The sequence below is a fragment of the Methylobacterium sp. Leaf361 genome (genome assembly GCF_001424445.1).
In the GTDB taxonomy this organism is placed as follows: Bacteria; Pseudomonadota; Alphaproteobacteria; order Rhizobiales; family Beijerinckiaceae; genus Methylobacterium.
Genome location: NZ_LMPY01000034.1, coordinates 168,826 through 222,254, shown reverse-complemented (window position 1 = coordinate 222,254; position 53,429 = coordinate 168,826). Strand labels below are relative to the sequence as shown.

General features: G+C 71.7%; 58 protein-coding genes and 1 other RNA gene (2 of these 59 only partly in view). 27 read left to right on the top strand and 32 right to left on the bottom strand.

The genetic code is table 11. The features are described 5' to 3' along the window. From ASG32_RS35270 to ASG32_RS21780, 4 genes are all read right to left on the bottom strand, one after another. Positions 1-440, bottom strand: part of the annotated coding region (locus ASG32_RS35270; RefSeq protein WP_280141599.1) for an NAD(P)-dependent oxidoreductase (this coding region is incomplete at its 3' end). Its footprint begins 93 nt before the window's first position; 440 of its 533 annotated nt are in view. Between the two features lie 12 nt (positions 441-452). Next, entirely contained in the window at positions 453-1,817 is a 1,365-nt protein-coding gene (locus tag ASG32_RS21790; RefSeq protein WP_056530596.1) for a cation:dicarboxylase symporter family transporter, read from the bottom strand. A 136-nt stretch (positions 1,818-1,953) separates the two neighbouring features. Continuing rightward, positions 1,954-3,234, bottom strand: a complete 1,281-nt coding sequence (locus ASG32_RS21785) for a UxaA family hydrolase (protein ID WP_056530944.1) — start codon at positions 3,232-3,234, stop codon at positions 1,954-1,956. A 7-nt stretch (positions 3,235-3,241) separates the two neighbouring features. Next, positions 3,242-3,559: a UxaA family hydrolase gene (locus ASG32_RS21780; RefSeq protein ID WP_020094921.1), complete on the bottom strand. Its 318-nt coding sequence runs from the start codon at positions 3,557-3,559 to the stop codon at positions 3,242-3,244. A gap of 337 nt (positions 3,560-3,896) precedes the next feature. On the opposite strand from ASG32_RS21780, the gene ASG32_RS21775 reads away from it, so the two are divergent. Continuing rightward, on the top strand, positions 3,897-4,643 hold the full coding sequence (locus ASG32_RS21775; RefSeq protein ID WP_056530594.1) for a sulfite exporter TauE/SafE family protein: 747 nt from the start codon (positions 3,897-3,899) through the stop codon (positions 4,641-4,643). 17 nt (positions 4,644-4,660) lie between these two features. On the opposite strand, the gene ASG32_RS21770 is transcribed toward ASG32_RS21775, so the two are convergent. The 10 genes from ASG32_RS21770 to ASG32_RS21725 form a co-directional block, all read right to left on the bottom strand. Next, a complete protein-coding gene (locus ASG32_RS21770; RefSeq protein WP_056530590.1) occupies positions 4,661-5,665 on the bottom strand; it encodes an ABC transporter substrate-binding protein in 1,005 nt (334 codons plus the stop codon). Between the two features lie 260 nt (positions 5,666-5,925). Further along, complete coding sequence (locus ASG32_RS21765) at positions 5,926-7,551, bottom strand: thiamine pyrophosphate-binding protein (protein WP_056530587.1); 1,626 nt, start codon at positions 7,549-7,551, stop codon at positions 5,926-5,928. Positions 7,552-7,564: 13 nt separating this feature from the next. Continuing rightward, on the bottom strand, positions 7,565-9,289 hold the full coding sequence (locus tag ASG32_RS21760; RefSeq protein ID WP_056530585.1) for an FAD-binding protein: 1,725 nt from the start codon (positions 9,287-9,289) through the stop codon (positions 7,565-7,567). Then, positions 9,286-9,897 (bottom strand): fumarate hydratase C-terminal domain-containing protein, encoded by a 612-nt coding sequence (locus tag ASG32_RS21755; protein ID WP_056530583.1) that lies wholly within the window; start codon positions 9,895-9,897, stop codon positions 9,286-9,288. Before ASG32_RS21755 ends, ASG32_RS21760 begins: the two co-directional genes overlap by 4 nt. A gap of 10 nt (positions 9,898-9,907) precedes the next feature. Next, a complete protein-coding gene (locus ASG32_RS21750; RefSeq protein WP_056530581.1) occupies positions 9,908-10,780 on the bottom strand; it encodes a fumarate hydratase in 873 nt (290 codons plus the stop codon). Positions 10,781-10,809: 29 nt separating this feature from the next. Beyond that, positions 10,810-11,187 (bottom strand): succinate dehydrogenase, encoded by a 378-nt coding sequence (locus tag ASG32_RS21745; protein ID WP_056530578.1) that lies wholly within the window; start codon positions 11,185-11,187, stop codon positions 10,810-10,812. Further along, positions 11,184-11,513, bottom strand: coding sequence for a succinate dehydrogenase membrane anchor (locus tag ASG32_RS21740; RefSeq protein WP_020094913.1), 330 nt, complete (start codon positions 11,511-11,513; stop codon positions 11,184-11,186). Before ASG32_RS21740 ends, ASG32_RS21745 begins: the two co-directional genes overlap by 4 nt. After that, entirely contained in the window at positions 11,510-12,262 is a 753-nt protein-coding gene (locus tag ASG32_RS21735) for a 2Fe-2S iron-sulfur cluster-binding protein (protein ID WP_091927607.1), read from the bottom strand. Before ASG32_RS21735 ends, ASG32_RS21740 begins: the two co-directional genes overlap by 4 nt. Further along, positions 12,259-13,281, bottom strand: a complete 1,023-nt coding sequence (locus ASG32_RS21730; RefSeq protein WP_056530566.1) for an ABC transporter substrate-binding protein — start codon at positions 13,279-13,281, stop codon at positions 12,259-12,261. Before ASG32_RS21730 ends, ASG32_RS21735 begins: the two co-directional genes overlap by 4 nt. A 435-nt stretch (positions 13,282-13,716) precedes the next feature. After that, positions 13,717-14,640: a CDP-diacylglycerol diphosphatase gene (locus ASG32_RS21725; protein ID WP_056530563.1), complete on the bottom strand. Its 924-nt coding sequence runs from the start codon at positions 14,638-14,640 to the stop codon at positions 13,717-13,719. Positions 14,641-14,760: 120 nt separating this feature from the next. On the opposite strand from ASG32_RS21725, the gene ASG32_RS21720 reads away from it, so the two are divergent. Together ASG32_RS21720 and ASG32_RS21715 are read left to right on the top strand one after the other, a co-directional pair. Beyond that, on the top strand, positions 14,761-15,060 hold the full coding sequence (locus ASG32_RS21720) for a hypothetical protein (RefSeq protein WP_056530560.1): 300 nt from the start codon (positions 14,761-14,763) through the stop codon (positions 15,058-15,060). A gap of 51 nt (positions 15,061-15,111) precedes the next feature. Continuing rightward, positions 15,112-16,809 (top strand): IlvD/Edd family dehydratase, encoded by a 1,698-nt coding sequence (locus ASG32_RS21715; RefSeq protein WP_056530558.1) that lies wholly within the window; start codon positions 15,112-15,114, stop codon positions 16,807-16,809. A 174-nt stretch (positions 16,810-16,983) separates the two neighbouring features. On the opposite strand, the gene ASG32_RS21710 is transcribed toward ASG32_RS21715, so the two are convergent. The 3 genes from ASG32_RS21710 to ASG32_RS21700 form a co-directional block, all read right to left on the bottom strand. After that, on the bottom strand, positions 16,984-17,526 hold the full coding sequence (locus ASG32_RS21710; protein ID WP_020094907.1) for a TetR/AcrR family transcriptional regulator: 543 nt from the start codon (positions 17,524-17,526) through the stop codon (positions 16,984-16,986). 246 nt (positions 17,527-17,772) lie between these two features. Continuing rightward, positions 17,773-20,886: an efflux RND transporter permease subunit gene (locus ASG32_RS21705; protein WP_056530556.1), complete on the bottom strand. Its 3,114-nt coding sequence runs from the start codon at positions 20,884-20,886 to the stop codon at positions 17,773-17,775. Further along, positions 20,883-21,968, bottom strand: coding sequence for an efflux RND transporter periplasmic adaptor subunit (locus ASG32_RS21700; protein ID WP_056530554.1), 1,086 nt, complete (start codon positions 21,966-21,968; stop codon positions 20,883-20,885). The genes ASG32_RS21705 and ASG32_RS21700 overlap by 4 nt, the downstream gene beginning before the upstream one ends. Before the next feature lie 189 nt (positions 21,969-22,157). Between ASG32_RS21700 and ASG32_RS21695 the strand changes: the two genes are divergently transcribed. After that, complete coding sequence (locus ASG32_RS21695; RefSeq protein ID WP_020094904.1) at positions 22,158-22,568, top strand: group III truncated hemoglobin; 411 nt, start codon at positions 22,158-22,160, stop codon at positions 22,566-22,568. Positions 22,569-22,656: 88 nt separating this feature from the next. On the opposite strand, the gene ASG32_RS21690 is transcribed toward ASG32_RS21695, so the two are convergent. Beyond that, the gene (locus ASG32_RS21690; RefSeq protein WP_056530551.1) at positions 22,657-23,868 is read right to left on the bottom strand and encodes an MFS transporter; all 1,212 of its coding nucleotides are present in this window, start codon (positions 23,866-23,868) and stop codon (positions 22,657-22,659) included. A gap of 275 nt (positions 23,869-24,143) precedes the next feature. On the opposite strand from ASG32_RS21690, the gene rnhA reads away from it, so the two are divergent. Continuing rightward, complete coding sequence (gene rnhA / locus ASG32_RS21685) at positions 24,144-24,806, top strand: ribonuclease HI (protein ID WP_056530549.1); 663 nt, start codon at positions 24,144-24,146, stop codon at positions 24,804-24,806. A 63-nt stretch (positions 24,807-24,869) separates the two neighbouring features. Here rnhA and ASG32_RS21680 read toward each other — a convergent pair whose 3' ends face one another. After that, entirely contained in the window at positions 24,870-25,163 is a 294-nt protein-coding gene (locus ASG32_RS21680) for a hypothetical protein (RefSeq protein WP_056530937.1), read from the bottom strand. 207 nt (positions 25,164-25,370) lie between these two features. Here ASG32_RS21680 and ASG32_RS21675 point away from each other — a divergent pair, with 207 nt between their 5' ends. Then, complete coding sequence (locus tag ASG32_RS21675; protein ID WP_056530934.1) at positions 25,371-25,907, top strand: DUF2059 domain-containing protein; 537 nt, start codon at positions 25,371-25,373, stop codon at positions 25,905-25,907. A gap of 629 nt (positions 25,908-26,536) precedes the next feature. Here ASG32_RS21675 and ASG32_RS21670 read toward each other — a convergent pair. Further along, on the bottom strand, positions 26,537-27,730 hold the full coding sequence (locus ASG32_RS21670) for an alpha-hydroxy acid oxidase (RefSeq protein ID WP_056530545.1): 1,194 nt from the start codon (positions 27,728-27,730) through the stop codon (positions 26,537-26,539). 510 nt (positions 27,731-28,240) lie between these two features. Here ASG32_RS21670 and ASG32_RS21665 point away from each other — a divergent pair. The 4 genes from ASG32_RS21665 (at position 28,241) to ASG32_RS21650 (ending at position 32,939) form a co-directional block, all read left to right on the top strand. Then, positions 28,241-29,404, top strand: coding sequence for an ABC transporter substrate-binding protein (locus tag ASG32_RS21665; RefSeq protein WP_020094897.1), 1,164 nt, complete (start codon positions 28,241-28,243; stop codon positions 29,402-29,404). A gap of 63 nt (positions 29,405-29,467) precedes the next feature. Then, a complete protein-coding gene (locus ASG32_RS21660; protein ID WP_012329745.1) occupies positions 29,468-30,343 on the top strand; it encodes a branched-chain amino acid ABC transporter permease in 876 nt (291 codons plus the stop codon). Next, positions 30,340-32,175 (top strand): branched-chain amino acid ABC transporter ATP-binding protein/permease, encoded by a 1,836-nt coding sequence (locus ASG32_RS21655; protein ID WP_056530541.1) that lies wholly within the window; start codon positions 30,340-30,342, stop codon positions 32,173-32,175. Before ASG32_RS21660 ends, ASG32_RS21655 begins: the two co-directional genes overlap by 4 nt. 8 nt (positions 32,176-32,183) lie before the next feature. After that, positions 32,184-32,939, top strand: a complete 756-nt coding sequence (locus tag ASG32_RS21650; protein ID WP_020094895.1) for an ABC transporter ATP-binding protein — start codon at positions 32,184-32,186, stop codon at positions 32,937-32,939. Positions 32,940-33,165: 226 nt separating this feature from the next. Here ASG32_RS21650 and msrA read toward each other — a convergent pair whose 3' ends face one another. Both msrA and ASG32_RS34560 read right to left on the bottom strand, forming a co-directional pair. Continuing rightward, positions 33,166-33,684, bottom strand: a complete 519-nt coding sequence (gene msrA, locus ASG32_RS21645) for a peptide-methionine (S)-S-oxide reductase MsrA (protein ID WP_026605211.1) — start codon at positions 33,682-33,684, stop codon at positions 33,166-33,168. A 162-nt stretch (positions 33,685-33,846) separates the two neighbouring features. Then, positions 33,847-34,002: a hypothetical protein gene (locus tag ASG32_RS34560; RefSeq protein ID WP_020094893.1), complete on the bottom strand. Its 156-nt coding sequence runs from the start codon at positions 34,000-34,002 to the stop codon at positions 33,847-33,849. Between the two features lie 137 nt (positions 34,003-34,139). Here ASG32_RS34560 and ssrA point away from each other — a divergent pair. Then, positions 34,140-34,518, top strand: a transfer-messenger RNA (tmRNA) gene (ssrA, locus tag ASG32_RS32780). Between the two features lie 84 nt (positions 34,519-34,602). Then, positions 34,603-34,896: a hypothetical protein gene (locus ASG32_RS21640; RefSeq protein ID WP_056530538.1), complete on the top strand. Its 294-nt coding sequence runs from the start codon at positions 34,603-34,605 to the stop codon at positions 34,894-34,896. A gap of 395 nt (positions 34,897-35,291) precedes the next feature. Here the strand turns inward: ASG32_RS21640 and ASG32_RS21635 are convergent, their stop codons facing one another. Next, complete coding sequence (locus tag ASG32_RS21635) at positions 35,292-35,522, bottom strand: hypothetical protein (RefSeq protein ID WP_020094891.1); 231 nt, start codon at positions 35,520-35,522, stop codon at positions 35,292-35,294. A gap of 387 nt (positions 35,523-35,909) precedes the next feature. Between ASG32_RS21635 and ASG32_RS21630 the strand changes: the two genes are divergently transcribed. The 9 genes from ASG32_RS21630 to ASG32_RS21595 all read left to right on the top strand — a co-directional run bounded on the left by ASG32_RS21630 (position 35,910) and on the right by ASG32_RS21595 (position 41,159). Beyond that, positions 35,910-36,734 (top strand): cobalamin B12-binding domain-containing protein, encoded by an 825-nt coding sequence (locus ASG32_RS21630; protein ID WP_056530536.1) that lies wholly within the window; start codon positions 35,910-35,912, stop codon positions 36,732-36,734. Between the two features lie 104 nt (positions 36,735-36,838). After that, positions 36,839-37,060: a hypothetical protein gene (locus ASG32_RS21625; protein WP_056530534.1), complete on the top strand. Its 222-nt coding sequence runs from the start codon at positions 36,839-36,841 to the stop codon at positions 37,058-37,060. Between the two features lie 154 nt (positions 37,061-37,214). Continuing rightward, positions 37,215-37,904 (top strand): hypothetical protein, encoded by a 690-nt coding sequence (locus ASG32_RS21620; protein WP_056530528.1) that lies wholly within the window; start codon positions 37,215-37,217, stop codon positions 37,902-37,904. A 229-nt stretch (positions 37,905-38,133) separates the two neighbouring features. Continuing rightward, a complete protein-coding gene (locus ASG32_RS21615) occupies positions 38,134-38,553 on the top strand; it encodes a hypothetical protein (RefSeq protein ID WP_056530525.1) in 420 nt (139 codons plus the stop codon). 56 nt (positions 38,554-38,609) lie between these two features. After that, positions 38,610-39,866, top strand: coding sequence for a PHB depolymerase family esterase (locus ASG32_RS21610; RefSeq protein ID WP_056530523.1), 1,257 nt, complete (start codon positions 38,610-38,612; stop codon positions 39,864-39,866). Between the two features lie 279 nt (positions 39,867-40,145). After that, positions 40,146-40,424 (top strand): hypothetical protein, encoded by a 279-nt coding sequence (locus ASG32_RS21605; RefSeq protein ID WP_056530519.1) that lies wholly within the window; start codon positions 40,146-40,148, stop codon positions 40,422-40,424. A gap of 43 nt (positions 40,425-40,467) precedes the next feature. Beyond that, complete coding sequence (locus tag ASG32_RS35670) at positions 40,468-40,599, top strand: hypothetical protein (RefSeq protein ID WP_280141598.1); 132 nt, start codon at positions 40,468-40,470, stop codon at positions 40,597-40,599. A 66-nt stretch (positions 40,600-40,665) separates the two neighbouring features. Further along, positions 40,666-40,875 carry a hypothetical protein gene (locus ASG32_RS21600; RefSeq protein ID WP_020094884.1) on the top strand — a complete coding sequence of 70 codons (210 nt, stop codon included), beginning with the start codon at positions 40,666-40,668 and terminating at the stop codon, positions 40,873-40,875. Positions 40,876-40,886: 11 nt separating this feature from the next. Then, on the top strand, positions 40,887-41,159 hold the full coding sequence (locus ASG32_RS21595) for a hypothetical protein (RefSeq protein ID WP_128083350.1): 273 nt from the start codon (positions 40,887-40,889) through the stop codon (positions 41,157-41,159). Positions 41,160-41,232: 73 nt separating this feature from the next. Here the strand turns inward: ASG32_RS21595 and ASG32_RS21590 are convergent, their stop codons facing one another. The 7 genes from ASG32_RS21590 to ASG32_RS21560 all read right to left on the bottom strand — a co-directional run bounded on the left by ASG32_RS21590 (position 41,233) and on the right by ASG32_RS21560 (position 44,312). Next, complete coding sequence (locus ASG32_RS21590; protein ID WP_020094882.1) at positions 41,233-41,601, bottom strand: hypothetical protein; 369 nt, start codon at positions 41,599-41,601, stop codon at positions 41,233-41,235. Positions 41,602-41,804: 203 nt separating this feature from the next. Then, positions 41,805-42,149 carry a hypothetical protein gene (locus ASG32_RS21585; protein ID WP_056530516.1) on the bottom strand — a complete coding sequence of 115 codons (345 nt, stop codon included), beginning with the start codon at positions 42,147-42,149 and terminating at the stop codon, positions 41,805-41,807. 430 nt (positions 42,150-42,579) lie between these two features. Further along, entirely contained in the window at positions 42,580-42,798 is a 219-nt protein-coding gene (locus tag ASG32_RS21580; protein ID WP_056530514.1) for a hypothetical protein, read from the bottom strand. Between the two features lie 196 nt (positions 42,799-42,994). Next, a complete protein-coding gene (locus ASG32_RS21575) occupies positions 42,995-43,270 on the bottom strand; it encodes a hypothetical protein (RefSeq protein WP_020094879.1) in 276 nt (91 codons plus the stop codon). A gap of 112 nt (positions 43,271-43,382) precedes the next feature. Next, positions 43,383-43,577 (bottom strand): hypothetical protein, encoded by a 195-nt coding sequence (locus ASG32_RS21570; RefSeq protein WP_020094878.1) that lies wholly within the window; start codon positions 43,575-43,577, stop codon positions 43,383-43,385. 54 nt (positions 43,578-43,631) lie between these two features. Next, positions 43,632-43,994: a DUF6481 family protein gene (locus ASG32_RS21565; RefSeq protein WP_043712997.1), complete on the bottom strand. Its 363-nt coding sequence runs from the start codon at positions 43,992-43,994 to the stop codon at positions 43,632-43,634. Between the two features lie 108 nt (positions 43,995-44,102). Then, positions 44,103-44,312, bottom strand: coding sequence for a cold-shock protein (locus ASG32_RS21560; RefSeq protein WP_012329763.1), 210 nt, complete (start codon positions 44,310-44,312; stop codon positions 44,103-44,105). 550 nt (positions 44,313-44,862) lie between these two features. Between ASG32_RS21560 and ASG32_RS21555 the strand changes: the two genes are divergently transcribed. Continuing rightward, on the top strand, positions 44,863-45,498 hold the full coding sequence (locus ASG32_RS21555; RefSeq protein ID WP_056530512.1) for a methyltransferase domain-containing protein: 636 nt from the start codon (positions 44,863-44,865) through the stop codon (positions 45,496-45,498). Positions 45,499-45,539: 41 nt separating this feature from the next. Here ASG32_RS21555 and ASG32_RS21550 read toward each other — a convergent pair whose 3' ends face one another. After that, positions 45,540-46,979 (bottom strand): carotenoid oxygenase family protein, encoded by a 1,440-nt coding sequence (locus tag ASG32_RS21550; RefSeq protein WP_056530508.1) that lies wholly within the window; start codon positions 46,977-46,979, stop codon positions 45,540-45,542. Positions 46,980-47,389: 410 nt separating this feature from the next. Here ASG32_RS21550 and ASG32_RS21545 point away from each other — a divergent pair, with 410 nt between their 5' ends. Beyond that, complete coding sequence (locus ASG32_RS21545) at positions 47,390-47,593, top strand: hypothetical protein (RefSeq protein WP_128083351.1); 204 nt, start codon at positions 47,390-47,392, stop codon at positions 47,591-47,593. Positions 47,594-47,961: 368 nt separating this feature from the next. Here the strand turns inward: ASG32_RS21545 and chrA are convergent, their stop codons facing one another. Continuing rightward, entirely contained in the window at positions 47,962-49,137 is a 1,176-nt protein-coding gene (chrA, locus tag ASG32_RS21540) for a chromate efflux transporter (RefSeq protein WP_020094873.1), read from the bottom strand. Between the two features lie 523 nt (positions 49,138-49,660). Here chrA and ASG32_RS34555 point away from each other — a divergent pair. The 4 genes from ASG32_RS34555 to ASG32_RS21520 form a co-directional block, all read left to right on the top strand. Next, positions 49,661-49,933, top strand: coding sequence for a heavy-metal-associated domain-containing protein (locus ASG32_RS34555; protein WP_056530506.1), 273 nt, complete (start codon positions 49,661-49,663; stop codon positions 49,931-49,933). After that, entirely contained in the window at positions 49,930-50,379 is a 450-nt protein-coding gene (locus ASG32_RS21530) for a hypothetical protein (RefSeq protein ID WP_056530504.1), read from the top strand. The genes ASG32_RS34555 and ASG32_RS21530 overlap by 4 nt, the downstream gene beginning before the upstream one ends. Before the next feature lie 86 nt (positions 50,380-50,465). Further along, positions 50,466-52,202, top strand: coding sequence for an efflux RND transporter periplasmic adaptor subunit (locus tag ASG32_RS21525; RefSeq protein WP_056530501.1), 1,737 nt, complete (start codon positions 50,466-50,468; stop codon positions 52,200-52,202). A gap of 11 nt (positions 52,203-52,213) precedes the next feature. Further along, positions 52,214-53,429 carry the 5' portion of an efflux RND transporter permease subunit gene (locus ASG32_RS21520; protein ID WP_056530499.1) on the top strand. Its footprint extends 1,934 nt past the window's final position, so only the first 1,216 of its 3,150 coding nucleotides appear in the window; the start codon lies at positions 52,214-52,216; its stop codon lies beyond the right edge, outside the window.

The following is a 53,429-nucleotide window of genomic DNA, read 5'->3' as shown; positions in this document are numbered from 1 at the left end:
ACGAGGCCGAGGCGCTTGCCGGCGATCTCGCGGCCCATCAGGGCGTTGCGCGGCCACGTCCCGGCCGCCACGCGGGCCGTGGCCCCGTAGGCGCCGCGCAGGAGCAGCAGCGCGGTGGCGACCACGTACTCGGCGACCGCGCCGTCGTTGGCGCCGGTGGCCGGGTAGACCGCGATGCCGCGCGCCCGGCAGGCCGGGACGTCGATGTTGTCGAGGCCGACGCCGAGGCGTCCGACGACCTTGAGGTCGCGGGCGGCGTCGAGCAGGGGGCCGCGGACCTGGGTCCGGTTGCGCACGATCAGGGCGTCGGCCCGGGCCACGGCGGCGGCGAGGTCCCCGGGCCGGTCGACGAGGCCCGGATCGTACTGCACGTCGAGGCCGGCGAGCTCGGCCGCGATCGCGGCCTCGTCCATGAACTCGCTGATGATGACCTTGGGCATGGAGGATCCTTCTCAGGTCGCCGGCACGGCAGCGGGGAGGGGGCGGCGCAAGGCCGCCGCCGGCTCGCGGGCTGGGATCGCGTCCGCCGCCTCGTCCTCGTCGTCGAGGAGGTCGAGGTTCGGGGTGATGCGGCCGTCGAGCACCGCCCGGGCGTGGGCGAGGTCGATCTTGCCCTCCCAGCGGGCGATCACGAGGGTCGCCACCATGTTGCCGACCGCGTTGGTCACGCAGCGCAGCTCGTTCAGGATGCGGTCCACCCCGATGATCAGGGCGATGCCCGCCACCGGCAGGAGCTGCGAGGCCTGGAGCGTCGCGGCGAGCACGAACAGGATGGCGCCGGCCACGCCCGCCACGCCCTTCGAGGTCACCAGCGCGATGGCGAGGATGCCGAGCTCCTGCTCCCAGGTCAGCGGCACGTTGAGAGCCTGCGCGATGAAGCCGATCGCCATGGTCAGGTAGATGCAGGAGCCGTCCATGTTGAAGGACAGGCCGGCCGGCATCACGAGGCCGGTCACGCTCTTGTCGACGCCGAGCCCGTTGAGCTTGGCCATGATCCGCGGCAGCACCGATTCCGAGCTCGTGGTGCCGAGCAGGATGAACAGCTCCTCGCGACTGTAGCGGAACAGCTTCCACAGGCTCAGGCCGACGTAGAAGCGCATCACGCCGCCGAGGAAGACCGCGATGAACACGATGAAGGTCAGGTAGAGGGAGACGATCAGCATCCCGTACTGGGCGAGGATGCCGAGCCCGAACTTGCCGATGGTGAAGGCCATCGCCCCGAAGGCGCCGATCGGCGCGAAGTGCATGATCAGGCCGACGACCTTCATCAGCACGTCGCCGAAGGCGTGGACCACCTTGAGCGGGAACTCGCCGCGCCGGCCCAGCATCGCGAGCCCCATGCCGACCAGCACCGAGAAGAACATCACCTGGATCAGGTCGCCCTTGGCGAAGGCGTCGACCGCGCTGTGGGGGATGATGTTGGCGACGATCTCCATCGGAGACTGCGCGTGGGCCTTGCCGGCGATGCCGGCGACCAGCTTGGCGTCGAGGCTGTCGACCGTGGCGTTCACGCCGTCGCCCGGCCGCAGCATGTTGACGAACAGGAGGCCCGCGGCGAGCGCCACCGTCGTGGCGACCTCGAAGTACAGGATGGTCTTCAGGCCCATCCGGCCGACGCTCTTCATGTCGCCGACATGCGCGATGCCGACCACGACCGTGCAGAAGATCACGGGGGCGACGATCATCTTGATCAGGTTGATGAACATGTCGCCGAGGATCTTGCAGCCCACCGCGAAATCGGGCGCGACCACGCCGACGCCGATGCCCAGGGCGATGCCGAGCAGAACCTGGCCGTAGATCGACCGAAGCAGCCTCATGCGTTCCTCCAGAATGACGGGACGGAGGCCGCCGCGGTTTCCCCCGCGGTCGTGCGCTCCGGCTTGGTCCTGACCCCGTGGCGTCGGGGCCGCGCCCGCGGACCGGATCGCGGTCCGCGGGCGCGGGACTTGTGCGTCAGGCGCTGCGGTAGAGCTTCGTCATCACGAATTCCCGGTGGCCGAGGGACTCGGCCGCCGTGAGCCGGCCGTTGGCGGTGCGCACCACCATGTCGATGAGCGCGTCGCCGGCCTGCGGGATCGTCATCTCACGGGTGAGCACACCCGAGACGTCGACGTCGATATGCTCGCCCATGGTCCGCACGGTCCGGGGATTGCCAGTGATCTTGATCACCGGGACGATCGGGTTGCCGATGACGTTGCCCTGGCCGGTCGGGAAGGTGTGCACCACGTAGCCGGCCGCCGCCATCAGGGTGACGCACTCGGCCGCCGCCGAGGACGTGTCCATGAAGTACAGGCCGGGCCCCTTGGCGGGCGCCTCCGCGGGCTGCAGCGCGTCGATGAAGCGGCACTCGTGGCCGATCTTCTCGAGGTTGCCGAGCGCCTTCTCCTCGATCGTGGTGAGGCCGCCCGCGATGTTGCCCTTGGTCGGCTGCGAGTCCGAGAGATCGTCGGTCTTGTGGGCCTCGATCACGTCGTCCTGGTAGGCCTTCCACATCGTGTACCACTTGTCGGAGACTTCCGGGCTGATCGCCCGCTCGCGGCAGAGGTGCTCCGCGCCGGTGATCTCCGAGGTCTCGCCGAACACCCCGTAGATCCCGTGCGGGATCAGCTTGTCGTACATGTTGCCGACGGTGGGGCAGGAGGCGAGGCCGGTGGTGGTGTCGGACTCGCCGCACTTGGTCGAGACCCAGAGGTCGGCGATCGGGCATTCCTCGCGCTGGAGCTCGGTGGCCCACTGCACGAAGCGCTTGGCCTGGTAGCTCGCCTTGGCGACGATCGCGATGTCGCCGTGGCCCTCGATGCCGAAGCCGACGACCGGCTTGCCGGTCTTGGCGATGCCCTCGACCACGCGGTTGGTCCACTGGTCCTCGATGCCGATCACCACGACGGCGGCGACGTTCGGGTTCGAGCCGATGCCGATCAGGGTGCGGAAGTGGAGGTCCAGGTCCTCGCCGAACTGGAGCCGGCCGTAGGCGTGGGGCAGCGCCATCGTGCCCTTCACGTTGTTGGCGACCGCCTCGCAGGCGGCGTTGGACAGATCGTCCAGCGGCAGGAGCACGACGTGGTTGCGCACGCCGACCCGGCCGTTCTCCCGGCGCCAGCCCATGAAGGTGGCGGAGGTGTAGTTCTCCGAGGCGCGCCCGGTCGCGAGCGCCTTGGTGGCGAACTGATCGGGCGCACCGCCGACGAAGGGGGTGGCGATCTCGTGTTCGAGCTGAGCGGCTTCCTTGAACATCGTCACCTCACCAGCGCTTCGTCTTGACGTTGTGGACGTGGACGTGCTCGCCCTTGGCGACGTCCTTGATGACCTTGCCGATGTCCTGGCCGTACTTGATCGCCGTGTCGCCGGCCTTCAGGTCGGTGAGCGCGACCTTGTGGCCGATCGGGATGTCGTGGCGGACATGGACCTCGAAGGTGCTGTCGTTCTCGGTGACCACCCCGAAGGCGTCGGTGCTCGCGCTCAGGCCCTCGATCACCGCGACGGCGACGTTGTCCTGGGGGGAATGGGCGAGAAGATGCGGCTTGCGGCGCCCCGCGCCGGACGCGGCGTGGCTGCTCATGCGGTCCTCCTGATCTGCGTCGTCGGCTTCTCGGCGGCGACTGGTCTTATATAAGACCAATGAGATGGCCGGCGTCAACGGGTGATCGCGGGGTGCGGGTGATTTCACTGGTTCGGGGACGGCACCGAGCGCCCCATCCTCCTCAGTGGCGTAGGGAGGTCGCAGGCCGGATCCGGAAGGGCAGCCCTGTCGCGCCGCAGAGGTATGCGCCTTGCCCAGTCGGACAAGTCTTATATAAGATACATGGAAACAGAGCCCGCCCCGGCGGGACGCGGGCCGGGAGGACGAGAATGGCGGGTGTGCGCGCGGATGGCATCAGCCGGGCCGGGCGCCCCCGGTGAACGAGACGCTCCTCCTCGTCCTCTGCGTCGGCTGCGCCGGCGTGATCTCGGGCCTGACGGGCTTCGCCTTCGCGCTGATCGCCTCCGGCACGCTGCTGTCGATCCGCACGCCCGTTGAGGCGACCGCCCTGGTGCTCGTCTGCAGCATCCTCTCGCAGGTGATCTCGATCCTGCGCCTGCGGACCTGGCCGCCGCGGGGCACCGCCTTCGCGATGATCCTGCCGGGCCTCGTCGGCGCGCCGATCGGCATCCACCTGCTGCACGATCTCGATCCGCGCTTCATCAAGGTCGCGATCGGCGCCTTCCTTGTCCTCTACAGCGGCGGCGTCGCCCTGCTGCGCGCCGATTACCGGGTCGGCTTCGGCAATCGCTGGAGCGACGGCGCGATCGGCTTCCTCGGCGGCGTGCTGGGCGGCATCGCGGGCCTGTCCGGAGCCCTGCCGACGGCCTGGAGCCTCGTGCGCGGCTGGGATCCGCGCACCCAGCGGGCGGTCTACCAGTCCTTCACCCTGGTGATGCAGGTCTGGGCCCTGACGATCCTCCTCTATCTCGATCCGCTGCCGCCCGAACTCGTCGGCGACCTCGCCCTGGCGCTGCCGGTGGTGCTGGTGAGCGTGCTCGCCGGGCTCTCGCTGTTCGCCCGGATCGACCAGCGCCGCTTCCGCACGCTCGTCCTCGCGCTGCTCGCCGCGATCGGCCTGACCACGACCGCCCTGGCGCTGCCCGGCCTGCTGCAGAACTGAGCGCGGCCGGTGGGGCGTCAGCTGCCCGCCTTGTCGTGGACGCCCGCGAAGAACAGGTCCTTCCAGCTCTCCGGCCGGCGACGGATCGTGCCGGTGCGGGCCATGAAGTCGGCGACCTTTCCGACCGCCCGGGGCGTCGCCGTGAAGGAGACCTGCGGGTCCTTCAGGATCTCGGTGATCAGCCCGACATCGCTCCCGTCGCGGGCGAGCCGCACGTAGGCGCGCGCCGCCTCCGACGGATCGGCCGTGATCGCGGCGAGCGCGTCGTCGAAGGCGGCGCCGAAGGCCGCGACGACACGGGGATTGGCGCCCGCGAAGGCCGAGGACGCCCAGACGACGTTGAAGGTCGAGGGTTCGCCCAGCACGTCGAAGCTGTTCAGCACCGTGCGGATGCCGGGCCGGCGCAGCTCCAGCTCCTGGATCGGCGCGGCGGTGAAGTGGGCCGTCACCTCGCTGCCCCCGAGGAGCGCCGCCATGCCGTCGGGATGGGAGAGGGTGACGGTGAGCCGGTCGAGGTCGTTGCGGCGGCCTGCGCCGAGCTCCTTCTCGGCGGCCATCTGCAGGAACATCGCCTGGACCGAGACCTTCACGGCGGGGAGCGCGATCTTGTCCCGGTCGGTGAAGTCGGCGAGCCGGTGCACCTTCGGATTGCTGGTGTTCATCAGGAGCGGCATGCTGTTCATCGCCGCCACGCCCTTCACCGCCATGGCGGTGCCCTCGGTCTTCGACCAGAGCAGCACGAGGGGCGGCACGCCGCCGGCCGCGAACTGGATCGTCCCGGAGAGCAGGGCGTCGTTCATCGCGGCCCCGCCCGCGAGGGTGAGGTAGCGCACCTGGAGCCCCGCCACGCCGCGGGCGGCCGCGGCCTTCTGGAGCAGGCCCTGCTCCTCCATCAGCATCAGCGGCAGGTGGCCGAGGCTCGGCTGGCGGGCGATCGCCACCGCGCCGACCTCGTCGGCCCGCCCCGGGACGGGACTCGCCAGGAACGCCGCGGCCCCGGCCAGAACGTCGCGTCTGCGCATGAGATCTTCTCCCTGAGCCCAAGGTCCGCGACCGTCGCGCCGACGCACGTGGCGGGCGCGACCTGCTCCCTCTCCCGAGCGGGAGAGGGTTGGGGTGAGGGATGAGAAGGTTCAGGATTAAGCCCGCCCTCGAACCGCCTACGCGGTGCGCCTCGTCCGGATAGGTCTCATCCCTCACCCTGTCCCTCTCCCGCCCGGGAGAGGGGACCCGCGCCTCATTCGGCAAGACGGCGTCGCCGTCATGTATCGTGCTCGCCCCCTCAGCCAGGGCGGCGGATCACCGGCGCCGCCACGCTCTCGATCATCACGTTGATGCAGGCCGGCAGGCCGCTGGCCTGGGCCGCCTCCAGCGCCGCCGGAAGTTCGGCCGCCTCGGTCACCAGCGCCCCGAAGCCGCCGAGGGCCTGGACGACCGTGTCGTAGCGGGTCGGGAGCAGGTCGCAGTGGCGCGTCCGATCGGGGCCGTAGCTGCGCAGCTGGATCTGGTGCTCGGCGTTCCAGCGCGCGTCGTTGCCGACGACCGCGATGAACGGGATCCGATAGCGCACGGCGGTGTCGAACTCGGCCATGTGGAAGCCGAAGGTGCCGTCGCCCAGCACCGCGACCACCGGGGCGCCGGGCCGCTCCAGTGCGGCGGCGATCGCGAAGGGGATCGACGCGCCGATCGTGCCCGAGACGCCGTTGATCAGCCGGCGCCCGCCGCGGACCAGGGCCTGCGGCCATTGCCCGATCTCGCCGCCGTCGCAGATCAGCGTGCCGTCGGGGTGGCGTTCCAGGAAGGCGTCGACCGCCCGGCACAGCTCCACCGGGTGCAGGCGCTGACCCGTCCCGTGGAAATCCGCCCAGGCGGGCGGCCGGTAGGCGAGGGCGGCCCGCGCCTCCCGGTGCCAGGCCTCCCGGCGGGGGAGGGCGGTGGCGCGCGCGGTCAGCGCCGCCAGCACCGGCCGCGGATCGGCGAGGCCCGAGACGGCGAGGCGGTCGGCCGGCGCGCGGGCCAACAGCGCCGGATCGGGATCGACGACGGCGAAGCGGCAGTCGGGCGCGAGGGCGGGCGCCGCGCCGAAGCGCAGGGTGAAGTCGAGCGGCTTGCCGAGGAGCACGAGGAGATCGGTCCGCGCCAGGACCTCGGCGAAGGCGCCGAGCGCCGGATCGTTGATCCCGCGCGGGCTCTCCATGCCGACGACCGGCAGGCCGAGAGTTTCTTCCAGCGTTGCCATGGCAGCCCGGCCGGAGGCGTCGCACAGCGCCGGGCCGCAGGCGATCAGCGGCCGTTCCGCCCCCGCGAGGGCAGCGAGGAGATCGGCCACGAGATCCGGCGCCGGCTCGGCGATCCGGATGGCGGCCGCGGCCCGGTCCGGGATCCGCACCGAGGCGGCGGGGACGGCCGTCTCTAGCAGGTCGACCGGCAGGCTCAGATGGACCGGGCCGGGCCGCCCCTCCCGGGCGATCCGGAAGGCCCGGGCGAGGTCCGGCCCGAGGGCGGCGACCGACCCGGCGGTCCAGGCGGCCTTGGTCATCGGCCGGGCGATGTCGGCCTGGGCCAGTTCCTGGAAGGCGCCGCGCCCGAGCTCCGACAGGCCCGCATGGCCGGAGAGCAGCAGCACGGGCGACTCGGCCGCGAGCGCCGTGGTGAGCGCCGCCGCGCCGTTGGTGTGGCCCTGCCCACCGGTCACCAGGGCGACGCCGACCTCGCCGGTCAGCCGGCCCCAGGCGTCGGCCATGTGGACGCAGGCCGCCTCCTGGCGGGTGTGGACGAGGCTGATCCCGGTCTCCAGCAGGGCGTCGAAGACCGGCATGATGTGGTTGCCCGACAGGGTGAAGATCCGGGTGACGCCGAGCGCCTCCAGGGTCCGGGCCACGATGTCGGCGCCGCGCAGGGTCTGCATGGATGGTCTTCCCTCAGGCGGCGGCGTCGAGGAGGGAGCCGCCGGGCCGCACATGCGTGAAGTGCACCGGCTCCATCGCGAGGTCGAGCGCCCCGCCGCGCTGGCGCACCACCGTGTAGTGCGAGGTCGCGAGATCCGAGGCCTCCGGGAAATCCTCGCGGAAATGGGCGCCGCGGCTGTCGGTGCGGGCGAGCGCCGCCCGGGCGACCGCCTGGGAGACCAGCACGAGGTTCTCGAGGTTCAGCCGGTCCATCCAGGTGAGCGCGTAGCGGCGGTCGCCGTCCGGCGCGCCGGCTTGGGCGACCGCGTCGGAGAGCCGGTCGAGGGTGGCGAGCGCCCGGGTGAGGCCGGCCGCGTCCCGCAGGATGCCGACATCGGCCCACATCGCCTCGTAGAGCGCCTCGCGGATCTCCGGCAGCGACACCGCCGGCCGGCCGAGCGGGCCGTAGGCGCGGGCGAGGCCCGCCTCGATGGCGGCGGGATCCGGCTCGGCGAGGCGGCCCTCGCGCGTCACGGCCCGCGCCATGGACTGGCCGGCGAGCCCCCCGAACACCGTGGAGTTCGCAACGCCGTTGCCGCCCAGCCGGTTCGCCCCGTGGACGCCGCCGGTATCCTCGCCGGCAGCGTAAAGGCGCGGCAGCGCGGTGGTGCAGTCGACCGCGAACTGGAGGCCGCCCATCATGTAGTGGGCGGTGGGGATGACCTCGACGAGCCCGCCCGCGAGGTCGAAGCCGCAATCGGCGCAGCGCTCGACCATGCCCTTGAACCGGCGGCGCACGTCCTCGGGGCCGAGATGGCTCATCTGGATGTGCACGCCCCCGCTCGGCGTGGCGAAGCCGTCGCGCAGCCGCCGCATGATCGAGCGGCTGACCACGTCCCGGGTCGCGCGCTCGGCCCGCGGATCGTAGGCCTCCATGAAGCGCTGGCCGGTGGAGTCGAGGAGCCAGCCGCCGGCCCCGCGCAGGCCCTCCTCCAGCACCGTCCCGGTCATGCGGGTGCCGGCGCCGGCGAGCAGCCCGGTCGGGTGGAACTGCACCATCTCCATGTCGCGCAACGGCAGTCCGGCGCGCAAAGCCATGGCGAGACCGTCGCAGGACTTGTCGCCCGACGGCGTGTGGTACTTGTACATGGTCGGCCCGCCGCCGGTGGCGAGCAGCACGGCCTTCGCCCGCACCAGTTTCGGCTCGCCGGTGCGCATGTCGAGCATCAGCACGCCCGCCAGCCCCGATCCGTCCCGGGCCGGGATCAGTTCCAGGGCGCGGTGGTCCTCCAGGCGGCGCACGTCCCGGCGCCAGACCTGCTCGGACAGGCGGTTGATGATCTCGATGCCGGTGAGGTCGCCCTTGTGCACCGTCCGGTCGAAGGTCTGGCCGGCGAAGGCCTTCTGGTGGACGCTGCCGTCCGGGTTGCGGTCGAAGAAGCAGCCGAGCTCGGTCTCCAGCTCGCGGATCCGCACCTGCGCCTCGGTGACGAGCGTCCAGGCCAGCGCCTGGTCGTTCAGCCACTTGCCGCCCTCGATCGTGTCCATGAAGTGCCGCTCGACCGAGTCGCCCGGCGCCAGCGCCACGTTGTAGCCGCCCTGGACCATGCGGGTGCAGCCGCATTTCCCCAGCAGACCCTTCACCGCGACGGTGACGTCGAGGTCCGGCGCGATCTTCTTGGCGTGAAGCGCGGCGAACAGCCCGGCCCCGCCGGAGCCGAGGATCAGGATGTCGGTCTCGACCTGTTCGGGGCTCATCGGGCGTCCTCGAGGGAGGCGATGACGGCGTCGCGCCGGGCGGCCACGTCGCGCTGCACGTCGGCGAAGAGCGAGCCGCCGTGCGAATCCATGCCGACCAGCAGCGGCCCGAAATCGCGGATCGCGAACTGCCACAGGCTCTCGGGATGGAGATCGTCGAGGTCGACGTCCACGATGGTCTCGATCCAGGTGGTCTCCAGCGCCGCCGCGCCGCCGACGATCGCCAGGTAGGCGCCGCCGCGCCGCGCGAAGGCGTCGAGGGTCGCCGGCCCCATGCCGCCCTTGCCGACGATGAGGCGCACGCCCTCGCGCTCCATCAGCGCGTCGGTGAAGCGCTCCATGCGCATCGACGTGGTGGTGCCGATGCAGAACGGCGCGAAGCCGACCGGCGCCTCGTTGGAGACCGGGACGCGGTGGACGTTCGGCGCGGTGTGGATCACCGCGTGGCCGTCGAGGTCGAGCCGGGTGCGGCGGTCCCGGTCGAACATGTGGATCAGGGTCGCGTCGCGGATGCCGAACAGCCAGCGCCGCAGGGTGACGGTGTCGCCGATCCGGAGCGCCCGGATCTCGGCCTCAGTGGCCGGCATGTCGAGGACGTGGTGGGCCACGGTCTGCTCCTCAATCGAACGCGATGCCGCCGGGCGTGAGCGTCGCGCGGGCGCGACGGGCCGAGTGGCACTGGATGTTCACCGCGACCGGGTTCTGGGTGATGTGGGTCGCGGCGAGCTCGACATGGACGGCGAAGCTCGTGGACCGGCCGCCGAGCCCCTGCGGGCCGATGCCGAGCTCGTTCACCGCCCGCGACAGCTCGGCCTCGATCCGGGCGCCTTCGGGATCGGCGCAGACCGAGCGCAGCGGCCGGGTCGCCGCCACCTTGGCGAGGTGCATGCACAGGTCGGAGGTGCCCCCGAGCCCGACGCCCACGATGGTCGGCGGGCAGACCCGGCCGCCGAGCTCGATCACCCGGTCGATGACGAAGCGCTTGGCCGCGCCGATCCCGTCCGAGGGCAGCAGCATCTGTAGGAACGAGCCGTTCTCGGAGCCGGAGCCCTTCGGGATCATCTCCACTGCCACGGTCTCGGGCCGATCGTCGAAGTCGACGTGGATGATCGGCACGCGGATGCCGCAGGAGGTCTGCTCGTTCCTGCGGGTGATCGGGTGGACCACCGAGGAGCGCAGGGAGAAGTCCTTGGTCGCCCGCTCGCAGCCGCGCCGGATCGCGGCCTTGAGCGCGGCGCCGTCGAAGCGCACGTCGGCGCCGATCACGACGTTGTAGATCGGGATGCCGGTATCCTGGCAGAGGATATTCTTCGTGCGCTCCGCGACCGCGACGTTCTCCACCATCGTGTCGAGGATGGCGCGGCCGGTGGCGCTGGTCTCGGCCCGCTGCAGGTCGGCGAAGCCCGCCTTGATGTCGGGCGGCAGGATCTTCAGGGCGCGGACGTAGAGGTCGCGGCAGACCTCCTCGAATTCGCGGATGTCGAGATCCATGGCGGGTCTCCGCTGGTGACGGACGGGGATCAGGCCCCGCTGAGGAGGAACAGCAGGCCGACCGCGAACGCGGCCGCGAGGCAGCCCGCCACGACGCGGGCATCGCGCTCGCGGAAGCGCAGCCACTCGATGGCGAGCACCCGCAGGCCGAGCGCCATGTGGACGGCCAGCGCGCAGACGAGGCCCCACTCGGCCGTGCGGACGAGGCCGTTATGGGTGAGGCCGAGGAAGCTCTCCAGCCGGTCGGCACCCTGGAGCGCGGTGCCGAGCGCGATGAAGTGCATCGGCAGGAACAGCGCCAGGGCGATCCCCGAGAGCCGGTGGATCAGCGCGGCGGCGAAGCCGGGCCGGCGCAGGGACGCGCGGGTGATGCCGGTCCGCCCGGCCGTGCCCGGGGCGGTCCTCATGCCGCGTACACCGCGAGTGCCGCCCGCAGGCCCAGCCCGGCGAGCAGGGCCGAGAGGGCGATCATGGCGACGTCGAGGGAGCGGCCGCGCCAGCCGGTCCACTCGCGCAGGACGCTGCGCAGGCCGATCGGCGCGTGGATCGCGGCGGCCAGAACGAAGACCGCGTAGAACAGCAGGAAGGCGAGGTTGCCCTGCGTCCGGCCCAGGATCTCGCCGGCCGTGAGCCCGCCGCGCACCGCGTAGAGGATCGTGCCGAGATGGACCGCGACCGTGACCGCCAGGATCGCCGCTGTGCCGCGCTGGGCGAGGTACAGGAGCGGGCTCATCCGCGCCTCCAGAACCGGCGCAGCGCCGCCTTGCCGGTCTCGCGCTTGAGGCCCGCGATCGAGAAGGTCGGGCTCAGGCCCTTCGGACAGTGCTCGGTGCAGCTCATGTGGCTGTGGCAGGAGTGGCAGCCGGCATCGCCCGCCACTGCGGCGAGCCGATCCCGGTCGCGGTCGCGCACGTCGTTGACGAGCGTCCAGGCCCGGTTGAGGGCCGCGGGCCCGAGGTAGTCGGGGTTCCACGTCACCAGATCGCAGGCCGCGTAGCAGACGCCGCAATTGATGCACTCGATGCCGGCATCGACCTCCCGGCGCGCGGCGGATTCCGGTGCCACGACCGCGAAATCCTCGGGCGGGTTCTCGCCCGGCTCGAAGAAGCCGTGGGCCCGGCGCCACTTCTCGAAGAAGGGCTCCATGTCGACCGCGAGGTCCTTCACCACCGGCAGGTTGCGCAGGGGCTCGAGCGTCAGCACCCCGTCCGGCGCCACGGCGGCGACCCGGGTGCGGCAGGTCCAGCGCGGGCGCCCGTTCACCGTCATGCCGCAGGAGCCGCACATGCCGACCCGGCAGGCGAACCGGTAGGCGAGGGTCGGGTCCTGGTCGCGCTGGATCTCGGTGACGACGTCGAGCACCGTCTGGTTGGCCCGGCGCGGCACCGCGTAGTCCGCGACGGTCTCGCCGCGCCGGACATGCACCCGCAGCGTCTCGCCTGCGTCCGGGTCGACGGCCGCGTGGCCGACGGGAGCCGTCACCGGTTGGCCTCCTTCGGGGCGCCGGCAGCGGTCGGATCGGGGAAGAACAGCTCGCTCTCGCTGTCGGCCTTGGCCGAGACCAGCCCGGCCCGGTTCATGTACGCGAGGTAGGCGAGCATCCGCTCGGGCTTGGTGGTCCAGGCGTTCTGCGGCGCGCGGATGATGGCCACGGCCTCCTCGGGCGAGATTTTCGCTCCCTCGGCCTTGATCCACAGGGCGGCGGCCCGGGCCGGGTCGTCGCGGATCAGCGCGAGGCTCTCCTCCAGCGCCGCCCGGAAGGCCGCCGTGACCTTGGGGTTCTCGGTGACGAAGCGGCTGGTCGCCCAGACGAGGTTGAAGGTGTGGGGGCCGCCCATCACGTCGTAGCTGTCGAGCACCTTGCGGGCGCGCGGGTCCTTCAGTTCCATCTCTTGGAAGGGCGGAGAGCCGAAATGGGCGGTGATCTCGGAGCGGCCGCCCATCATGGCGGTCTGCGCGTCCGGATGCCCCATCGAGACGGTGAGCGGGTCGAGCTTGGCCTGCTGGCCCGGCCCGAAGGCCTTCTCGGCGGCCATCTGCAGGGTGATGGCCTGGATCGAGGTCTTGGCGGTCGGCAGGGCGATCTTGTCCTGGGGCCCGAAATCCGTGATCGCCTTCACCGCCGGGTTGATGGTGACCAGCCAGAGCGGCATCGCGTTCAGCGCCGCCACGCCCTTGACCTTGAGATTGCCCTGCGTCCGGCCCCAGATCGTCAGGAACGGGCCGACGCCGCCGGAGGCGAGGTCGAGGTTCCCGGAGAGCAGGGCCTCGTTCATCCCCGAGCCGCCGGTGAAGCGCAGCCACTCGGCCTTGACGTCGAGCCCGCGCTGCTTGGCCTGCTTCTCGAGCAGGCCCTCCTCCTCCATCACGGTGAGCGGCAGGTAGGAGATCCCGAACTGCTTGGCGAGCCGCACGGTCGAGACCTCGGCCCGGGCGGCGCCGAGCGCCCCCCATAGGACCGCGACCGTCCCGACGAGCCGGATGATGCTCCGTGCCGTCATGGCGCTCCTCACCTGTCCGCGCGCCGATCTTGCGAAGTCCGCGACCTCGTCGGCGTCGGATCGAGGATACGCCCCCGGGAAGCTCTGTCAATATTCATGTGTCATATATATGACCTGAGTACCGAGCCCCCGGTGGCTGCACCGAGATGTCCCGTGCGAGAGGGGACCGGCGGCGGATGGGCGGAGTTCGACCGGCTCTCGCGGACGCTCTCGTCGGGATGATCGTCGACTTGGCACGCGTCAGAGTCGGCCCTTGTCTCGGGCTACCCGCCCCGCTGCGGGCGTCGGCGCAGATTTAAGGTCATTTATAAGACTTGCGCGCAGGCAGCGCCGCTGCCGGCCGCCGCGACGTTGCTCACGCGAGGGCCGGCCGGAATGCGGCCCGCGGCCGGCACCGCGCAACCCGACCCGCGGCGGAAGCCGGATCCGCCCGCGTCAGTCTTCCAGTGGCCGAAACCCGCTCGACGCGGGCTCCGCCGCCACGGCGCAGGTGTGGTCCTGCACGACCTCGCCGTTGGAGGCCTTGCCGAAGCGGCTGGTCACCAGACCGTCCAGGAGCACGAAGCCCGGCTTCGCGCCCGGAAACTCGGCGCCCACGACAGCCAGGGCGTGCTCGCCCATGGCCGAGCGCGCCCCGTCGTCGCGCGCCAGCAGGTCGAACGGGTCCGCGGTGCCGAGATCCTCGCCGAGCACGCGCATCGCCCTGTACGGGCGACCGACCAGCGGCTCCGCGAGAGGGGCCCAGCGATCCCCGATCGTGGGTGCGAGGCGGCAGAGGGTGTCGCGGACATCCTGGCGGACGCAGTCGATGTGGATGTGCAGCTGCCCCTGAGTCCGCCTTAGCTGCGAATTCACCGCGAGACTGACGTCCCGCCGGTCGAGCGGATGGCCGAGACGCTCCTCCACGAAGGTTCGGGCGCGCCACGCCTTGGCGAAGTAGTTCGTCGTGCCGGGCTGGAGGAGCACGGGGCTCTCGATGCCGGTGATGCGCGCCGTCGGGATCAGGAGGAACTGCGCCCGCCCGCGAAGGTCTTTGAGGATGGCGTATCCCTTCTCGACCCCGCCCTCCAGGTCGACGAGGCTGCACGGTGCGGGGCCCTGTCCGCGCAACGCGTGGGGGACGCACGCGCCGTGCACGATCGCCCACAGGGCTCCGCCCTTCCCGAGGAGGTTGGGCACGAGGGCGACGGCCAGCCAGACGGCCGTCGCCGCGAGGACGAGCAGGATGCCCAGCGATCGCCGCGACAGCCCGGTCCTCGCGCGCCCCGTCGAGCCGCGCGGTGACACGGTGCCCGGCCGGCCGCGGACGGCGTCACGCACCTGACGGGTGAGCCCGACCGCGGCTCTGCGCAAATCCATGACGTGACCCGGTAGCCCGTTGCCGCGAAGCGCCGGGGCCGCCGACGCCGGAACCGTCTTACAGATCGCCCGCCGCCTGAGCGATCTCTGTCCCGCTACGGATGCAACGCCGGACGGATCGTGCGGAACGCGGGCGCCGCCGTGGGGGCCGGCACCGGGCGCGGTGACGCGGCCGCGCTTTTCGCGCTCCGGAACCCGCGCGGCCCCTTCTCGGACACCTATCCGATGGGCCATGCCTTGAGAGGCCTCGTCATCGGCGCCGGACTGGGACATGCCTGTCCGCACCCCGATGCCGTCGGCGGCCGCAACCGATCCGGCGGCGCGCCGCCGGGAACGCGGCGCGAACGACAGGGGTGGGACGACGCGCGCGAGGACCTGCTCGACGCGCGCTCCGGGAGCCGGGAGCCCGGCGACCGCTGAGACAGACCGGACGGCCGGGGCGACCCGGGCCGCCCACGCGAGGAGACGACCATGACCGACGAACCGCACGGCTTCGACCGCGGCCTGACCAATTACGGCGACCGCGACTTCGCCCGGTACCTGCGCCGCTCCTTCGCGCGCTCGATGGGCATCTCGGTCGGCCTGCTGAACAAGCCGGTGGTCGGCATCGCCATGACGCCGTCGGGCTTCAACAACTGCCACCGGGGCATGCCCGAGCTGGTGGAGGCGGTCTCCCGCGGCGTGCTGGCGGCCGGCGCCCTGCCGCGGCCGTTCCCGACCGTGTCGCTCGGCGAGGTTTTCCTCAACCCGACCAGCATGATGTACCGCAACCTCATGGCCATGGACACCGAGGAGATGATCGGGGCCCAGCCCATGGACGCGGTGGTGCTGATCGGCGGCTGCGACAAGACCGTGCCGGCCCAGCTCATGGGCGCGGCCTCCGCCGACCTGCCGGCGATCCAGCTCGTCACCGGCCCGATGTCGACCGGCCGCCACCGGGGCCAGCGGCTCGGCGCCTGCACGGATTGCCGGGGCTTCTGGGCCAAGTACCGGGCCGGCACCGTCGACGCCGAGGAGATCGCCGAGGTCGAGGGTCGGCTCTCCGTCACGGCCGGCACCTGCGCGGTGATGGGCACGGCCTCGACCATGGCGTGCATCGCGGAGGCGCTCGGCATGTCGCTGCCGGGCACCGCCGCGATCCCGGCGGTGCATTCCGACCGGCTGGTGGCCGCCGAGGAGACCGGCCGCGCGGCGGTGCGGCTGATCGAGACGCGGATCCGGCCCTCCCAGGTGATCACGCAGAAGTCGGTCGAGAACGCGATCCGCGTGCTGATGGCGGTGTCGGGCTCGACCAACGCCATCGTGCACCTCACCGCCATCGCCGGGCGGCTCGGCATCCGGATCTCGCCCGAGCGCTTCAACCAGATCTCCGACGAGACGCCGGTGCTGGTCGACCTGAAGCCCGTGGGGCAGGGCTACATGGAGGATTTCCACGCCGCCGGCGGCATGGGCGCGCTCCTGCGCGAGCTGCGCCCGCTCCTCCATCTCGACACCGTGGACGTGGAGGGCCGGACGCTCGCCGAGCGCCTGGACGAGCCGGAGTCCTGGGTCGACCGCGCGGTCATCCGCACCGCGGCGGATCCCGTGTCGCCGGTTGGCGGCCTGGTGGCCCTGTCCGGCAGCCTCGCGCCCGACGGGGCGATCTTCAAGCGCGCGGCGGCGACGCCCGACCTGTTCGAGTCGGAGGGCCGGGCGGTGGTGTTCACCGGCCTGGAGGACCTGTCGGCGCGCATCGACGACCCCGCGCTCGACGTGGCGCCCGGTGACATCCTCGTCCTGCAGAATGCCGGCCCGCACGCGGCCGGCATGCCGGAGGCGGGCTACCTGCCGATCCCCAAGAAGCTGGCGCAGGCGGGCGTGAAGGACATGGTGCGCATCTCCGACGCGCGGATGTCGGGCACGGCCTTCGGGTCGATCGTCCTCCACGTGGCCCCGGAGGCCGCGGTGGGCGGACCGCTGGCCGCGGTGCGCGACGGCGACCGCATCCGCCTGTCGATCCGGGACAAGCGCGTCGATCTCCTGGTCGCGGAGGACGAGATCGCCCGCCGGCTCGCCGACCACCGGCCGCCGCCGGTCCCGGCCCGGGGCTACAAGGCGCTCTACCGGCGCAGCGTCACGCAGGCTCCGGAGGGTTGCGACTTCGACTTCCTCGCCAAGGCGGAGGGCTGACGGCCCGCAACCCTCCGTCCGGACGCGCCGGACGGCCGTGACGGACACCGTCGATCCGAAACCCGCGGCCCGCCCGGCGGGCCGCGCGCGCCGTCGCGGCATCTGGGGCCGTCGCATCGCCCGTCCCCGTCCCGGCGGTGAGGCGGCCCGAGCCGGGTGCCGCCTCGGACCGGCTCAGCCCGGGATCGTGGAGCGCGCCGCCTCGAGCAGTTCACCGGCCAGGGCCTCGTCGTCGACGCCCCGGGCCAGCACCACCGCCCCCACCATGGTCGACAGCGCGATCAGGGCGCGCTGCCGGCGGCGTTCCTTCGACGCTCTGGGCAGCCTGTCCGCGATGAGACCGGCGAGCCCCTTGACCCCCTGGGTGAACCGCGCCCGCAGGGCGCTTCCGGGCGGCTCACGCCCGACGTCGTTCACCAGCGCCGCGACGGGGCAGCCTCTCCCCGGCGTGCGGACATGCCCCAGGGAGAGGTAATTCTCGATGAAGGCGTCGAGGTTGGCCCGGTACTCGGCGCTGATCGCCGCGTCGAACGCCTCCGCAGCGAGGGCATCCTTGCTGGCGAACTGACCGTAGAAGCCGCCATGGGTCAGGCCCGCGGCCGCCATGATGTCGACGACGCCGATACCGTGCAGGCCGCGCTCCCGGAACAGGGCCGAGGCGACCTCGACCACGCGCTGGCGGTTCAGCTTGGCTTGCTCCTGCGAGACCCTCGGCATCGTACCGTCCTCCGCTCCGCCTCCTCACATAGATGCGAGATGTCATTTATTGAAGGGACGGCGAGCCGCGGATGCCCGAGGCCGGGCGGAGAGCGGCGTCGCGGTCGCGCCGCGGCGGCCGTTCAGGGCTGCCGACCGGCCCGCGCGAGGGGGCGAAGCGCGGGCCGGTCGGCGCACCGCGCGCCCGGGACCCGAGCGCGCGATCGCGGGATGCCCCGAGCTGGGCATCGGTGGGGGGCGGCCGGGTCAGGGCTCGACCGGAACGGGCACCGGTGCGGGGCCGGGTGCGGTCCGCGTCGCGCGCGCGTCCCGCGCCACCCGGAACCAGAGTGCGTAGAGCGCCGGCAGGAACAGCAGGGTCAGCAGGGTCCCGACGCCGACGCCGCCGATGAGCACGTAGGCCAGCGCCCCCCAGAACACCGAGTGGGTCAGCGGGACGAAGGCGAGCATCGCGGCAGCGGCCGTCAGGATCACCGGTCGGGCCCGCCGCACCGTCGACTCGACGATGGCCTCGTAGTCCGACAGGCCCGCCGCCCGGTCGTGGTGGATCTGGTCCACCAGGATCAGCGTGTTGCGCATCAGGATGCCGGACAGCGCGATCAGGCCGAGGATCGCGTTGAAGCCGAAGGGCTGGTGGAAGACGAGCAGCGTCGGGACCGCCCCGACGAGGCCGAGCGGCGCGGTCGCGAACACCATGACCATCGTGGTGAACGAGCGGACCTGCAGCATGATGACCGTCAGGGTCACGATCAGCATCAGCGGGAAGACCGTGACGAGCGCCTTCATCGCCTTCTCGCTCTCCTCCACCGAGCCGGCCGTGTCGATGCGGTAGCCGGGCGGCAGCCTCGCCTTGATGGCCGCGAGTTCGGGGACGATCTGCGCGTGGATGTCCGGCGGCTGCTTGCCGTCGATCACGTCGCCCTGCACGCGGATGTAGGTCTCGCGGTTGTAGCGCTTGAGCACCGCGTCCTCGTTGCGGCTCTCCAGGTGCGCGACCTGGGAGAGCGGCACCTGCCGCCCGTCCCGCGTGGCCAGCGTCAGGTCGCCGATGTCGCCGAGCGAGCGGCGCTCGGGGCCGGGGCTGCGCAGGAGCACGTCCACGGAGCGGAGGTTCTCGCGGACCTGGGTCGCGGGCGTGCCGTTGAGGTAGCTCTGCAACTGCTGGCCGGCCTCCTTCGGCGTCAGGCCGATCAGGCGCAGGCGCTCCTGGTCGAGGGCGAGGTGCAGGGTCGGCGTCCTGTCGCCCCAGTCGAGGTGGACGAGGCGCATGTTGGGGTTGGCCATCATGACGTCGCGCACCTCCGCGGCGATGCCCCGGATGACGGTGAGGTCGGGCCCGACCACCCGGAAGGCGACGGGGAAGCGCACCGGCGGCCCGAACACGATCTGCAGCACCCGCACCCGCGCCTCGGGGAAGCGGCCGTCGTCCACGAGACGGCGCACCTTGCCGCGCAGCACGTCGCGGGCGTGGGAATCGGCGGTCTGGACGACGATCTGCGCGAAGGCGGGGTCCGGCAGCTCCGGGTCGAACGAGAGCACGAAGCGCGGCATGCCCTGGCCGATATAGCTCGTGATCTCGCCCGCCTCGGGCAGCGCGCGCACGGCCGCCTCGACCTTCCGGACGCTGGCCTCGGTGGTCGCGAAGGCGGACCCGGTCGGCAGCGTCACCTCGACGATGAGCTCGGAGCGCTCCGAGTTCGGGAAGAACTGCTTCTCGACCTTGCCCATGCCGACGACGGCCGCGGCGAACAGCGCCACGGTGATGCCTGCGGCCATCCACTTGTGGTCGACCGAGAGCCGCACGACCCGGCGCAGGCGCTGGTAGTTCCGCGTGGCGTAGATCGCGGCGTGGCCGCCCTCGACCGTCTCGATGTTCGGCAGGAGCTTGACGCCGAGGTAGGGCGTGAAGGTCACGGCCACGACCCACGAGACGATCAGCGAGAAGGCCACCACCCAGAAGATGTTGCCGGCATACTCGCCCGCCGTGGAGGCGGCGAAGCCCACCGGCAGGAAGCCCGCGATGGTGACGAGCGTGCCGGTCAGCATCGGCGCGGCGGTGGCGCTCCAGGCATGGGTCGCCGCCGAGACCCGGTCGGCGCCCTCCTCCATGCGCACCACCATCATCTCGATGGCGATGATGGCGTCGTCGACGAGGAGGCCCAGTGAGATGATGAGCGCGCCGAGCGTGATGCGGTCGAAGTCGCGGCCGGTGATCATCATCACCACGAACACGGCCGAGAGGGTGAGCGGCACCGCCAGCGCCACCACGATGCCGACCCGGAAGCCGAGCGCCACGAGGCTGACGAAGATCACCACCGAGAGCGCTGTGAAGAACTTCACCATGAACTCGTGGATGGCGTCGTCGATCACCCTCGCCTGGTCGGTGATCTTCGTGAAGGTGATGCCGGTCGGGAGATCGCGATGGATCGCGACCTCCTCGGCGTTCAGCGCCTCGCCCAGGCTGAGTCCGTTGAAGCCCGGCTTCATCACGAGGCCGAGCACCAGGGCCGGCGCGCCGTCGTTGCGGATCGCGAAGGTCTTCGGGTCCTCGTAGCCGCGTTTCACCTCGGCGATGTCGCCGAGCTTGAGGCTGCGGTCGCCGGCCGCCACCGGCAGGTCGCGGATCGCGTCGAGGCCGTCGATGGCGCCGTCGAGGCGCAGGTAGACCCGCGGGCCGTCGGCCTCGACGAAGCCGGCCGGCGTCACGTCGTTCTGGTTGGCGAGCGCCGCCAGCAGCTGCTGGCCGGTGATGCCCAGGGTCGCGAGGCGCTGGTAGGAGACTTCGACGAAGATCTTCTGCGCCTGCTCGCCGAGGATGTTGATCTTCTCGACGCCGGGCACGCGCAGCAGGCGCTGGCGCATCTCCTCGGCGCGGAGCACGAGATGCCGGTGCGGCAGCCCCTGGGCCTGGAGCGCGTAGAGGGCGAAGTAGACGTCCGAGAACTCGTCGTTGAACAGCGGCCCGAGCACGCCGCGCGGCAGGCCGGAGGCCTGGTCGGAGAGCTTCTTGCGCGCTTGGTAGAATTCCGACTGGAGCCGGGCCGGCGGCATGCTGTCCTTGAAGAAGACCTTCATCAGCATCAGGCCGGGGCGGACGGTCGTCTCGACGCGGTCGTAGTAGACGAGCTCCTGGAGCCGCTTCTCCAGCGGGTCGGCGACCTGCCGCTGCATCTCGTCGGTGGTCGCGCCGGGCCAGGCGGCCGAGACCGCCATGGTCTTGACCGTGAAGGTCGGGTCCTCGGCGCGCCCGAGCTTCTCGAAGGCGAAGATCCCGGCCGCGGTGACGGCGAGCAGGAGGAACAGCGTGACGGCGCGCTCGCGCACCGCCAGGGCCGAGAGGTTGAAGCCGGAGGCGTTCATCGACCGGCCTCCACGACGCTGGCGTCGGCCTGACGGACCTTCTCGCCCGCTCTCAGCAGATGGGCGCCGAGCGCGACGATCCGGTCACCGGGCGTCAGGCCCGAGGCGACTTCCGCGGTCTCCTCCGACAGGCGCGCGACGGTGACGGGCTGCGCCGCGACGGTCTGGGTCTCGGCGTCGTAGCGCCAGACGGCCGAGCCGCCGCCCTGGTCGAACAGGGCCCCCAGCGGCACGGACACCGAAGCCCGCGCCTGCCCCTGGGCAGGGATCAGCTGGAGCGTCACGGTCGCCCCGAGGGGCGCGGCCTCGCCCCCGCCCGACAGGATGTAGCGGGCGCGGTAGGTGCGGGTCGCCGGATCGGCCGTGGCCGACAATTCCCGGAGCTTGGCCGGGTAGGTCGTCTCGCCCTCGGCGTAGAGGGTGGCCGACGCCGTGCCCTTCGCGCGTTGCCGGCTCCCCTCCGGCAGGAACACCTCCGCCTCGCGCGCGCCGTCGCGGGCGAGCTTCACCACCGTCTGCCCGGCGGCGACGACCTGGCCCGGCTCGGTCGGCACCTCCATCACGACCCCGTCGGCATCGGCCTGGAGCTCGGAATAGCCGGCCTGGTTGGCGATCTGGCTCGCCTGCGCCTCGGCGTTGGCGAACTGGGCGATGGCCGCGTCGGCGGCCGCCTTGTTCTGGTCGTAGGTCTGCTTGGAGGTCCACCCGTCGCCGACGAGCTTGCGGCTGCGCTCCTCGTCGGCCCTGGCCTTGATCATCTGCGCGCGGGCCGCCTCGACCGAGGCGCGGGCCGCGTTGAGCGCCAGGGTGAAGTCGGTCCGGTCGAGCCGCATCAGGGGCTGGCCGAGGCGCACGTGGTCGCCCGGGTCGACGAGGCGCTCGAAGATCTTGCCGCCGACCCGGAAGCCGAGGTTGCTCTCGGTGCGCGCCCGGATCACGCCGGTGTAGCGCGCCACCGCCGCCGAGGCGGGCGCGACCGCAACGGTCTGCACCAGCGGCGGCTCCGGCGTGACGGCGGTCTCGGCCGGCGAGCATGCCGCGAGTGCCAAACCGGCGAACCCGATCACCCATCGCGCGTCCATCACCGAGCCCCGTCGCAGCCGATCGCCCAAAATAATTATGACCATCATTTATTCTGGCGCGATACCGCCGTCAATGGCGGCCGCGCCCGGCGTCGGCCGAGGCCTGACGCGCGCCGTCCCCTCCGGCTCCGATCCGGCGGCCGTCCGATCCCCCTTGAAGAGAGCGGGGTCTGCCGGCATCTCACGATCATGCCCGATGTCGCGCTCGACGAAGCCAGCCTCGCCCGCTTTCTCGATGCCTTCTACGGGCGCGTGCGCGGCGATGCGCTGATCGGACCCGTCTTCGCGGCCGCGATCCCCGACCCGGACTGGCCGCGGCACATGGAGACCGTCCGGGCGTTCTGGTCCTCGGTCCTCTTCAAGTCAGGCCGCTACAAGGGCAACCCGTTCGGCAAGCATCTCGCGCTGGGCCGCCTCGAGCCCGAGCACTTCGCGCGGTGGCTCGACCTGTTCGGGGAGACGGCCTCCGCCCATTTCCCGCCCGAACCTGCCGCCCTCCTGATCGAGCGCGCGCACCGCATCGGTGACAGCCTGAAGGCGGGCCTGTTCTTCCGGCCAGACGTGCTGCCCGTGCCCGCGGCGGGATCGGCCGCGCCGTGACCCGCGGAGAAGGCGCACGCGTGAGACGCGCGCGGAGCCGCGACCGGCGGGACGGCCCGAGATCCCGGGGGGGGCGGGTCCGGAGCCCTCAGAGCGCGGCCGGACTCGTGCGCGCCCGACGGCAGTGGATCAGCCACAGCACGATCGCCACGTTGACGGCGTTCCAGGCCAGCCCGTTGACGAACGCCGCACGGTAGGAGCCGGTGGCGTCGAAGATCGCCCCCGTGAGCCAGCCGCCGAGCGCCATGCCGGCCAGCGTCGCCATCAGCACCGCACCGATCCGCGCCCCGGCCTCCTCGGCCGGGAGGTACTCGCGCACGATGATCGCGTAGGCCGGCACGATGCCGCCCTGGAACAGGCCGAACAGGGCCGAGATCACGTAGAGCGAGGTCAGGTCGTCGAACGCGAGGTAGAGCGCGAGCGCCGCCGCCTGCAGCAGCGTACCGGCCAGCAGCGTCGCGAGACCGCCGATCCGGTCGGCGACGAAGCCCGACGCGACCCGGCTGACGATGCCGAAACCGAGCATCAGCGACAGCATCTGCGCGCCGCGGGCGACGCCGTACCCGAGATCGCTGCAGTACGCCACGATGTGGACCTGCGGCATCGCCATCGCCACGCAGCACGCGGTGCCGGCCACGACGAGGAGGCCCTGCAGCGCCGCGGGCGACAGCGTCGTCACGGCCTGCGGACCGGCCGCGCGCGTCGCCGAAGCCCGTGGCGGTCGGCCCCGCATCGCCAGCGCGAGGGGCAGCATGGCGACGAGGCAGAACAGGCCGATTCCGACCTGCGTCGCGCGCCAGCCGTACGCGTGGACCGCGCGCTCCACCACCGGTGGCCAGAGCGTGCCCGCGAGGTAATTGCCGGACGCGCACAGCGCGACGGCGAGCCCTCGCCGGCGCGAGAACCAGCGCGACACGTCGGCCATCAGCGGTCCGAAGGCGACCGAGCTGCCGAGCGCCCCGACGAGCACGCCGTGCACGAGGGCGAACTGCCAGAGGTTCGTCGCGAGGGCGCTGAGCCCGTAGCCGAGGGCCAGGCAGACGGTGCCGAGGAGCAGCGGGGGCACGATGCCGATGCGGTCCGCGAGCCGGCCCATCAGGAGGCCGCCGACCGCGAAGCCGACCATCGTGAGGGTGTAGGGCAGGGCGGCCGCTGCCCGATCGACCCCGAACTCGGCCTGAACCGCGGGCAGCACGACGACGACCGACCACATGCCGACGCCTCCGACCGTGCCGAGCGCCGTCGCCGCGGCGAGCCGACGCCAGGCGCGGCCCGAATCGGCAATCCCATCCTCAGCCATTCCGGCGCATATCGATCTCCGTCCGTGCGGCGCGTTTCACACGAATGCGCCTTCGTCGCCAGCACCGGGCCCGCCCGTCGGCGCGGGGCTTCGGGACACCGCTCGCTCGCCGACGCGCGCCTCACCCGGCCCTGCCGCGGCGCGCGATCGGTGCTAGAGGTGCCGCCGCGCTCGCCGGCGATGCCGGCTCGGGCCGGGGCGACCATCGGTCGGCCGATGTCGGGCCTCGATGGCGCCCGTCCACCGACCACCCGTACGAGAGGGCTGACGCCACGATGCGAATGATCGTTTATGCCGATGGCGGTTGCGACCCGAACCCCGGGCCGGGGGGGTGGGGCGTCGTCATCGCGGCCCCGGACGGCACGATCGAGCTGTGCGGCGGGGAGCCCGGCACCACGACCAACAACCGGATGGAACTGACGGCCGCGATCAAGGGCCTCGAGCATTTCCCCGCCGGGGCCGCGATCGAGATGCGGTGCGACAGCCAGTACGTCGTCAAGTCGGTGACCGAGTGGATGCGCGGCTGGAAGGCGCGGGGCTGGCGCTCGACGACGGGTGACGTGAAGAACGTCGATCTCATGAAGCGCCTCGACGAACTGAACGCGGCGCGCGACGTGAAGTGGACCTGGGTCCGGGGGCATGCCGGCGACCGCCTCAACGAACGCGCCGACGCGCTCGTCCACAGGGGGCGTCGCGAAGCGAAGCTCGGCAAGCTCGAGTCGCGGAGCAGCGCCGCGCCCGTACCGGCCCCGACCGCCGCACCGGCGCCGTCGAGCCGGGGCGCCGACCTGCGGATCGACCTCGCGCTCGGCCTCCAGGTCGCTCGGGCCGCGAAGGCGGCGGGTGTCACGCCCGACGCACTCGTCGACGATGCGATCCGGTTCTACCTGGAGATCGGGCCGAGCGAGGTCGCACGCCTGCGATCAGGCCGGGCCTAGCGGGCGAGGCCGCGCGCGGCGACGCCGGGTCGCCGCTCCGCGATCTCCGGGACGGGGCTCGGCCTACTCGCAGACCTCGATCCGCCGAACGTGCTCGTACCCGTACGGATCGATGTACGCGCGGCGCTCGAAGTGGCAGGCGCCGTACGGGTCGGGCGCGGCGTAGACGGGGCGACCCGGGTAGTACCCGCTGTTGGCGGACGCGATGGCGCTGCCGGCCACGACGCCGCCGAGGATGCCCAGCGCCACGGCGCCGCCGACGCCGATGCCGCGCGCCTGAGCGGCCGGCGGGGTGGCGCAGAGTGCCAGAGCGACCAGCGCGGCCGCACCGCCGGTCCGCAGAAACGTTTGACGCATGGTGTCCTCCCATTCCTCGATGCGGACACCATGAGCCCGCGACCGCCGGATCTCGGTGCTGATCGGCACCCCGAGTTCAGGGCCCGCCGCGCGCGACGCGGTGCCGGGCGATCCGGCGCTGTCATCGATCCTGTTCGGAGCTGTGGTAGCTACCCGGACCGGCCGCGCGGCCTTGTGGACCGCGCGGCGCTCGTGAACGGGACCGCCATGCGCTTCTCTGCCCTCGTCGTCGGTTTGTGCCTGACCTCCTTCCCGATCGGTGCGGCACTGGCACAACCGGCCCCGAAGCCCGCGCCCACGACCGCGCCGGATCCGGCCCTGCTGAAGGTTGCCCGGGAGACCGTCGCGCAGATGCAGGGTGATCGCGCCGCGACGCTCGGCTCGATGGCGGCCCCCATGATCGGCATGATGCAGCAGATCGGGATCAAGGAGCCCGACAAGGCGCAGGTGCTGGTGCAGGAGGTCGTCATGCCGACGCTCACGGCGCACTACGACGAGCTGCTCGACATCCAGGCGCGCGGTTTCGCCACCGTGCTGAACAAGGACGAGTTGCAGGCCATCGCCGCCTTCTACGCGACCCCCGCCGGGAAGCGCCTCGCGGCGGCCCAGCCGCAGCTCGCTCAGATCCAGCTCGCGGGCATGCAGCAATGGATCCAGTCGGTGATGCCCGAGATGCAGGGCAAGCTGACGACGGCCATCCAGGCCCACGGCTGGGCGCCGGGCGGATCGGCGAAGCCGCGTTGAGCCTCCCCGGGCCGCGACGCCTTCCGAGCGGAGCGGCGCCCTGCTTCGAAGGCGTCGATAGGCCGGACACGATGCGGGGCGCCGGGACAGCGTGCCCGGACGCTCGGTCAGCGCGGCGGGCCTGAACGGTCAGCCGATGGCCCAGAACAGCGGCAGCGCGCCCGCGAGGAACAGGGCCGAGGAGACGAGCACGGCGAGGCGCTCGCGATGGTGCAGGACGAAGGCGTGCGGGCTGGCGAACATGGCTGGGTCGGATCGGTGGTGAGGGCATCACGCTCGCTCCTGAACCTTGACGGATCGAGGGCGCTTCGCGCTGTCCACAGGTGATGGCCGATCTCTGTCGCTGCCGCGCCACATCCTTTTGGATGTGCTCGGGCGCACCTCCCGGACGGCTCTTCTGGCATATTGAATTCAGCAGGCCGTCTTTCCCCCCTCGGCGGCCCGATCCAGCGGCGCAGCGACCCCACGGGTCGCTGCGCCGTTGTCGTTGTGGCTCGGGCGCGGCGCGAGCGCCCCGGCCCGGTGCCGCGCTGGGACGCCTCGGCCGCGGCGATGCGCGATTGGCGAGGGATTCGGATCGGGAACCGCGACACCGTGAAGGTCCGGATCGGACCGGTGGTCGCCCGCCGTCAGGGCCCGATGCGCCGCACGGGCGGCGCATCCTCCCGGGTCTCCTGCGCTGAGGGCGTCCAGAGGATGGACCGGTCGACGGCGCGGATGTCGCGATGGCCGCACAGGGCCATCGTCATGTCGAGTTCCGTGCGGATGATCTCCAGGGAGCGGGCGACGCCGGCCTGCCCGTAGGCGCCGAGCCCGTAGAGGAAGGCGCGGCCGATGAACACGCCCTTCGCGCCCAGGGCGACGGCCTTCAGCACGTCCTGGCCCGAGCGGATCCCGCCGTCCATCAGCACCTCGACGCGCCGGCCGACCGCGTCCGCGATTCCGGGAAGCGCGGCGATGGACGAGGGGGCGCCGTCGAGCTGCCGCCCGCCATGGTTCGAGACGATGAGCGCGTCGGCCCCGGTCGCGGTCGCCCTCTCGGCGTCCTCGACGTCCAGGATGCCCTTCAGGATCAGGGGACCCTGCCACCGGTCGCGGATCCGCCGCACGTCGTCCCAGTCCAGGCGCGGGTCGAACTGGTCCGCCGTCCAGGCCGAGATGGAGCGGGTATCCCGCACGCCGTCCACGTGCCCCACGATGTTGCGGAAGGTCCGGCGCTGCGTGCGCAGCATGGACCAGCACCAGCGGGGCTTGGTCAGGAGATCGAGAACCGTGCCCGGCGTCAGCCGCGGCGGGGCCGACAGGCCGTTGCGGATGTCCTTGTGGCGCTGCCCGAGGATCTGGAGGTCCAGCGTCAGGACCAGGGCCGAGCAGCCTGCCGCCTTCGCGCGGTCGATGAGGCGATCGTTGAAGCTGCGGTCGCGCATGAAGTAGAGCTGAAACCAGAACGGCTTGCTGACGTTCTCCGCGACGTCCTCGATGCTGCAGATGCTCATCGTCGACAGCGTGAACGGCACCCCCGCCGCCTCCGCCGCCCGTGCCGCCAGGATCTCGCCGTCGGCGTGCTGCATGCCCGTGAGCCCCGTCGGCGCCAGGGCGACGGGCATCGCGACGGCCTGACCGGCCATCGTCGTGGCGAGGGTACGGTCGGTCATGTCGACCGCGACGCGCTGGCGGAGCTTGATGCCGGCGAACTCGGCCTCGTTCGCGCGGTAGGTCGACTCCGTCCACGAACCGGAATCGCAGTAATCGTAGAACATCCGCGGCACCCGCCGCTTGGCGACCCGCCGCAGATCCTCGACCGTCGTGATGATGGGCGCCATGGGAGGTTCGGCCTCGCGACTGGATGACGGGGCCGGTCGCGGTTGAGGCGGGCTCGCGCCCGCTCGTACGCCGCGCGCTTCAGGCCGCGATGCCCCGTGCTGGAAGCTCGACGGTGCAACGGTTCGCTGGAAAACGGAAGCGCCTCCTCGCCGAATGCGCCGGTCGCGTCAGGCCTCTCCCGCGCGTACACCGATCCTATAGCGCCTGTTGCGCTCGCCCGCGCCGCAGAGGAACGCCGGATCTCTGCCTGATAGTACACATTCCGGATCGCGCCTGTTCGGATCTTCGCGTTCCGAGCGCGCGTCAGGACAGAGTGTATGCGAGCGGTATCTCGCCGTCATCGTCTTCGCCTTCGCCGCACCGCAGCGAAAGCGGTCGAGTGACGATCCGAGAGCTTCTTCTCATCGAAGCTGAGCGTCGAAGGTTTGCAGGATAGACATCGGCGCGCGGAATAGGGACCATCGTCGCCAACGCCGGGCCTGAGCATCGGCGGTGGGACGGATACGCCAATGAGGACGACGCGCCGCGTTTTCTTGACGGGGGCCGCATCCGCAGTCGCGGGCGGCCTGGCGCCGGGGGTGATCCGCTCGGCCTGCGCTCAGGGCGCCGGGTCGACCGTCCGGATCGGCATGGTGCTCCCGGTGACGGGGCCCGGCGCGGATGCCGGCCGCTACGCGCTCGCCGGGGCCAAGATCGCCCTGGAGACGGTCAACAAGGCCGGCGGCGTGCTCGGCAAGCCCCTGGAGATCGTCACGGAGGACGATCAGACCACCAATCCCGGCGCGGTCTTCGCCTTCTCGAAACTGGCGTCGCAGGGCGACCTCGTCGGGTTCCTCGGCTCGATCCGCTCGACCCAGAACCACGCGATGGCGCCCGACATCCTGAAGACGGGGAAACCCGTCTGTTTCGGCGGCACCGACCCGGTCCTGACGCAGCTCGGCAATCCCTGGCTGTTCCGCTTCCGCCCCAACGACACCTTCTCGGCCCGGGTGATCGCCGAGCACGGCGTCAACGGGCTGGGCAAGAAGAAGTGGGCGATCATCCACTCCACCGACGCCTTCGGCACCAGCGGCGCCAAGGCGCTGACCGAGAGCCTCGCCAAGGGCGGTGCCACGGTCGCCCTCGACCAGGGCTACACCAACCAGAGCCAGGACTTCACGCCGGTCGTGCTGGCGATCCGTCAGTCGGGCGCCGACGTGATCGGCTCGTACTTCACCTTCGAGAACGACATCGGCATCTTCGCCCGGCAGCTGCGCCAGCTCGGCGTCACCGCGCCCTGGGTCGGCTCGCCCTCGATCACCAACGTCACCGCCCTGAAGCTCGCCGGGCCGTCCCTCTACGGCACCTACGGCGTGGCCGACTACGCCGAGGAGTCGGGCGACGCCGCGCGCGCCTACGGCAAGGCCTACCGCGCCGCGATGAAGATCGCGCCCGACAACCAGTCCTCCTGGACCTTCGACGCGGTCACGGTGCTGGCCAAGGCGATCAACGCGGCGGGCAAGACCGACCCGCAGGCGGTCCGCGAGGCGATCCTGGCGGTGCGCGGCCACGAGGGCGCCGAGGGAACCTACAACTTCGACAAGAACGGCGACGGCCTGCACGGCTACAACGTCGTGCGCAACGACAAGGGCAACATCGTCTTCGACCGGCGGATCGACTTCTACCAAGGGTGAGCCGGCCGACGTGTTCGGGGTGCGTGAACGACATCCGGAGAAGGAGGCGAGAGTGCGGACCGCATGGACCTGATCCTGCAGCTCCTCTTCACCGGGATCGGCATCGGCTCCGTCTACGCCCTGGTGGCGCTCGGCTTCGTGCTGATCTTCCGCGCCACCAACGTGGTGAACTTCGCGCAGGGCGAGTTCTCGATGGTGGCGGCCTTCCTGATGGTGGTCTTCGCCGTCGACCTCCAGTGGCCCTACTGGCTCTCCCTCCTCCTGACGCTCGGCGGGATGGCGCTGCTCGGCGCCCTGTTCAATCTCGGCGTCTACTACCCTCTGCGGCACCGCAGCTACCTGCCGGTGATCATCTCGACCATCGGCGCCTCGATCTTCCTGGCGAACACGACGCTCGCCCTCTACGGGCCGCAGCCCCAGGTGCTCCCGCCCGTCTTCGAGACGCAAGGGTTCCTGCTCGGGCCGGTCTTCCTCGACAGCCAGTACCTGCTGATCATCGCGGTGACGGCGGCCCTGGTGGCGTTCCAGTACTGGTTCTTCGAGCACACTCTGGTCGGCAAGAAGCTTCAGGCGACGTCCCAGGACAAAGAGATGGCCGCCCTCCTGGGCATCCCGGTGGCCGGCATGATCATGCTGACCTTCGTGTACAGCGCGGTGCTCGGCGGCATCGCCGGCATCCTGGTGGCGCCGGTGCTGTTCGTGTCGATCCAGATGGGGGCCACGATCGCCCTCAAGGCCTTCGCGGCGACGATCATCGGCGGCTTCGGCGACGTCACCGGGGCGATCATCGGCGGCCTCGCGCTCGGCATCATCGAGACCTTCGGGGCGGCCTACATCTCGGTCCCCTACAAGGACGCCTTCGCGTTCCTGGTGCTGGTGGTGTTCCTGGTCGTGCGCCCGCAGGGCCTGTTCGGCGAGCGCGTGGCGGAGAAGGCATGAGCGGTCGCCCCTCCACCGTCGCCGGCCCGGCCGCAGCGGCTCCCGCGCCCCCGCCCCGCCGCCTGCCCCTCGGGAGCCTCGCCTACGCGGTCCTGGCCGCCGCCCTGGTGACGCTGGCCGCCACGACGCCGCTCAGCGGCTACGCCCTTAACATCCTGATGCAGGCGGCGACCTACGCCATCGCGGTGATCGGCCTCACCGTGGTGCTCGGCCTGTGCGGGCAGATCAACCTCGCCCAGGCCGCCTTCTTCGGGATCGGTGCCTACGCGGTCGGGCTCGGAACGGTCGACGGGGGCCTGAACTTCTGGATCTGCCTGCTCACCGGCCTCGGTCTCGCGGTCGTGCTGGGCGCCGCGCTCGGCGCCTCCACGCTGCGGCTCGGCGGCCACTACCTCGCCATGGTGACGATCTCGTTCCAGCAGATCCTCACCCTGGTCCTCACCAACTGGATCCCGGTCACGCACGGGCCCGACGGCGTGCCGAACATCCGCCGCCCGGTCCTGTTCGCGGACGGGCAGAGCTACCTCGCCCTGTGCGTGCTGGTGCTGGCCGTCGTCGGCTGGCTCGTCTGGCACATGCCGCGGACGCGGCTCGGGCGCGCCATGCGGGCGGTGCGCGACAACGAGCTCGCGGCGGGGGTCTCGGGCATCGACATCTACCGCACCAAGGTCGCGGCCTTCGCCCTCGGGGCGCTGCTGGCGGGGCTCGGCGGCGGGCTGTTCGCCGGCAGCTTCACCTATATCAGCCCGGACCAGTTCGCCTTCGCCGAGTCGATCGTCTTCCTGACGATGGCGCTGCTCGGCGGCGTCGGCTCGCCGGTGGGCGCCGTGATCGGCACGGCCCTGCTGATCCTGATCCCGGAATGGCTCCGCTTCCTCAAGGAGATCCCCGGGCTCTACCTCGCGATCTACGGGCTCGCGGTGATCCTGATCGTGGTGTTCATGCCCGACGGGATCTGGGGCTTCCTCGGCGACCAGGTCCGGCGCCTGCGCCGCGCCCGCCCGATCCCGCCGCCCGCCGCCGAACTGATTCTGAGCCAGGGCGAGGCGTCCGCCGCGCCGATGCTGGAGGTGTCGGACCTGTCCAAGCACTTCGGCGGCCTCAAGGCCGTGGACGCGGTGAGCTTCACGGTGGCGCGGGGCGGCATCCACGCGCTGATCGGCCCGAACGGGTCCGGCAAGACCACGACGCTGAACGTCCTGTCCGGCCTCTACAGCCCCACGGGGGGCACCGTGCGGCTGGCGGGGCAGGACGTCACGCGCCTGTCCCCGCACCGGCGGGCGGCGGCCGGGATCGGCCGCACCTTCCAGAACATCCGCCTGTTCCGCTCCATGAGCGCCCTGGAGAACGTCGTCATCGGCGCCGAGCGCCCCAACAACCCGCTCGGCGCGCGCGACCGGGCGGGGCTAGAGGCCCGCGCCCGGGCGGCTCTGGCCTTCGTGGGGCTGGAGGGGCGGGCGCAGGAGCCGATCTCCGGCTTCTCGTACGGCCACCAGCGCCTGATCGAGATCGCGCGGGCGCTGGCCGGCAACCCCGTGCTGCTGCTCCTCGACGAGCCCGCCGCGGGGCTCAATTCGAGCGAGAAGAATGCCCTCACGGTGCTCCTGCGCCGGATGGCCGCCAAGGGCCTGACCATCCTGATCATCGACCACGACATGACGCTGGTGAGCGACGTGGCGAGCCACATCACCGTGCTGAACTTCGGCCGCCGCATCGCCGACGGCGTCACGGCGACCGTGCTGCGCGAGCCGGCGGTGATCCAGGCCTATCTCGGCGAGGACGCCGCCGCCGGTCCGGCGGCGAGCCTCAAGACCGACCTCGCCCCGGCCTGACCCCAGCGATGACGACGCCCGCCACGCCACTCCTCGAGATCCGCGACCTGGTCGTCCGCTACGGCGAGATCGAGGCGGTGCGCGGCCTGTCCTTCTCGGTCGGAGCCGGGGAGGTGGTGACGCTGCTGGGGTCCAACGGCGCCGGCAAGTCGACGACCCTCAAGGCGATCTCCGGGCTGGTGCGGCCCGCCGCCGGCACGATCCTGCTGGAGGGGCGGCCGCTGGAGGGCCTGAAGCCCGAGGCGATCGTGCGGCTCGGCGTCGCCCACGTCCCGGAGGGGCGCCGGGTCTTCCCGGGGCTCACGGTGCGCGAGAACATCATGCTGGGCGCGTCCAACCGCGCCGGCCTCGGCAAGCGGGCGCTGCGCGACGAGGTCGAGGCGATGTTCGACCTCTTCCCGGACATCCGCCGGTTCGGCGACGCCCTGGGCTGGACGCTGTCGGGCGGCCAGCTCCAGATGGTGGCCCTCGCGCGCGGCCTGATGGCCAAGCCCCGCATCCTGCTCCTCGACGAGCCCTCGCTCGGCTTGGCCCCCGTGATCGTCCAGGCGGTGTTCGCGATCATCGCCGAGGTGCGGCGCCGCGGGACCACCGTGCTGCTGGTGGAGCAGAACGCCCGGATGGGGCTCTCGGTCGCCGATCGGGGCTACGTGCTGGAGACGGGCCGGCTCGTCCTGCAGGGCGCCCCCGACGCCCTCTGGGCCAACGACGAGATCCGGTCGGCCTATCTCGGCGGACGGACGAGGCCCGAACTCGCGGGCTGACCGCACCGGGCCTCGTCGGCGACTTCGTCGCTCGCGCGGTGCAGCGCGCGCAACCACCGCCGGACGGAATGGCGTCCGCGACGCGGCGGTCCGGCAGCGGTCGGACGCGCCTCGGCCCGCGAGCCCGCCAGCGTCACGACCGGCGCGTCTCCGCGGCCCCCGGCGGTACCGTCGCGACCGTGAGGCCCGAGACCGCCGACTGTCCGGCGGCCTCGGGCCGATAAGCCTATGCGCTCTGGGTGGCGGGCGCGCGCGCGGGCAGCACCCAGTTGGGCCTGATGAAGTGGCAGGTATATCCGTCGGGACGCCGTTCCAGGTAGTCCTGATGCTCCGGCTCGGCCTCCCAGAACGGGCCGGCCGGCGCCACTTCGGTCACGACCTTGCCCGGCCACAGGCCGGAAGCGTCGACGTCGGCGATGGTCTCCTCGGCGACGCGGCGCTGGCCCTCGTCGGTGTAGAAGATGGCCGAACGATAGCTCGGGCCCCTGTCGTTGCCCTGGCGGTTCGGCGTCGTCGGGTCGTGGATCTGAAAGAAGAATTCCAGCATGCGCCGGAAACTCGTCCGCGCCGGGTCGTAGATGATCTCGATGGCCTCGGCATGGGTGCCGTGGTTGCGGTAGGTCGCGTTCGGCACGTCGCCGCCCGTGTAGCCGACGCGGGTCGACACGACGCCCTCCTGGCGCCGGATGAGGTCCTGCATGCCCCAGAAGCAACCACCGGCCAGCACCGCCCTCTCGGTTTCCATCGTCGCTCCTCCTGAGCCGTTCCACTGATCGCGCAGATATAGGGATCCCGAGGCGCTTCGCGCTGCGGCCTCGTAGCTTGCCATGCCTGCGATGCCTGCACGAGCACGCGCGGGGTTCCGAGAAGACGTTCGCTGCCGGGCGAACGTCTCCGAAGCGGTCTGTCAGCTCCGCACGAGCGGCTTGTTGACCTTGAAATTCTTCCGTGCCGGTTCGGCCTTGCGGGGATCCGGCTTGTCGGCGAGGAGCCGCTTCACGCGCTCGTTGAAGTCCTCGGGCGTGACGCCCTGCGCTTTGCCGGTCTTGAGTTCGCGTGCCATCTCGGCCTCCGCTTCGTGGCCCAGAGCACGGAATTGCGCGGAGGGATCGCACGCATATGGGCACGCGGCGGCCGCGGCGCCACCGATGTCCGGCCAGGATCGCTGCGTGCACGCGATGGACCGGCGGGCCGGGATGGGTTACGGTGGCTGCGAGGTTGATGACCGGTTCGTAATAACGCTTCAGGACCCGGGGGCGGTACCCGGCGCCTCCACCAGAAGCATCTTGCCCCGGATACCGCGCGGGGACGAGGGCGAGCGTCCGGCGTTGCGGATCGCGCGCTGCCAGGGTGCTTCTGCTGGGGGTGAAACAGGTTCGACTGGGCGGTAAAGGGATCGCGAGTTCTGCCCTGCCTCGGCAGGGTAAGATGCGGCTTTCGGTAAGGACTCGACCGGCTCGGCGCGGGCAACCCTCGTTCCGGGCACCTGACCAAAACTCTAAATGCCAACGACAACGTCGGCATGGAGATGCGCCTCGCGGCGTAATCTTCCGGGGCGTGGGTACGCCTAGCAACAGAACCCGAGGCTTCGGCCTCGGGACCCGCCTTTATCGTCTGCCCGTTGTTCAGTTCGGGGTCGCGTCCGGGCAGATCGGAGACTTGCTTGAACGAGCCCGAACAGGGCAGCGCGGAGGCCGTCTACATCTCGGCCATGGTCGGCGAGATGATGCGGCGCGTCCTGGAGGACGCTCTCGCCGAACTCGCGAGAACCCGTGGTGCGGCCTTCCTGGAAATCTTCGTGGCGCGCGAGCTGGCTCGCTGCGCCGACCTGTTCCGCGAGCGGCCCGGCGACACGCCGGAGACGACGGACATGTTGCGGGCCTGGTTCGCCATGGAGGGCGGTGAGGCGCTGCGCGCCGTGGTCGATCGCGCCAGCGTCGAGGCGGCGCGCGACTGAGGCACTCCGTGGATGTGCCTGCCGCCGGGCGCGGGCCCTTCCAGGCGGTCCGCGCACGGCGACAGTCCCCGGCGAACTGCTCGCCATCTTCCTGGGCTAAGCTCCGTCTCGGGAATGTTGAGACCGCGTTCCCGGCCGAGGACAAGGGAATCGGGGCGACAGGTCTTCAGGTTCTTTCTCGCCGGGGAGGAGCAGGGAAGAGTGGAACCGCCGCGGCGAGGGGCCCGCGCACTTCGCCCGGGAATGCCGGTGCGACCGCCGGTCAAACCAGCCGAGCGCGGCAGGCCTTCCGTCATCCCTGATCTTGTACCCGCCGCACCGTCGATCAGCGAGAACCCGATCTGCCTCCGCGGCCACGGAGCGCCCGCGCGCCTCGGCGACGGACAGGCTGCAACCTACACATCTGTCGCCGAGAAGCTGGCGCTCGCGCTCATCACGAGCTTGCCCGCTTCGTCGTAGGCTTGAGCGGTGAACGCGTTCACCTCGGTGCGATAGCCCTCATCGCGCAGGATGTCGGTCAGCAGCCGGCGAAGGGTGTCGCGCAGCGCGTCCCGACCGGAAAGTTGCACGCCTTCGTCGTCCTTGACCGTGATGTGATCGGATGTGACGATGAAATATCGCGGCATCGGGCTCTCCGCCGACTGGACATGGCAGCGCGCATCACGCGGTCACCGGCCGCCGAGCCCACAATCGTCTACGCTCGCACAAACGCGGCGCGCGGGCACTCACTTGGATCAATCGCCGCGGCGCGGAACGACCGGCTCTCTCGGTGAAGATCGTTCGCTCCGGAGCGCCCTGTCCGCCGTGCCGGATTGACGGGAACCGTCATCCGAGGCGGCAGTTCTGTGCCGGTACCGACCTGTACAGCCCGCACCGGTCGCGGCGCACGTGAGTTCCGTCAGGCTGTAGCCAAAATCATCCGTCCGCGATCGGAATTATAGTTCGCTAATCGAGTTGCCTAGTGCCGATACAAAACATATAGTGCCGCGTCGGCGGGGGAGCCAATGCCTGAAATGGCCGGTATCGGTGTCGCGCGCGCCCGCGTCGGCCGACGGACTTGGTCCGTTCACGGAGCGGCCAAACGCAACTCGGCCATCATCCAGGCCGGTCTCGCCCGGATCGTCGAGGACGAGATCCTGCCGCGTCTGGCGCTCGCGCATCGGGCGGATCCGCCGTCGCCCGCGTCGACGACGCGATCACCGACGCCTGAGCGCGTCGCCTCTCTCGCTCAAGCGCTGATGGAGGGCGAACCGCACGCCGAGTGGGTGCGCGCGCTCCTGGAAGAGGGCTTGTCGCTGGATGCCCTGCTGCTCGACCTGTTCGCACCCGCGGCGCGGTATCTGGGCGAGCTCTGGGAAGACGATGCCGCCGACTTCCTCGACGTGGCGCTCGCGCTCGGTCGCCTCCAGAACCTGACCCGCGCCCTGTGTGCGGATCTGGAGGGCGTGGACGTGACGGCGAACGGTCGCCGCGTCCTGCTGATGCCTTGTCCCGGTGAGACCCATCTCTTCAGCCTCGCGCTCGTGGCGAGCTTCTTCCGCGAGGCGGGGTGGGACGTGGTCCTGACCAACGGAGCGGACGAGGACCCCGCCAGCTTGGTCCGCGCCGAACAGTTCGATCTGGTCGGCATCTCGCTGTCCTGCGACATCCTCCTGCCGGTGATGGCGGTGTCCGTGGCGAAACTGCGCGCCGCGTCGTGCAACCCGGACCTGCGCGTCATCGTCGGCGGGCCGCTCTTCGTGCGGGAGCCTGCCAGCGCCCGTGTCGTCGGCGCGGACGCCGTCGCCGCGGACGCGCAATCGGCCGTCCGGATCGCGGAGGCCACCCTCGCGCGATGACGCCGTGCGGCCAGACGCCGGATTCGGCGACTCGCTGCTGCGCGGATCCCTTCTCATCCGGACGGTGTTAGACGTGTCGCGGTAGAGAGGCAGAGATCCAGAATTTGCACGAGTTCGACGAGCAATTGGCGCGTGAATTCGTCCGCGGCCTCGTACAGTCGGCCGTCGCGCGCGGTCTCGATCCGGCCATCCGGCTCGATCAGTTCCGGGCGTTGCAGCAAGCGGTCGTCGCTCTATCGCGAGACGCTGACGTGGTTCGAACCAGCGAGCAGATCATCCGGGCGATCGACTGCGCTCTCCAGGAACTGACCGCGGTGAGATCGTAGTCTGATCGGACGGTTTCCGCGGCGACGCGCGGGCCAGGGCCGGTCGCGAGCGACCAGCGATGCCGCGTCCGACGGTCCGTTTCGGCACCCGTCCCTCGGGCCCGCGGTGACGGTTCGTTGCGGACACCCGGCAAGTGCCCTATCGGCCGCGGTGATGCCCGACCGATCCCTCCGTGCCGTCTGGTCCGACAGCCTCATGGCCGAGGTCGGCGCCCGCCTTCCCCTCTTCGACGACCTGTCCCCGGACACGATCCGGCGTCTGTCGGCCGAGGGCTTCGGGCGCGGCCTGCTGACGGCGTCCCTGCGCGCCCGCCTGCGGAAGGCCGGCTTCCCGGATCTCGGTCATCTGGCCCAGTCTTCTCCGGTCGCGATCGCCGCGATCAGGAAGTTCGGTCCCATCCGCGTCGAGCGCGTCCGGCACTTCATCCTCGACGTGCTGGCGCGCTGGCTCCCGGGCGCGCGGGAGATGCACACACCCGAGGCCACGCGGGCGCGGCGGCTCGGCCGGCTGCGCGGGCTGCCGGCCGGATGCCTGCCCCTCGCGGCGGGTCAGATCGCAGCGCTCCGCCTCGCGGACGCCTCCTGTGCGGACATCGCCACGTGTTCGCGTCTCGGGCTCCTCCGGACAGGCGCCGTGACATCCGGTGACGTGGACCACGTCGTCGCCACGCTCACCCACCTCGCTCGGGCGTCCGATCCGGTGCCTCCGCGTCCCCTGGAGGAGGCCGGGGCGGCACCGTCGTGCGACGCCGCGAGCGCGGCGGCCCGCCGCGCCGCCCTGCTGGCGGAGCAGGATCGTGAATGGGACGAGGCCGCACCGATCGCGCGCCGGCCTCAAACCTGACGACCCGTCCGGATCCGGAATCGATTTCTCGCGGCGAGACCTAGCAGGGCCGCGCCCTGCCGCGGTTCGATCCGACGCGGCGCTGTTCCTGTCCTCGAGGCAGTTCCGCGCATCCTCGAAGACGTCGCGATCGGCCCCTCGGATTGGAGTCGTCACCGGCAACCCTTGCGCCGCCGTATCTGCGCACCATCTACAGACCATCCAACCGGATGGCGTATGGATGGTTCACATGGCCGACAAGGTGCACGATCTGCGACCCAGGCTGCCGGACAGCGAGAAGATCACGCTCAACCTCGGTTTCGTCGACCTCGGCCATATCGACCTGATGGTGCGCGACGGCTTCTACGCCAACCGTGCCGATTTCATCCGCACCGCCGTGCGCAATCAGATCGAGCGCCAGGGCGAGGCCGTCAGGCAATCGGTCAGCCGGAAGCAGCTCAGCCTGGGCCTGACGCACTACACGAAGCAGGCGCTCGAGGCGGCGCGCGACGCGGGCGCGCCGCTGCACATCCAGGTGCTCGGGCTGGCCAGCATCGCCCTCGACGTCACGCCCGAACTGGCGCGCGCCGCCATCGCCTCGGTCGAGGTGCTCGGCGCCTTCCAGGCCAGTCCCGCGGTCAAGGCGGCGCTCGCCGACCGGACGAGCTGACGGCTCCACCTCTCCCCGCCGCCGCGCCCGCTTCCCGCTCAGCCAGGACCCGTCCGATGGATCACGCCACGAAGACCGCCTTCACGCGCTTCGCGTTCCCGAAGGTCGACCCGGCCCGTGCCGCCCGCGCCGCGGAGGCGATGGCCAGGCTTCAGGAGCGTCAGGCCGCAGCCTTCAGGCTGTGGTCGGGGGCGGCCCGGAGCGCCACCGAGACGGGTGCGCCGAGCGCGGACGCGGCCGACATCCTCGACATGGTCGCGCCCTCCGCTCCCGGCGAAGCCTGGGTCGCGCCGGAGACGGCCGGAGAACGTCCGGGCCGCCATCCCCACGCCGGATCCGCGGGCGACATCGCCGGCACCGTGATGCGCACCGTCCAGGAGGCGCTGGCGAAGGCCGGCATCGGCACGGATCGCGACGGGCGGGACGGCGCGACGCCGGCCGCGCCCCGGCTTCCGGAGGGGGCACGCTTCGAGGCCCGCACGTTCACCGGCGCGGCCGGGACCCGAAACTACAAGGTCTACGTACCGAGCGGCTACACCGGCCAGGCCCTGCCCGTCGTGGTGATGCTGCACGGCTGCACGCAGAACCCGGACGACTTCGCCGCAGGCACGCGGATGAACGCGGTCGCGGAGGCGCGCAGCGTCCTGGTGGTCTATCCGGAGCAGCCGCGCTCGGCCAACATGCAGCGGTGCTGGAACTGGTACGAGCCCGGTGACCAGCAGCGGGAGGGCGGCGAGCCCGCCCTGATCGCCGGCATCGTCCGGCAGGTGATCGCGGAGTTCTCGGCCGATGACAGGCGGGTCTACGCGGCGGGCCTGTCGGCGGGCGGGGCTGCCGCCGCGATCCTGGCGATGACCCACCCCGACCTGTTCGCGGCGATCGGCGTCCATTCCGGCCTGGCCTGCGGCTCCGCGCGGGACGTGCCCTCGGCCTTCGCGGCCATGAAGGGGGACGGCGCGCGCGCGACGGGACAACGCCACGCCGTGCCGCTGATCGTGTTCCACGGCGACCGCGACCGCACGGTGCACGCGGCCAACGGCGATCGCGTGGCCGCTCAGGGGCCGTCGGACCCGGAACTCCGCACAGCGGTGACCCGGGGCCGGACACCGGACGGGGTGGACTACACCCGCACCGTCCGTTCGGACGCGTCCGGCCGCGCCATCGTGGAGCAGTGGGTTCTGCACGGAGCCGGGCACGCGTGGTCGGGCGGCAGCCCGGCCGGCTCGTTCACCGACCCGCGCGGACCGGACGCGAGCCAGGAGATGATCCGCTTCTTCCTGGAGCACGCGCGCGCGGCCGGTGCCCGATCCTGAGCGCTGACGGCCCGTCGGGCGCATCGGCCCGGCCGACTCACGGGACCGACCGTCTTCGATCGCAACCGGTCGGCGCGCTCGCGCCCGTCCCGATCATCCAACGGGCGCTGGGCGCATGTCTCGAGCGGGCCCGCCGCGTCGCGCGCCGGGCGCGACGCCCGTCCGGTCAGGGCTATCTTTGTCGGCCGTGAGAGCGCAGAGTGTTGCCATCACCGGATCGGTTGATCCAGGCTCCGGTGGCTGAGGGTCCATGCCCCCGCCTGCAACGGACAGGCGCGCGTGGCAGACCTCATCACGTTTCCCGCCAAGCCGCGCTCACGACACGCGCGCCGCGCCTATCAGGTCCACCGGCTCGCCCCGACCGGTGGCGTGCTCACGACTTGCGTCATCACAGCGCGCAACGACGGCGACGCCAGGCGGCAGGCAGCGGGTCTGATCGCGGGGCATCATGCCGAACTCTGGGCAAGCGACCGCCTCGTTGCCGTCTTCGGCCTGTTCGAGACCCCGGTCGCGACCGCGATCCGGTTGCTTCCAGACCAGCCGACGCCCGAACGGTGAGGACGACGTCGTCGGGGCTGTCACCGTATCCAGGAGCGAGATCATGGCAGCGGAACAGAAGCGCGGAAATCGCGAAGCCAAGAAGCCGAAGAAGTCTGTGCCCAAGACCAACGCGTCGGCGCCCTCCGTCAAGGGCTCCGTCGCGGTGGCCACGAAGCCGCCCCGGAAGGTCTGACGCGATGCTCGCGCGTCACGGCCAAGCCGCGTGGTAGAGCCCGGCCAACCCCGGCCGTGCCCGGTGATGCGAAAGCTGACCAGGTTGGTCGTCCGTATGGCGCAGCGACCCGGCCTCCTCGAGAGCGGGCGGCTGATCGATCAGCTCACGGATCTGGAAACCGAGGGCCTGGCCCGGAATATTTCGTGGCGCTCCATCGAGACGATCAGGGCCACTCGATTGAAGCTGCGCGTCGAGGGCCTGATGCCGACGTCGTCTCTGCCGCTCGCTCCCTGATGGATGTGCGCATGACTGATCGTGAGACGTGCTTGGAGGCTCTGGGAGCGCTCATCGTCCGGGCGGACCCGGCCGATCTCGCGGCCGCCCAAGATATCCTGCTGCGACTCGTCCTGCGTGAGGACGGTGCGGAGCGACGCGCGGCGGCCCTCGACGGGCTCCGTGCCGAACTCGCGTGCGCGACGCGGGCGGGCTCCCGCTCGCGCGAGCAGGAAGCCTTTCACACGGTCCTCCTCGCGATGATCGAGCGGACCCGCGACATGGCCGGTGCCACGACGGCGTGACGCGCCGCCGCTGGCCGAGCGACCGCGGGAGCGCGACCCGGTCCTCCGAGGCACGAATGTCCCGCGCCTCCCGTCAGATGCCGATGCTCGCCGCCCCGGCGGCGGCCGCCTGCGGAACGGTGGCGCCGTTCCGCAACGCCATCGCTATGGCGATCGACATGGTGTCGATGGCGAGCGCGCGATCCTGCCCGTAATCGTAGGAGCTGTTTCTCCCGGAACTCAGCCGCGCGTAGTAGGCGTCGGGGAATTCCCGATCGATCCGCGTTCTGAGGAGCTGAGCTGCCGCGGCGTAGTTGGCTTCGAAATCCCGGCCCTTGCTCGCCGATGCCCCCTCGAAGGTCCCGGCTTCCTTTCGCTTGGCGATCGCATCGGACCTGCGCTCCTGCGCGCTGCCAAGAAAAAACTGGATCGTTCTGGAGATCAGCCACCGGACGATGGTCATCGGAATCTCCTGAGCGGGCGGCGAATGCGTGCCCGTGCGGACACATAGCACATCGCGTCGCGCCCTGATCTTAAAAATACGACTTCGGAGACAATTAGGAGCCCCGGCCTACCGCCGCGGTATGCCGGGACGGGGGCCGGACGCCGCGCACCCACCGAGTCGTCGCGCGTCCCGGCACCCGGCCGTGCCCGCACAGCCGACGGTCACGGCGGAGAGATCTGCGGACCCGGATGCACCAGGGTCGTGTCGTGTTCGGTCGCCTGCCACACGGGCCAGGAGCCCTCGCGCACGAACATGGCGAACGCCTCGATCACGTGCGGCCGGTCGAAGGCGTGCACGCCCTCGACTGCACGCCCGACGATGCAGACCGCATCTGCCACATCGGCCGCGGGCGAGCGGATATCCAGTGAGAACATCACGCCCGATCGATCGGGCCTGAGCGCGTCGGGCAGGACGTCGATCTTGCGCCAGAGGCAGTACCACCGGGCACAGGCCTCTGGGCGCTCGCTGTAGATCCCGCAGCCCGTTCCGGTGTTGTGCCGGCACACGATCCCTGCCGGCTTGTCGAGGGCAGGGATCGCCAGAGCACGGCAGCACACCGTGCAGGAACCGCATGACCGGCCGGGGACGGTGCGCTCGGGAACGCGCGGGGCATCCCGGCTCGGGACGCCGCGGGCTCGTGCTTCGCTTGCGATCGGTCTGTCCTCGATTGCCGTCGTGCGGCGGCGATGGTGCTGATCTCGGAGAGGCGAGGGGGCTGCGCAACCGTCGGTTGCTGCACAGCCCGCGGAGCCGCATCGCCCTCATACCGTGTCGGCGGCCGCTGTTCACGTCCCCCGTCCGGGATGCCGCTCCGCGATCGGGCCGGACCGAGAGGGCGGCGGGTGCTGCGCGCCAGGAACGGCGTCTTCCCGGCGCGTGCCGGGCGCTTCGACGACGGGCCGTGCCAAGCGGCGTCCGATCCCGCAGGCGGGTGGCTCAGGCGGCCGGGCGCCGCGCGTGCCGCCACGCCGCGATCGCGCTCCGTCTCGCCTCGAAAGCCGTGCGCAACCGCGTGCCCGGTGCGCCCTGACGCTCCGCGCCGAAGCCGTGGAGCAGGACCGCATCGGGTCCGAAGACGCGACGCATCTCGGCGCGCCAGAGGCGGTCCGCGACGGCGAGCGTCGTCTCGGTTTCCGCGAAGCGTTCGATGTTCATGGCAGACGTCCTCCGCTCACCGCCGCCTGCCACAACGCGCTGTCCTGCCCGGAGGTCCAACGCGGCCGTGACCCCGGTCGGGGCCGCAGATCGGCTCGGGGAATCGGCGCGGCTGGAAGACCTCGTGGGTTACGAGGGTCGCACTTCGGCTTCTCCGCGCGATCCCGCGGTGTGGCCGGGCCAGGGGGCCGTCGTGTCAGAGCGCCCGCGCGAGGCCCGCTTCCAGATCGAGTGCGCTGGCGGTCTGCTGAGAGAGGCGGACGCCCGTCGGCTCGACCTCCGCATCGGCTTTCACCGCGCGGCGCACGATGGCCAGCGCCTCGTCCTCCGAGGTGGTAATCGCGGCGTAGAACATGACCAATCGGCCCGACAGCTCCGCGTCGTCGGGCCGCGTCACCTTGAGGATGAAGGCCGTCTGATTGGGTTCGATCATCGCCGCATCGGCCGGGTGGATGTCCTTCGTCGTCGTCATGGATCGCAAAGGCCTCGATCTCGGTCCATCCGGAGGCCTTCCGCCGGGCCGTTGCACTATGGCGGATGCGCGTCACGGGACGTCGCGTCGTCCCCCGCGCGCCCGAGACGGTTCAGGCGGGCGTGAGTTCGCCTTCCCGCACGGCGCGCTCGCCGCTCGCGGACTTGATGCGGTAAGTCGGCTCGCCGGAACGATCGTCCGGCGTCAGGCGGACCACCTCGAAGAGGCCGTCGACGGTGCTCTTACTGCCAGCGTAGCTGATCCCCAGCTGCCGGACATGCTGGCCGATCTTGAACTTGTGAGACATGGGTCGTCCTCCGGAGTGATGGCGCGCGCGGGCTGGGTTCGACCTAGCGGCGTGCTAGCGACGTGCACGCGCCTTGCGGGCCGCGAATCGCGCGTCGCGTGCCGCCTTCTGTTCGGCGGCGCGGGCAACCTGCTGCTCCGCCTTCTCGGCGGCCAGACGGTCTGACTCGGCCTCGGCGCGGGCCTGCGCGGCCTGGACCTCAGCCTCACGCTCGATCTCGGCGGCCAGACGAACGGCTTCCCGTTCGGTCGCCCGCAGGTCCCGGGCCTGGACGACCGCGCGCCGCGCGGCTTGCCGCGCGAGGACGACCGGATCATCGGCCGCCGGGCGTGCCCGGAACCGGGCCAGTGTGGCCTGCCGCGCTCTGGCCGTCTCCGCGAGACGATCGACGAGGTGATCGGTTTTCAAAGGCTTCACGAACTCTCCGTGGGCGCACCGGACGTCAGCCCCCGGTGGCGAGACATGGATGAAGCCGCTCCGCGGTAGGAACGGCTTCGAAGCGCGTCACGAGTGGACGCGTGAGACTCAGGCCGCCTGAAGGCTGCCGGCCGACTGCTTGCCGGTCCTCCGGTCGGTCTCCATCTCGTAGGAGACCTTCTGGCCCTCGTTCAGGCCTTGCATGCCGGCGCGCTCGACGGCCGAGATGTGGACGAACACGTCCTTGCCGCCGTCATCCGGCTGGATGAAGCCGAAGCCCTTGGTGTCGTTGAACCATTTAACGGTGCCGATGGTCATAGGTATTCCATGTCAGTGAAGGCAAATAGATAGGGCGGGCGCATGGATCACACGCGCCCGGTCGCCGGATGTCGAAAATGGGAGAGATGCAGAACGCTCGCCCTGTTGAGGCGATACGGCCGGATACCTGGCCAAAAATCGATTTCGTATCTGTACGCCATCGACGTGTCGATGACAAGTACATTGAGAAATTGCGAGTTTCACGCCGATTTGTGCGGCGATTATTTATCCTGAAACTTCGCGTGGCGTTTCCCGTGAACGGCTCGGACGAAGCGGCTTGCCGGTTCCCGTGCGGTCCCGCGTTCGGCCGCCCGATCTCCGGCAGTGTCGACGGCCGGTCGCGCGTGATGAGGAGGGCCGCGCCAGCGGGGCGGACAAGCGGCGGCAATGTCGGCTCCGACCCGTGATGCCGTCCGCGCCACGGCGCGGATGCGGCGACGTGAACACCTGGCCGCGGGGCGTCACGGCTCTCTCTACACGCGCACGCAATCCACGGTTCGCGCGCAGTCTCTCGGAGCCGGCGCGCCGTCAGATCCGGAAGCGCGCTACGATGACCCAGGATCTGCCGGACTTTCCCCCGGAGGCGTTCGCCAAGCACGACCGCGATCCCGATCCCGCCTTCTACGCGCAACCGCGCTTCGTGACCCATATCGATGCCGCCGCGGTGGCGGCGGTCACCGACCTCTACAGGGCGATCGTGCCGGCGGGCGGCGACGTCCTCGACCTGATGTCGAGCTGGGTCAGCCACCTGCCGGACGAGGTCGCGTATGCCAGCGTCACCGGTCACGGCCTGAACGCCGCCGAACTCGCCGCCAACCCGCGCCTGACCCGGCATTTCGTGCAGGACCTCAACGCCGAGCCGCGCCTGCCGCTCGACACGGCCTGCGTCGACGCCGCGCTGATCTGCGTCTCGGTCCAGTATCTCCAGCGCCCCGTCTCCGTCCTGTCCGAGGTCGCGCGCGTGCTGCGCCCCGGTGCCCCGGCGGTGATCAGCTTCTCGAACCGCTGCTTCCCGACCAAGGCGGTGGCCATCTGGAGTGCCCTCGACGGTGGGGGACATGCCCAGCTCGTCGGCCTGTACCTCCAGCGCGCCGGCTTCGCCCGCGTCGAGCGGCGCGTCCTCAAGCCCTCGGGAGGTCCCGGCGACCCCGTGACGGCGGTGGTCGGCTGGACCGCCGCGGCCTGATCGGTCCGGATTCGGCCGTCACCGGGACCGCGCCCGGTCTCTCAGGCCGGCGCGCGCGCCGGGAACCAGTTGCCGTGGAAGCCCGGGGGGATCCGGTGCCCGAGGCGGATCCGGGCGAGGGGAGGGGCGTCGAACGCCCGCGCGTCGAGGACGGTGAAGTCGGTCACGTCGCCGGCGGTGTCGATCACGAGCCCGACGAGCCAGCCCTCGTCCTCATCGGCCCCGGTCCGCGCCGGCACGAAGACGAACTCCCCCGGGACGTGACCGGGACCGAAGTCGTGCATGTGGCGCGCGCCCGTCTCGAGGTCGTGCTTGTAGAGCTGCGTCGCACCGGCGAGCTGCGTGTTGCCGTCGGCCGGCACGCTGACCGTGTAGACGTAGCGGTGGCGCTGCCCGAGGCGCCGCTCATCGATGCGGGGGAATTCCTGCGCCGCCGCGTCGATCACGCGCCGCTCGACCCGACCCGTCGACGGGTCGATGATCCAGCGCTCGAGCCGGCCCGGCGCGTCGAGCCCGCCGCCGGCCGAGGCGAACACCGTCCCGTAGGCGACGACATCGAGGATCACCCGCCCGTCCGCGTCGTCGTAGGCGTTGGCGGTGTGGAACACGAAGCAGGGCTCGACGGCGCACCAGACGATGTCGGCGCCGTCGCCCTGACGCGGGAGGAGGCCGACACGGGCCCCGTGGCCGGGGTTCCAGCGGAACGGGAAGCGGTACCCGGCGAGCAGGGCCCGGAACGAGAACGTGACCGGCAGGTCCAGCACGATCACGAAGCGCGCCGTGATCGCGCAATCGTGGATGCAGGGGCCGTGCGCGACCGCGACCGGCACATCGCGCACGACCCGCCCGCTCGGGGCGAGGACGACGTGGCGCACGCTGTCCCAGACGCGGCCGTCGTACGCGACGGCGTGCGTCTCGCCGGTCAGCGGGTCGCGGTGCGGGTGCCCGCTGAAGGAGCCGGCCAGCGTCCCGTCGAACGGGTTGTAGCGCTGCGCCTCCAGGGTGGGCGAGAGTTCGACCGGGAAGCTGCCGGCCTCCACCACCGCGAAGATCCGGTCGCCGATCGCGACGACGTTGGTGTTGACGGTGTCGTTGCCGCCCCGCCGCGGCCCGGGCGCCGCGGGCCGCTCGAGCGCCGCGGCGGCCGTGCGCGAGCCGATCCAGCGGTTGCGATACCACAGCGCCCTGCCGCCCTCGAGCGCGAGACCGTGCACCATGCCGTCGCCGAGGAACCAGTCGTGGCCCCGCGTCGCCGCGCGGACGGGGTTCGCCCCCATCTTGAGATAGAGGCCGTCGAGGCCGGGCGGGATCGTCCCGGTGACCGGCAGGTTCTCCAGCGTCAGCTCCGCGCGCATCGGCGCGTGGACACCGACGACGAAGGGATTCGCCGCCCCGGGCAGCCGCAGCCGGTTGCAGGCCGCCACCAGGCCGACGCCGAACTCGGCGGCCGCGCGGAAGGCCGACTGGACTCGATTCGGCATCGGCAGCGTTTCCAGGATGGGGCGGCGGGCAGGAGCGACATCGACGCGAGGCCGTCCGGATCCTCGCCACCGGAGGCCGCCGCACGCGCTTCACGGCGCAGTATAGCCGAAAGCGGTGAGGCGGCGTGCTGCCGGATGCCGCTGCGACCGGAGGCGGCGCGCGTGACGCATGCGGGTGGTCTCGCGACGGTCCGCCTCCGCGCGGTGATCCAGGGTCGCGGACGTTGCCGGCGCGCCTGTTCCCGACCCGAGGCCGGCTCTCGCGATGTCCGCTCCGCGTCGTTCCGACCTGCCGGCCCGCGGGATCGGGCCCATGGCCGTGCCTTGCCGCGACCCGCGATGAATCGGCATCGTCCGAGGGGCCGGTCTCGCTGCGCGCTGGATCGAACAGCGGCCGGGTGACGTTCCTCATGGCCTACATCGCCCAGACAGGAGGAACGCTCATGCGAATTCGCTATCTGCTGCCGCTCGTCGGCTTGCTCGCGCTCACGGCCTGCAAGGACGAGAAGAAGGCCGAGACCCCCCCGCCGCCTCCGCCTCCCGCCGGCACGGCGCCGGCGAACCCTGCGCCTCCGGCCACGACGACGAACCCGGCTCCCGCCAACAAGCCGTAGCCGAGGCGCCTCGAAGGTGGCGGGCCCTGTGACGCATTCCAGGCCCACAGGGCCCGCCCATCGCGACCGGGGCCGACGCCGCTGCCGCCGGCGATGCCGCCGGTCTGGGCGCGCAGCCGAAGCGAAGCTCCGCGACGGGGACGGGGCAGTTCCGTTCCGCACCGCGATCCGGCGCAGCGTCAGCACCGCCTGCTCCGCGCTCGTCTTCCGACCGCGCCGCATGTCCGGCTCCCTCGGTCGAAGCCGATCCTCTCGCTCGCACCGGCCAGGACGGGTCCAAGTCGGTCGGGTCCAGGTCGGTCGGGTCCAAGTCGGTCGGGTTCAGGTCGGCCGGGTCGAGCGGGCCGATCGGGTCAGGGCGGCTCCGGTCAGAGCGAGGCGAGGGCGACACCGCCCAGGGCCGTGAGCGCGACGACGATCCACGGCGCCACCCGACCGACCGTCAGCAGCACGAACGCCAGCACGGCCACGGCGAAATCGCGCGGGTTGCCGACCGCGCTGCTCCAGACGGGATCGTAGAGCGCGGAACCGAGGATTCCGACCACCGCCGCGTTGGTCCCGCGCATCGCAGCCTGGGCCAGCGGACGCGTCCGGAACGCGTCCCAGTAGGGCAGCGTGCCGTAGACCAGGAGCACGCCCGGCAGGAAGATCGCGACCAACGCGATGGCCGCGCCGACCACGCCGTGGGGCGACGGCCCCGCGACCGCGCCGAGGTAGGCCGCGAACGTGAACAGCGGGCCGGGCACGGCCTGGGCGGCGCCGTACCCGGCGAGGAAGGTGCCGGGGCCGACCCAGCCCGGCGCGACCACCTCGGCCTGCAGCAGCGGCAGCACCACGTGGCCGCCGCCGAACACCAGGGAGCCGGAGCGGTAGAAGGCGTCGAACAGCGCCAGGCCCTGGGATGGCAGGCCGGCGACGAGCAGATGGGGCACGACGAGGAGCAGGGCGAAGGCGACCAGCGCCGCGGCGCCGGCCCGCCGGGACACTGGGACCGCGAGGTGCCCCGCCTGCGCCTGCGGTGCCGCCCGGCAGAGGACGAGCCCGGCGAGGGCACCGAGGGCGATGGCGCCGAGCTGCCCGACCGAGCCCGCGACGAACACTGTGAGGAACAGGGCCGCCACCGCGATGCCGGCGCGCGGCCGGTCCGGTGCCAGGGAGCGGGCCATCCCCCAGACCGCCTGCGCGACGACCGCCACGGCGACGAGCTTGAGACCGTGGATCACGCCGTCGGCGACCGGACCCGACAGGGCCGCGGCGCCGTAGGCGAAGGCCAAGAGCAGCAGGGCCGAGGGCAGCGTGAACCCCGCCCAGGCGGCGAGCCCGCCCAGGAGGCCGCCGCCGCGGAGCACGCCGAGCGAGAACCCGACCTGGCTGGAGGCGGGCCCGGGCAGGAACTGACACAGCGCCACCAGGTCGGCATAGCCGCGCTCGTCCAGCCACCGGCGCCGGGTGACCAGCTCGTCGCGGAAGTAGCCCAGGTGCGCGATGGGGCCGCCGAACGCGGTCAATCCGAGCTTGAGGAAGGCGCGGAAGACCTCTCCCACGGAACCGGGCGCGCGTGCGGACGCGGACTCGGGCCGCCCGGGCTCAGCGGACGATGAGGCGTCGGTCATGGGCGGCCTGGGTCCGGGCGTGTCGCGAAGGGGCGGGCGTGGCTGGCGTCCAACGACCGGCCCCGGGCACCTCGGGGTCGAGCCGCGTCCGGATGCCGTCCGGGAAGAACACCGCCGGGCGTATTACCAAGCTTACCACCTGGCCTACCAGCAGGCGCACCAGGATGACCCAACCGGTTTCCGCGGTTCGCGGGCGGCCGTGCCGGGAGCGCGTCCGTCACGTCCTCGCGAACAGGCGGAGCGGCGCTGGGGCGCTCGCGGGACTGATCCGCTCCGCTCGTGGCGGGCGAGGCCGGGCGCGGGACGAACGGCGCAGGATACCATCCCGGCCGGGCGGGATGGCACCGGACGAGTCTCGGCCTGCGATGGGCGCGAAACTGGGCAAACCTCGGGCCTTGACCTTCCAACGGTGGGAAGCCCCATCTCGTTCGGACGCCGTCGGGAGGAGAGCCACATGGTCCGCTTCGAGGTCGGGAAGACGGGGCGCGGCGGCTGCGCCGGGTCCGTGACCCGCGCCGTGCAGGCCGTCGCGCCCGGCGCCCGGATCGAGGTCGACATAGAGGTCGACCTGGCGACGAAGCGCGTCACCGCGGCCTTCTTCCCGGCCGAGCCCGTGCTCGCGGCGGCCCCAGGGGACGCCGCAGCGACCGGAATCGCACGTCGGCATCCACGTCCCGGCCGCGGACATGGTCCCGCCGCCAGAACCGGTGTAATCCCGTACCCATGAGCCCGGACCGGCAGATCCTGCGCCTGATGGCGGCGATGATCCTCGCGATCATCGCCTACGTCGCGCCGTCCGCCGCCCAGGCCCACGAGGGCCATGCCCACCACGGCCACCGCGCGGCCGCGGCGCAGCCGAGGGCGGTCGCCCCGGTCGCCGCGTCCGTACCGGTGACGCCCGCCGCCCGGTCGGCGGCGCCGGCATGGTCCAAGGTCGCCCGCGCCACCGTCGCGGCGGCGCGCGTCGAGCCGACCGAGGACGGGTGCTGTCGTCCGGGCCGCGAGACCCGCTGCTGCGGGACGATGGCCTGCTGCGCCACCGGCGTCCTCGGGGGGCCCCCTGGCCTGTCGCCGGACCTGTTCGGCGCCGTCACGCTGGTCCCGGGCGACGTCGCCGGCCGCACCGGCCTCGGCCCCGAGGCCCTGCCCGAGCCCCCACGAACCCGCGCGTGAGATGAGGCGCGCCCGAGGCGCGCGACGCCCGAGGTGCGCCCGCCAGTGGCCGCGCCCGGCATCCCCATCGCGAGGATACCGTTTCCATGTCGACCCGTCTTGCCGCCGCCCTCGGCGCGGTGGCGCTGCTCGCCGCCGTCCCGGCGGGGCCCGCCCGCGCCCACGAGGGCCACGACCACGGCGCCGCCCAGCCCCCCGTCTCGAAGACCATCGCCCCGCGCGGCGAGGCCTTCTCCGACGCCTTCGAGCTGGTCGCCATCCCGCGCGACGGCACCCTGACCCTGTTCCTCGACCGCTTCCGGACGAACGAGCCGGTGACCGGCGCGACGATCGAGGTCGAGACCCCCGAGGGCCCGAGGACCGCCAGCGCCACGCCCGGGGGCGGCTACACGCTGCCGGCCCCGTGGCTGTCGAGGCACAGCCGGCACGACCTCGTCGCGACGGTCACCGCCGGCGACGCGGTCGACGTGCTGCCGGTCACGGTGACCGTGCCGGCCGATGCCGGCGCCGCAATTCCCGCCGAGCCGGCCGCGGCACGGGCGGCGCTCGCGCGCGTCTCGGAGGTCGCCCGCGGCGTCCGCCAGCGCCTCGGCGCCGGGGACCCGATCCTGGTCGGCGCGGTCGCCGTCGCCTTCCTGCTCGGCGTCCTCGTCACCGCCCTCGCGCGGGGCCGCCGCGGCGTCCCGACGGCGGCGCTGATCGCCGTCGGCATCACCCTCGTTCTGGGCACCGCCGCCTTCGCGCACGGCGACGACGACCGCGAAGCCCCCCCCGTGCAGGGGGCCGCGCTGACCGGGACGCGCCCGGCCGCGCCGTCCGCGTCGGATCTCGCGCAGCGCCTGCCCGACGGATCCGTCTTCGTGCCGAAGCCCACCCAGCGCCTGCTCGCCCTGCGCACGACGGTGACCGAGCGGGACAGCTTCCACCGCTCGGTCGAGCTGCCCGGCCGCATCATCCCGGACCCGAACGCCAGCGGCGTCGTGCAGTCCTCGGTCGGCGGTCGCCTGTCGCCTCCGCCCTCGGGACTGTTCCCGCGCCTCGGCACGCGGGTGCGCAAGGGCGAGGTCCTGGCCACGGTCACACCGCCGATCCAGGCCGTCGACGTCTCCGACATGCGCCAGACGCAAGGGGATCTCGACCAGCAGATCTCCATCGTCGAGCGCCGGGTCGACCGCTACAGGCGGCTCGCCCTGACCGGCGCCGTGGCCCAGACCCAGCTCGACGACGCCCTGGCCGAGCTCAAGGGCCTGCAGGACCGACGGACGGCCCTCGACAGGATCAGGCGTGAGCCGGAACCGCTCGTCGCGCCGGTCGACGGCGTCGTCGCGCAGGCCGCGGCGGTGGCCGGTCAGATGGCCACCCCCGGGCAGATGGTCTTCCAGGTCGTCGACCCGGGCCGCCTCTGGGTCGAGGCTCTGAGCTTCGACGCCCTCGCGGCGGCGCAGGACGCCACGGCACGGCTCGCCGACGGCCGGACCCTCAAGCTCGCCTACCAGGGTTCGGGCCTCGCCGACCGCAACCAGGCCATTCCGGTGCAGTTCGCCGTCCAGGGCGACGCCTCGGGCCTGCGGGTCGGGCAGTTCGTCACCGTGCTCGCCGGGACCGACACCGAGCAGGCCGGGCTGGCGCTGCCGCGCGCGGCGGTCGTGCGCGCGGGGAACGGGCAGGACGTCGTCTACGAGCACACCACCGCCGAGCGCTTCGAGGCACGGCCGGTCCGCGTCGAGCCCCTCGACGGCGGCCGGGTGCTGGTGGCGGAGGGGGTCGGGCCCGGCACGCGGGTCGTGACGCAGGGCGCCGAACTCCTCGACCAGGTCCGCTGAGGAATCCGCCGATGTTCACCGTCCTCGTCGGACAATCGGTCCGCAACCGCCTGCTCGTCCTCGCGCTCGCCGCGGTGCTCGTGCTCTACGGCGCCTTCACCGCCACCAAGCTGCCCGTCGACGTCTTCCCCGACCTCAACAAGCCCACCGTCACCATCATGACGGAGGCCGAGGGCTACGCGCCCCAGGAGGTCGAGCAGCTCGTCACCTACCCCATCGAGACCCGGATGAACGGTCTGCCGGGCGTCACCCGGGTGCGCTCGGTCTCGGGCGTGGGGCTGTCCATTACCTACGTCGAGTTCGACTGGGGCACGGACATCTACCGGAACCGGCAGCAGGTCGCGGAGCGCCTCGCCCTGGTGCAGGACCAGCTGCCCCGGGGCGTGACCCCGGTCATGGGCCCGATCTCCTCGATCATGGGCCAGATCCTGCTGGTGGCGGTCACGGGCGACACCGCGACCCCCATGCAGGTGCGCGAGGTCGCCGACTTCACGATCCGGCCGCGGCTGCTGACCATCCCGGGCGTCGCGCAGGTCATCCCCATCGGCGGCGAGGTGCGCCAGTTCCGGGTCAGCCCGAACCCGGCCGCCATGCGCGCGCTCGCCGTCACGAACGCGCAGCTCGAGGCGGCGCTCGCCCGGTTCGGCACCAATGCCGGCGGCGGATTCACCGACCAGAACGCGCGCGAGTACCTGATCCGGAACATCGGCCGGACCATGAGCCTCGACGACCTGCGCAGCCTGGTGGTCGCGACGATCAACGACGCGCCCGTCCACCTGAGGCAGGTCGCCGAGGTCTCGTTCGCCGCGAAGGTGAAGCGTGGCGACGCCGGCTACATGGCGCGACCCGCGGTCATCGTCTCGGTCGAGAAGCAGCCGGACGTCGACACGGTGCGGCTCACCCGCAGCATCGAGACCGCCCTGAAGGAGATGGGCCCGACCCTGCCGTCCGGCATCAGGGCCGACCGAGTCCTGTTCCGCCAGGCCGATTTCATCGAGACCTCGATCCGCAACGTCGCGCGCGTCCTCGTCGAGGCCGTGCTGGTGGTGGCGGTGGTGCTGTTCGCCTTCCTGCTGAACGTGCGGACGACGGCCATCTCGCTGCTGGCCATCCCGGTCTCGGTGCTGACGACCGCGGCGGTGTTCCACCTGTTCGGGCTGTCCATCAACACGATGACGCTCGGGGGGCTGGCCATCGCCATCGGCGAGCTCGTCGACGACGCGGTGG

What these genes read in the sequence shown, in the direction of transcription:
- ASG32_RS21790 (WP_056530596.1), bottom strand. Translation starts at nt 1,817, where the DNA reads ATGAGGCTGCTTCGGTCGATCTACGGCCAGGTTCTGCTCGGCATCGCC.
- ASG32_RS21785 (WP_056530944.1), bottom strand. Translation starts at nt 3,234, where the DNA reads ATGTTCAAGGAAGCCGCTCAGCTCGAACACGAGATCGCCACCCCCTTC.
- ASG32_RS21780 (WP_020094921.1), bottom strand. Translation starts at nt 3,559, where the DNA reads ATGAGCAGCCACGCCGCGTCCGGCGCGGGGCGCCGCAAGCCGCATCTT.
- ASG32_RS21770 (WP_056530590.1), bottom strand. Translation starts at nt 5,665, where the DNA reads ATGCGCAGACGCGACGTTCTGGCCGGGGCCGCGGCGTTCCTGGCGAGT.
- ASG32_RS21765 (WP_056530587.1), bottom strand. Translation starts at nt 7,551, where the DNA reads ATGCAGACCCTGCGCGGCGCCGACATCGTGGCCCGGACCCTGGAGGCG.
- ASG32_RS21760 (WP_056530585.1), bottom strand. Translation starts at nt 9,289, where the DNA reads ATGAGCCCCGAACAGGTCGAGACCGACATCCTGATCCTCGGCTCCGGC.
- ASG32_RS21750 (WP_056530581.1), bottom strand. Translation starts at nt 10,780, where the DNA reads ATGGATCTCGACATCCGCGAATTCGAGGAGGTCTGCCGCGACCTCTAC.
- ASG32_RS21745 (WP_056530578.1), bottom strand. Translation starts at nt 11,187, where the DNA reads ATGAGGACCGCCCCGGGCACGGCCGGGCGGACCGGCATCACCCGCGCG.
- ASG32_RS21740 (WP_020094913.1), bottom strand. Translation starts at nt 11,513, where the DNA reads ATGAGCCCGCTCCTGTACCTCGCCCAGCGCGGCACAGCGGCGATCCTG.
- ASG32_RS21730 (WP_056530566.1), bottom strand. Translation starts at nt 13,281, where the DNA reads ATGACGGCACGGAGCATCATCCGGCTCGTCGGGACGGTCGCGGTCCTA.
- ASG32_RS21725 (WP_056530563.1), bottom strand. Translation starts at nt 14,640, where the DNA reads ATGGATTTGCGCAGAGCCGCGGTCGGGCTCACCCGTCAGGTGCGTGAC.
- ASG32_RS21715 (WP_056530558.1), top strand. Translation starts at nt 15,112, where the DNA reads ATGACCGACGAACCGCACGGCTTCGACCGCGGCCTGACCAATTACGGC.
- ASG32_RS21710 (WP_020094907.1), bottom strand. Translation starts at nt 17,526, where the DNA reads ATGCCGAGGGTCTCGCAGGAGCAAGCCAAGCTGAACCGCCAGCGCGTG.
- ASG32_RS21705 (WP_056530556.1), bottom strand. Translation starts at nt 20,886, where the DNA reads ATGAACGCCTCCGGCTTCAACCTCTCGGCCCTGGCGGTGCGCGAGCGC.
- ASG32_RS21700 (WP_056530554.1), bottom strand. Translation starts at nt 21,968, where the DNA reads ATGGACGCGCGATGGGTGATCGGGTTCGCCGGTTTGGCACTCGCGGCA.
- ASG32_RS21695 (WP_020094904.1), top strand. Translation starts at nt 22,158, where the DNA reads ATGCCCGATGTCGCGCTCGACGAAGCCAGCCTCGCCCGCTTTCTCGAT.
- ASG32_RS21690 (WP_056530551.1), bottom strand. Translation starts at nt 23,868, where the DNA reads ATGGCTGAGGATGGGATTGCCGATTCGGGCCGCGCCTGGCGTCGGCTC.
- rnhA (WP_056530549.1), top strand. Translation starts at nt 24,144, where the DNA reads ATGCGAATGATCGTTTATGCCGATGGCGGTTGCGACCCGAACCCCGGG.
- ASG32_RS21680 (WP_056530937.1), bottom strand. Translation starts at nt 25,163, where the DNA reads ATGCGTCAAACGTTTCTGCGGACCGGCGGTGCGGCCGCGCTGGTCGCT.
- ASG32_RS21675 (WP_056530934.1), top strand. Translation starts at nt 25,371, where the DNA reads ATGCGCTTCTCTGCCCTCGTCGTCGGTTTGTGCCTGACCTCCTTCCCG.
- ASG32_RS21670 (WP_056530545.1), bottom strand. Translation starts at nt 27,730, where the DNA reads ATGGCGCCCATCATCACGACGGTCGAGGATCTGCGGCGGGTCGCCAAG.
- ASG32_RS21665 (WP_020094897.1), top strand. Translation starts at nt 28,241, where the DNA reads ATGAGGACGACGCGCCGCGTTTTCTTGACGGGGGCCGCATCCGCAGTC.
- ASG32_RS21660 (WP_012329745.1), top strand. Translation starts at nt 29,468, where the DNA reads ATGGACCTGATCCTGCAGCTCCTCTTCACCGGGATCGGCATCGGCTCC.
- ASG32_RS21655 (WP_056530541.1), top strand. Translation starts at nt 30,340, where the DNA reads ATGAGCGGTCGCCCCTCCACCGTCGCCGGCCCGGCCGCAGCGGCTCCC.
- ASG32_RS21650 (WP_020094895.1), top strand. Translation starts at nt 32,184, where the DNA reads ATGACGACGCCCGCCACGCCACTCCTCGAGATCCGCGACCTGGTCGTC.
- msrA (WP_026605211.1), bottom strand. Translation starts at nt 33,684, where the DNA reads ATGGAAACCGAGAGGGCGGTGCTGGCCGGTGGTTGCTTCTGGGGCATG.
- ASG32_RS34560 (WP_020094893.1), bottom strand. Translation starts at nt 34,002, where the DNA reads ATGGCACGCGAACTCAAGACCGGCAAAGCGCAGGGCGTCACGCCCGAG.
- ASG32_RS21635 (WP_020094891.1), bottom strand. Translation starts at nt 35,522, where the DNA reads ATGCCGCGATATTTCATCGTCACATCCGATCACATCACGGTCAAGGAC.
- ASG32_RS21630 (WP_056530536.1), top strand. Translation starts at nt 35,910, where the DNA reads ATGGCCGGTATCGGTGTCGCGCGCGCCCGCGTCGGCCGACGGACTTGG.
- ASG32_RS21620 (WP_056530528.1), top strand. Translation starts at nt 37,215, where the DNA reads ATGCCCGACCGATCCCTCCGTGCCGTCTGGTCCGACAGCCTCATGGCC.
- ASG32_RS21615 (WP_056530525.1), top strand. Translation starts at nt 38,134, where the DNA reads ATGGCCGACAAGGTGCACGATCTGCGACCCAGGCTGCCGGACAGCGAG.
- ASG32_RS21610 (WP_056530523.1), top strand. Translation starts at nt 38,610, where the DNA reads ATGGATCACGCCACGAAGACCGCCTTCACGCGCTTCGCGTTCCCGAAG.
- ASG32_RS35670 (WP_280141598.1), top strand. Translation starts at nt 40,468, where the DNA reads ATGGCAGCGGAACAGAAGCGCGGAAATCGCGAAGCCAAGAAGCCGAAG.
- ASG32_RS21600 (WP_020094884.1), top strand. Translation starts at nt 40,666, where the DNA reads ATGCGAAAGCTGACCAGGTTGGTCGTCCGTATGGCGCAGCGACCCGGC.
- ASG32_RS21595 (WP_128083350.1), top strand. Translation starts at nt 40,887, where the DNA reads ATGACTGATCGTGAGACGTGCTTGGAGGCTCTGGGAGCGCTCATCGTC.
- ASG32_RS21590 (WP_020094882.1), bottom strand. Translation starts at nt 41,601, where the DNA reads ATGACCATCGTCCGGTGGCTGATCTCCAGAACGATCCAGTTTTTTCTT.
- ASG32_RS21580 (WP_056530514.1), bottom strand. Translation starts at nt 42,798, where the DNA reads ATGAACATCGAACGCTTCGCGGAAACCGAGACGACGCTCGCCGTCGCG.
- ASG32_RS21575 (WP_020094879.1), bottom strand. Translation starts at nt 43,270, where the DNA reads ATGACGACGACGAAGGACATCCACCCGGCCGATGCGGCGATGATCGAA.
- ASG32_RS21570 (WP_020094878.1), bottom strand. Translation starts at nt 43,577, where the DNA reads ATGTCTCACAAGTTCAAGATCGGCCAGCATGTCCGGCAGCTGGGGATC.
- ASG32_RS21560 (WP_012329763.1), bottom strand. Translation starts at nt 44,312, where the DNA reads ATGACCATCGGCACCGTTAAATGGTTCAACGACACCAAGGGCTTCGGC.
- ASG32_RS21555 (WP_056530512.1), top strand. Translation starts at nt 44,863, where the DNA reads ATGACCCAGGATCTGCCGGACTTTCCCCCGGAGGCGTTCGCCAAGCAC.
- ASG32_RS21550 (WP_056530508.1), bottom strand. Translation starts at nt 46,979, where the DNA reads ATGCCGAATCGAGTCCAGTCGGCCTTCCGCGCGGCCGCCGAGTTCGGC.
- ASG32_RS21545 (WP_128083351.1), top strand. Translation starts at nt 47,390, where the DNA reads ATGGCCTACATCGCCCAGACAGGAGGAACGCTCATGCGAATTCGCTAT.
- ASG32_RS34555 (WP_056530506.1), top strand. Translation starts at nt 49,661, where the DNA reads ATGGTCCGCTTCGAGGTCGGGAAGACGGGGCGCGGCGGCTGCGCCGGG.
- ASG32_RS21530 (WP_056530504.1), top strand. Translation starts at nt 49,930, where the DNA reads ATGAGCCCGGACCGGCAGATCCTGCGCCTGATGGCGGCGATGATCCTC.
- ASG32_RS21525 (WP_056530501.1), top strand. Translation starts at nt 50,466, where the DNA reads ATGTCGACCCGTCTTGCCGCCGCCCTCGGCGCGGTGGCGCTGCTCGCC.